Origin of the sequence: Acinetobacter sp. 243_ASPC (assembly GCF_001054715.1) — a bacterium.
Classification (GTDB): Bacteria; Pseudomonadota; Gammaproteobacteria; order Pseudomonadales; family Moraxellaceae; genus Acinetobacter; species Acinetobacter soli.
The window spans coordinates 1-55,322 of sequence record NZ_JVOR01000104.1; the positions used below are offsets into that span (position 1 = coordinate 1).

Genomic DNA, 55,322 nt, shown 5'->3' on the forward strand with positions numbered 1-55,322 from the left:
TTCATCTTCATCTTCATCTTCATCTTCATCTTCATCTTCATCTTGACGCAAAATAGAACAGATCAGCCCAAATTGATTTTGAACTTTAGTCGCGCAGATCTGATCAGTCACAGCCACTGCCAGAAAAATCATTTAAACTCTAAGTATCGAATAAAAATGCGAAATGGATAAAGCAATACCATGAAATTTCCTCCTCAACAAAAAATTGCAGCAACCTATATGCGCGGTGGTACCAGTAAAGGTGTATTTTTTAATTTAAATGATTTGCCTGTTGAGGTTCAGGTTGCAGGAGCCGCTCGCGACCAGCTTTTGCTGCGTGTGATTGGAAGTCCCGATCCCTATGGCAAGCAAATTGACGGCATGGGCGGTGCAACATCAAGTACCAGTAAAACGGTCATTCTCGCCAAAAGTCAACAACCCGAGCATGATGTTGATTATTTGTTTGGACAGGTTTCGATTGACCAACCGTTTATCGACTGGAGCGGTAATTGCGGCAATTTAACCGCAGCAGTGGGTGCCTTTGCGATTCGTCAGGGATTGATTGACCCAGAGCGAATTCCAGACAACGGGCATTGCCCAGTACGGATCTGGCAAAAAAATATTCAAAAAACCATTATTGCCCACGTGCCGATCACACACGGTGTGGTACAAGAAACTGGCGATTTTGAACTCGACGGAGTTACTTTTCCCGCCGCAGAAGTTCAGATCGAATTTTTAGATCCTGCCGAAGACGGGGAGGATGGCGGGGCAATGTTTCCAACGGGTCAAGTTGTCGATGATCTAGAAGTGCCTGGAGTTGGAACGTTTAAAGCCACATTCATCAATGCAGGCATTCCGACCATCTTTTTAAATGCAGCAGAACTGGGCTATACAGGTACCGAATTACAAGATCAGATTAATAATGATGTTGCTGCGCTGGCGCGTTTTGAAACCATTCGTGCCCATGGAGCAGTCAAAATGGGACTTATCAAAGACATTTCAGAAGCAGCATCACGCCAGCACACACCGAAAATTGCGTTTGTTGCGCCGCCGCAGTCCTATCAGGCATCGAGCGGAAAAACGGTTGAGCTATCCGATATCGATTTACTGGTGCGCGCATTATCGATGGGTAAATTGCACCATGCCATGATGGGAACCGCCGCAGTCGCCATTGGTACTGCCGCTGCCGTACCGGGAACGTTGGTACACACAGCTGCTGGTGCCATACCACGTGAAGCGGTTCGATTTGGTCATCCATCGGGTACCTTACGTGTTGGTGCAGAAGCAGTACAAGACACCAGCGGACAATGGCAAGTGAAAAAAGCAATTATGAGTCGTAGTGCCCGTGTTCTGATGGAGGGTTTTGTTTATGTGCCTCAGTAATATGTATCAGGCTTAAACTAACTGTTGCTGTCTGAAGCACTGAGTTGGCCTTCGGCAATGAGCTGTTCGGCCATCTCTTTCGTTTTTTTCAAGCCGGGCATTCGATATTCGGTATGCCCGTAATCTTGAATCGATTTCCAGCGGCCTCCCCACGTTAAGCCTACCGACTCTGCAACTTCACCATAAAGCTGATAGCCACGCATGGCCCACGGATCACGCTCTGAAATCACGACTTTGCCGTTACGTTTAAATGCCACATCGGCGGCTAGGCCAAATTGATGATAGCTTTGATAGCCCCGGGCACGCGTGGTATTGGGGTTGCCAGACAAGAAGTTCTGTCGCTCAGGGCTGCGATATCCTTCGAGTAATACCAGTTCATAGCCATGGCGCTCTTTCATGATTTTAAACACCATCAACAAACGTTGTTTGTAACGCGGATTCATCTTGTCCCATTTACGATCAACAAACTGGGTATCCATGATCAGACTATGGTGCCCAATGCCTTCGGCCTCCGCTGTAATACTCGGCTCTGCAGGCCGGCTACTGGCATATTGCTGTTCGAGCTGATTGGCCTCAACAATTGCAGCTTCAATCAAGGATTGATCGACCTCTGGTGGAGGCGTGAGCATTTCACCATTTAAGAGCGTGTAGATTTGTGGATCGACTTCTTTTAGATATTCGGCCTCAATTTTGCTCGAGCTGATTGGTCGTGTAAAAGCAAACACCAGCACACTACTAAATAATAGTAATCCTGCAATTAAAATCCACCATTGCTGCAAATGCCATTGCGACTGTAATTGCTGCGATGACGATGCTGCATGCATGCGCTGTACCATCGTTTTAGCATGCTGGATTTTATGTTTACTTTGGGGGAGAAGTGTCTGAAGCCATTGTTTCACTTTGAAGCGCAGCTCATACGACATAAACAGTGTCAATGTCACTGCCACTGCAATAAAACCCAAAATAATCAGAATGATCATAGATGAGACTTAACTTGCCTCTGCAGGTTTTGCTGGCGCAGTTGAAGGCTCGGCTGTAGAATCTGTTGTCGGCTTCGTAACTGGCGCGGCAACATCATGATTGGTTTTAGGCTCTGCTGTATTGGCTTTTTTGGGTGTCGCTTGCGCCGCAGGTTTAGGGGATGTTGCTGTTTTCGGTGTCGCATGTAGCGATTGATCAAATGGCGAAACACGTTGAACCGGCGCAGCTGCGGGGGTATGCGAAAAAAGTTTGCTGAGCTCACTGTCTTTCGGCTGTGCGATTTCAGTATCGGCTTCATCGCCCGTTGTCGTGGTTACATGCGCGGTTTCTGAACGTGCAGGTGTTTCCACATCCTGACGTAAGCTAGGTGGATTCGGCGTAATTGGAACCACAACCTCCTCAGCTTGTGAATGTGCCGAAGATGAACCCATAGAAGGTTGTAAAACCAGAAAAAATCCCATTAAAGTGACGCCAACGCCAGTCATGAACCCCACAAGACCAAACATAAAAGGTGAAGCTGATTTTTTTTTAGATGTTTGTAATATACGTAATGAAGTCGGTTTTTCTTGTGCCATATCGGTGCCTTTTAAGGTAAGTAAATGGTGATATGTGCTTCTTCAGCAGGCGCGGAAACCACATTCTGATAAGGTGCAAGTGAGCTATTGGCCTGATGTCCCAACATATATTTGAGTCCGCCGAAACTCAAAAGTGCAAAAATCAGTAGAATAATTAAAATCCAAAAAAATGGCAGCTCACCATGAATCATGTTTCGAATTTGATCGGGAATAGCCGCAAAAGGTGAGAAGGCTGCCTTTTTACCCTTTAAGTAGTCAATTTCATCTCCAACCCGTGCCACTAAATGATTCAGACTTCCAATCGATTCAATCCGATATTTGCCCTGAAATCCGAGCAATAAACAGTAATGAAAGACCTCTAAAGACGCGAGACGCGCTTTCCCTTTACTGCGCAGTTGTTCCAGTATTTCAAAAAATTGATAGCCAGCAAGCTGTGAACCAAAGAGGCTTAATTGTAATGGACTGATCAGCCATGCATTTTGCAAGTGAAAGAAACTAGGATCTTGCTGAGTCACAATCGTTTCATCTATAAGCGCACAAAAAGCATATTTAGCATCGTGGATATCATCGGCTGAAAAATGCAGCTTTTTAGCTTGCTGTTCAAAGCGATTGAGTAAGTCGACAATTTTCTGGCGGAATTCTTGTACATCCGACGGGATATACTGATTTCGAATGAGGAAAACAATATAAAACCCATCATGTAACAAATCGACCAGATTGACACTTTGCTGCTGACTGTATTGATTGGGTGCTGAAAAATCACCGCCGATTTTGCCATCGTCAAATAGTGAAGGGGCACCAGTAGGTTGGCTCATCCAGATTCTCCTTAGGCGTTCATCACAGCAATCAATTCAATGCTAATATCTTGAAAACCCGATGGAACGTATAAACAGATCGATTCGGATTCCAGCATGCGTTGATACAGATCGTGATGTGGTTCAATTTCGAAATAACTTACCCCAGAGCGCACGGGAATAGCGGTCGGCACCTGCATCAGATGATGCAATGGTATGGCAGGTAGGGCTGCCACCACGCGTTGCTCGACATCTACTGTACTGCCCACTTTAAAGCGTAACGGCACGATCTGAACCAGTTCGTGGGTTTGCATCATGCTGCTCGACACTGCAATATACAGCCGTGTATCTCGGGTGATTTTGTCTGATTCAAGACTACCCAACCAGTAAGAAGGACGAATTTCCTTAAGCGCAATACTGATATATCGACTCGAAATAATCGTATCTAGCAAATCGCGTAAAATGACATCCAGCTCTTGAAAACTATGCTGTAATTGATGATGGCGATATGAAGGCAACTGATCGACTTCGTAAGCGGTTGAAAACGTCAGTAAAGACCCTGTTAGGCGTAACAACTCAAAGAAAAGTCGCTCTGGATGAATTTGAGGATACTGCAAAAAATGGCTTAATGTTGCATGCGCTGTATTCAGTGCATTGACCAACCAGAACGAGACAATATCGCCAGAGCGAAATTCGATGAGTTTCTGTTCGTTTTCGCGATTGTTGGTCTGAATCGTTTTAATTTTGGCGCGAATGACATTCAGCGTACGTTTTAAATTAGAGGTTAAGGCCTCTGAAGCTTCGATATGGAGTAGCGGTGCAATAAACTTCTGATCCAGTTCGAAAGCGCCAGAGCTATGACGTTTGATGCGTCCAATCGGGAGGTATAAAAAACCCTCTAACTGGCTGATTGGATCTGCGACTGGATCGAGTAAGCGTAATACGGCACGACGTCGGAGTAAGGTGATGTCGGCAGGTTGAGCATCGGTAAACAAGTCATGGGTATGTGCAAGATGCGATGCATAACGCCCCGAATGCTGCTGTTCTTGATCATGACTCATGTTCTTTTTATTGGGCTGAACCACAGGTAGCGTCAGATAAATCGTCATTTCACCACGGAAATTCAGATCATCAAGTAACAAAGGTTCCGGCAATAAATCTGTACTCGGTGCGTGATAAATCTCGCCGTCTTGCCAAATCATTTCAATGTTTTCGAGTGCCAGCACGTGAGTACCGAGTTGTAACTCGTCAAAACGCAGTTGCCGAATACCATATGCAAATGGAATGGTTGACCGAATGGTTTGATTCAGGCGCTGCTCATGATAGCTGTCCTGAATTTGAAAATGCTGTGGACGTAAAAACAATCCTTCGCCCCAGAGGATTTTTTCTGCTTTAAACATATGTTTTTACCCACATTTATTCATATTCATTTTGGGTTTGAACATCCAATGCATCATGTATTTGCTGAAGCGGATGTTCATCCTTAATCACTTGGGCCAGCCATTCGTGTAGCGGCATCTGACTCCATTTAATGGTTTTTTGCAGCATATAACTGACAGGGCTATGCGGTTCATTGGTTTGAAAATAGTCCGAAATTTGCTGTAGTACGCGAATGGCCTGTTCGCGGTTTTCAATATGGCTTTGAGCAACTGGCTGAAACTGTGAGGATACAGGCTGTGCTACAGGGTGGTTAGTTTGCTCTAAAGCGACAACATCATTGTGATTTTGATCAGATGTGGAGGAGGTAAATGAAATAGACGACGATGTTGTCTGTTTGCAGCGACTGGTTACAGTATGTTGTTGAGACTGGTCAGCATGTACGTCTTGGATCACTATAGAGGATACAGCATGGAATATAACGTGCAGGAGCAACCTCAATGATTCACATTCGTTCATTCAGATCTGGTGCATATGCACTTGGAAGCATGATACTACTTGCATTGAGTAGTGTTTCATTTGCCAGTTCAAATGAAGCATGGAAACAGCACGATCAAGCCATGAAAACAGCCTGTGTTAAGGCCAGTCAGCTTAAAAAGGTTAAACTGGTGAGTAATATCATGCTGTTTGATGATCGTGCGGGATATTCGGCCGTGCTGATGCAGGGAACTTTTCCTCAGGCACATATGAAAAATAAAACTGGTCAGGAACTCTGCCTATGGAATAAAACCACCAAAAAAGCGCATGTATCGGAATTTAATCGCACCAGCTAAGATGATGCCGATTCAATATTCTTCTTAAGAGCAGACCAGACTTTTTTCACGTGGTCACCGTACACGTGACGCGGTATCATAGCAGCGTTGACATGACGGGACGATATTATGAAGATTGTCGCAGATGAAAATCTTGCGTTTACAGATTATTTTTTTTCATCATTTGGAGAAATTCAGCATCGGGCAGGGCGCTTGCTCACTGCCGAAGATGTGCATGATGCACAGGCATTGATTGTTCGCTCCGTCACTAAAGTCAACGCCGCGCTTATTCAAGATAGTCAGTTACAGTTTGTTGGCAGCGCCACCATTGGGACAGATCATCTGGATACCGTAGCGCTCGATCGTCAAAATATTACATGGCGCAATGCACCCGGCTGTAATGCACAAGCAGTGGCCGAATATGTCATTACTGCGCTTTATCAGCTTGATAACACTGTACTCGATCAAGGTAAAAGCTTCCATTTAGGAATCTTGGGGTTAGGAAACGTAGGGCGCCGACTGGCATCGATGGCGCAGCAAATCGGCTGGACAGTGATGGGATATGATCCCTTTGTGCAACTCGACGGCATTCAAAACGTCAGTTTTGAGCAGTTGATTCAGCATAGTCACGCTATCTCTATTCATGTACCTTTAACCACGTCTGGAGCATATCCGACACAGCATCTGTTTAATCATGATGTATTTGTTCACATGCCACCAGATAGCATATTGATCAATAGTGCGCGGGGGCCGGTTGTTGAAGAAGCAGCATTAATTGCTGATCTTAAACGTACACAGCGCAAAGTTGTACTCGATGTGTTTGAGCATGAGCCTGAAATCTCAGAAGAGCTGCTTGATTTGGTGACATTGGTCACGCCCCATATTGCAGGCTATAGTCTAGAAGGCAAAGCCCGTGGTACACAAATGGTTTATGAGGCGTTTTGTAAGGTATTTGGCTTTGAAGCGACCAAGCGATTTGAAACCCAACTGCCTCAAGGCGATGCCTATTTCACAGAAAACACGCTGACTGAGGCATTAAAAGCCCATCTTCATCAGATCTACGATATCCAGCGTGATGATCAAAATTTAAGGGCGTGTCTAAAGGCGGGGCGGGTAGACCAGCAAGCCTTTGACCGACTTCGAAAAGAATATCCACTGCGCCGTGAATGGGCTGCACACGGAGGCCCTGTGGCATGAGTCAACGCTTTGAAAGTCAGACGGCTTTGCCTACTTGTTCAATTGAGGCACTTAAAGCACGCGCACAGCTCTACCGTACCATTCGAGAGTTTTTTGCCCAGCGCAATGTCATGGAAGTTGAAACGCCGATCGTATCTCAGGCAGGAGTTACTGATGTTCATTTGGCATCTGTGCAGGTGCAACGCCATATCGAAGGTCGTGTGCAGCAACAGTATTTACAAACCTCACCTGAGTTTGCCATGAAACGCCTGCTGGCTGCGGGGAGTGGTCCGATTTATCAAATCTGTAAGGTTTTTCGAGACGACGAGCATGGTCGCAAACACAACAGTGAGTTTACTATGCTGGAGTGGTATCGCCCCGGTCTAGATTTACGCGAGTTGATGCATGAAACGGCGGCGCTATTAAACGTGTGTTTAGCGCATCGTTTTGATGAAATTCGCCCACTGGTTTTAAGCTACAAACATGCATTTCAAGATCGTTTAGATATTAATCCTTTACAGGCAACGCTGGCACAATTAAAACAGACTGCACAACGTGTAGGATTGACGCTAGATTTAGGCGATGATCGTTTAGCCTACATGGATTTATTATTTTCACATTTTGTCGAGCCAAGTTTGGGCTTCGATACACCAATTTTCCTCACCGATTTTCCACCTGAAATGGCTTCTTTGGCCAAAGTACGTCTAGATGAAGACGGCGAAGAAGTTGCCGCACGCTTTGAAGTGTATATCGAGGGTTTGGAACTGGCTAACGCCTACGATGAATTGCTTGATGCATCGGTGCTCCGCGCACGTTTTGAAGCAGATAACCAAGAGCGAGACAAATTAGGCTTACAGGTGATGCCACTCGATGAGAACTTATTGGCAGCCTTAGCACATATGCCAGAATGCTCAGGCATTGCTTTGGGTATTGACCGTTTGTTAATGGTGGCCACTCAGAAGCTCAACATAGAACAGGTGATTGCTTTCCCTGCATCTAGAGCGTAAATAAAAAAAGCCGCGTTACGCGGCTTTTTTTATTTATATATTATTGTTCTTGCTGAATACCCGCGACTTTCCAGTCTTCTGTTGAACCCGCAGGCTTAACAAAGTGCCAGATCTCGGTAAACGGTTGTGGAAGACTGTTGAGATCTTCACTCACAGTACCTGTGAAGCGTACACTCACCACATATTGACCGTTTTCAGTCGCAGAATCGACGACCATTGCATTTAGGTTGCTAAACTCAGCAACGTCTTGGTCCTGATTGGCCAAAATGTCGTTGTACATCGATGCATACAATTCAGGCGTCAAGTAACGACGAATTTCTTCAACATTATTTGCAGAATTGACAGACTGAATATGGTTAAAACGTTGACGTGCAATACGCAAGAACGCTGCTGGTTCAGTACCATCCGGTAACTGACTACCGCTTTGTGTATAAGCACCACCAAACGGCGCTGCACTTGGTGCAGCTGAACCACCAACAGACTGACCAAAAATATTGGTGTTGTCACCGCCAGCTGCAGCGCGTGGAGCAGCAGGCGTAGAACTGTTGTTAAACGGTGAAGACCCGCTGTTGTTTGGTGCGTAAGGATTATTATTACCTGCTAATTTTTTTTTAGCACCGAAACGACGGAAAATAAAGAAAGCAATTGCAGCGATCAGCACAATCCAGATCCAGCCCGGTAGGCCGCCTTTTTTCTCTTCTTGCTGCTGTTGCTGAGCCTGAGTCGCTTGCTGTTCTGGCGATGTTGTATGTTTGTCATCAGCCATTGCATTGGCGGCAAGCGCACCCACCGCAGCACCCGCTACACCTGCAGCAACCACCGTCCCCACACCTGGGCCAGAACGTTGAGGTGTTCCCGCTGGCGCAGTTTGAGGCGCTGGCGTAACCTGACGAGGCTGTTGGTAAGATTGAGTCGGTGCCGCAGAGCGAGACATGCCGTGGCTTTTACCACCGCCCGCACGCTTTGCTTCTGCAAGAGGAGCAACAACTAAAGCAGCCATCATGATGCCTGTAATCAGGCCACGCTGTCTTACTTTCATTTAAAATTCCTGTATAAAAAATAAAAACAAAATAAAAAGAATCTAAGACTACATATATGCAGGCTTTTGAGGCGAATTTCAACACAAAAAAGATGTTTTTTATGTCGAAACATATTCGCGTCAAAAGATGCTCCAATTTTGTCTTATTCGGATAGCTCCATCGCAGTTTGCAAGGCCTCGTGCAAACGTGATACCGCAATCACCTGTACGCCCTCAATTGCTTTTTGCGGAGCATTACCTTTAGGCAAAATGACATGAGTAAATCCGTGTTTGACGGCTTCTTTTAAACGTTCCTGACCATTTGGAACCGGGCGGATTTCACCCGATAACCCGACCTCACCAAAAACGGCCAGTTGTTGTGGTAACGCCTTGGCTCTTAAGCTAGATGCACAGGCCAGCAACACAGCCAGATCCGAGCCTGTTTCGGTAATTTTTAATCCGCCGACCACATTCACATACACATCTTGTCCAGAGGTTTGCACACCGCCATGCCGATGCATCACTGCGAGCAGCATGTTTAAGCGGTTCTGCTCGAGGCCGAGTGCCACGCGTCGCGGTTGACCTTGTGCATCATCGACCAGTGCCTGAACTTCCACCAAGAGGGGGCGCGTGCCTTCGCGACTAATCATCACAATCGATCCGGGAATCGCTTCATTATAACGGCTTAAAAAAATGGCAGAGGGATTGGCCACTTCTCGTAAGCCCTTATCGGTCATCCCAAAAACGCCAAGCTCATTTACCGCGCCAAATCGATTTTTTACCGCACGAATCATGCGATAACGCGAATCGGATTGGCCTTCAAAATACAGCACACAATCGACCATATGCTCAAGCACACGTGGGCCTGCCAGTGCGCCTTCTTTAGTGACATGACCCACAATAAATAATGCGGTTCCGCTGTTTTTGGCAAAGCGAGTGAGAAGAGCAGCCGACTCGCGAATTTGTGAAACCCCGCCCGGTGCCGATTGCAGTGTTTCGGTATATAAGGTTTGAATCGAATCTAAAATGGCCACCACTGGGCGCTCTTGTGCCAAAATCTCACAAATTCTCTCGACACACGTTTCTGCCATGACTTTGAGCTGATCGGTAGGTAGATCTAAGCGTTGTGCCCGCAGTGCCACTTGCGACAGCGATTCTTCGCCTGTCACATAAAGTGCAGTACTGCTTTTGCTGGCCATGTGTGTGGCCGTTTGCAGCAAAATTGTGGATTTTCCGATCCCCGGGTCACCGCCAATTAAAACCACCGAACCTGTAACCAAACCGCCGCCAAGTACCCGATCAAATTCACTAATACCGGTAGCAACACGCGGTACATTCGAAACCGAAATTTTATTGAGCGTGGTAACAGTAGAGATTTCTCCTGCATATCCACCGAGTTTAGGTTTTGCCCGATGTGGTGTTACGCTTTCCAATCGGACTTCAGTCAAGCAATTCCATTCTCCGCATTCAGAGCATTGGCCTGCCCATTTAGAATGATCTGCACCACATTGTTCACAGCGATAGACACTTTTGATTTTTGCCATATTTAAAAATTGAAAATTTTCGATAAAGAAGTTAAAACAGAAGGAAGTACAAAATATCGCGTGTACACCCAATTTTAATAAGGCCACATAAACAAGCGAGTTTTGTATTTGACTGATTAAAGGGAAGTGATCAGGAAAATAACATGATAAGGAATTTTTGCACAATCGTTGAAATTGGATTTTTCTCGATCGTTATCATTCTGTTTGCGCTTCCATGGAGGAACTTTGAGCAACTGTATCGACGTTTGTCATAACCTGATAAGACTCTGGCATAGTTATTGCTCTTGCTCAAAGACATGAAAACAGGTCATTGAATCTGTTTTTCAAAAAAATAAATAAATTTGCAAGGTTGATGTATATGAGTGCAGCTGAAATTGTCGATTGGGTCAATAGTATTATTTGGAGTCCGGCACTGATTTATTTGTGCTTGGGCGCAGGGTTGTTTTTTTCGATTTTGACGCGATTTGTACAGGTGCGACAAATCAAAGAGATGGGCCGTTTATTGGTGAATGGTTCATCATCGGCACAGGGAATTTCATCATTTCAGGCGCTTTCTGTGTCGCTCTCAGGGCGTGTGGGTGTAGGTAATATTGCTGGTGTTGCCGCTGCAATTGGATTTGGTGGTCCTGGTGCGGTGTTTTGGATGTGGGTGGTGGCTTTTCTAGGCGCGAGTACTGCCTATGTTGAATCGACACTTGGACAAATCTATAAAGTTGAATATCAAGGACAATATCGCGGCGGCCCGGCATTTTATTTCGATCGTGGTTTGGGCCAACGCTGGCTGGGGGTTTTATTTGCCATTGCCGCGTTGGTGTCTTGCGGATTATTTTTACCGGGAATTCAGGCCAATGCAGTAGGAAATGCCTTTACTCAGATTACAGGAGAAGGGGCGATTGTTTTTGGTCAGGTAGGAACCTATAAACTTCTGGCATTGGTGGTCATTGTTAGTTTACTGGCCGTGATTATTTTTGGTGGGATTAAGCGTATTGCTCGTTTTGCCGAATTTGTGGTGCCGTTTATGGCGCTTGGTTATATCTTGATGGCTTTAGTGATTGTGTTTATGAATCTTGAAGCCTTACCGGGTGTGATCAAAATGATTTTTGCAGATGCATTCAGCCCGATGGCCGGATTAGGTGCGGCAATTGGCTGGGGGGTGAAGCGTGGGGTTTATTCCAACGAAGCAGGTCAGGGAACCGGTCCGCATGCAGCCGCTGCGGCAGAAGTGCAGCATCCGGCACAACAGGGGTTTGTACAAGCATTTTCGATTTATGTAGATACCTTGTTTGTCTGCTCTGCAACTGCTTTTATGATTTTGATTACGGGCATGTACAATGTACAAGGAACTTTAGAAGCTGGTCAGTTCATTATACAAAACGTCACTTCAACCGCAGAAATTGGTTCACCTGCCTTTACTCAAATGGCCGTTAGTACCGTATTTGGTGGCTTTGGGCAGATCTTTGTTGCACTTGCCGTATTCTTTTTTGCCTTTACAACCATTGTTGCCTATTACTACATCGCGGAAACCAACATCACCTATTTAAGTTACATCACCAAAACACCTTCGCTACTGTTTCTAACCAAGTGTTTTATCATTCTTTCGGTTGCTTATGGCGTCATGAGTGCCACAGGCTACATTTGGGGAATTGGGGATATCGGTGTCGGACTTATGGCATGGATTAACATTATCGGGATTATTGTGACCTATTTTGTCTGGAAACCGACCATCAAGGCGCTACGAGACTATGAAGAGCAACAAAAAGCAGGTGTAAAAGAATATACCTTCGATCCAATTAAACTCGGTATTAAAAATGCCACTTACTGGGAAGAACGCTTAAAAACCAAAAATGCTTTAGAGGCGCAAGCTCAAAACGCATCGTCGAAAAAGACCGCAACCTAACATGCCACTCAATTTAAATTCACGTTTTTTGAAGACTCAGGTGTCGAAAAATGTGAATTGTATTGCTTCTACCTTATGCGTATGATCGAAAACGAGTGTACGCACACATGCGTGGCGTTATACAACTACGCAATCGCCAAGCAGAACGTTTATCAAAATCATTCAGTTGAATAAGATGCCATAAAATGGTGCGGAATTGTTTTTGAGCAGACCCTGCTTTGGCTCTATAAAAATACTGGAGTGTTTTGTACCAATGTCGAATTACAACCACGACTCATCTTCTGGAGAACATGAGTTATCACGAAGCCTTTCTAATCGGCATTTGCAACTGATTGCAATTGGCGGTGCAATTGGAACAGGTTTATTTATGGGCTCTGGTAAAACCATTAGTCTTGCCGGCCCATCGATCTTATTTATTTATCTGATCATTGGAGTGATGGTCTTTTTCGTCATGCGTGCGCTAGGCGAATTGTTGCTCTCCAATCTTCAATATAAGTCTTTTATCGACTTTACCACTGATTTGATTGGCCCTTGGGCAGGATATTTTGTGGGCTGGACCTACTGGTTGTGCTGGATTACCATCGGTATCGCCGACTTATCTGCGATTATTTATTATTTGCAGTTTTTTAATAACGGTCTTCCTTTTACACCAACCGAAGGCGCCATGATCAGTATTGCGGCGATTATCTTCATCATGGGGCTGAACCTCATGACCGTAAAACTGTTTGGTGAGCTTGAGTTCTGGTTTGCCATGATCAAAATTACTGCGATTGTGGTCCTGATTTTGGTCGGACTCTGGATGATCTTCACGGGCTTTACCTCGACCAGTGGTGAAGTGGCATCATTTACGCATTTGTGGGCCAATGGTGGCTTCTTCCCAACGGGTATGCACGGTTTCTTGGCAGGCTTCCAGATTGCGATCTTTGCCTTTGTTGGGGTAGAGCTCGTGGGCACCACTGCGGCTGAAACCAAAAATCCGGAACGTAATTTGCCTAAGGCAGTCAATTCCATCCCGATTCGAATCATTATTTTCTATGTACTTGCCCTGTTGATTGTGATGTCGGTAACACCATGGAATAAGATTGATCCAAACATCAGCCCGTTTGTAAATCTGTTTAGTCAGGCAGGCATTGCAGCAGCGGCAATTATCATGAACTTGGTGGTCTTGTCTTCGGTGATGTCATCGATGAACAGCGGTGTATTCTCTACCAGTCGCATGCTATTTGGTTTGTCTAAAGAACATCAGGCACCTCAACCTTTTGGTACGCTCAATAAAGGTCGTGTTCCTGCAAATGCATTGTATTTTTCAACGGTGTGTTTGTTGCTCGGTGCAGCGCTGCAATATTTTGTACCCAATACCGTTGAAGCTTTTACACTGGCGACTACGCTATCGACCATTTTGTTTATTTGTGTGTGGCTGATGATTATCTGGAGCTACATGGTCTATTACAAAACCCGTCCAGAGTTACATGCCAAATCTATTTTCAAATTACCTGGCGGTTTGTTTACCTGCTGGGTGGTGATCATTTTCTTTATTGGAATGATTTATGTGCTGTCATTAGAGCCAGACACCATGAAAGCCTTGATGGTCAGCCCAATCTGGCTGGTTATTTTGGTGATTGGTTACTTTGGTTTTTACAAGCCTCGATTGAAATCCAAGAAATAATTAAAAAAACGCCAGTCAATGACTGGCGTTTTTTTTCGCTTCCTTTTAAGCTTGGTGCTTTTGTACTTTGGTCCTGTGCTGGATCACGGTATAATTATTCAAATTTTTTGAGTAGGTGATCAGATGCGCCGTTTCATTTGCTACACAAGTTTACTCACCATGAGTCTGGCTATGCTGGGCTGTGGTCAAACGGGTGCATTACATTTGCCATCCGATCCAAATTACGACAAACGTGCAAAATATTTGCTGTATTCACAGCCTCAGTCTGACAAAACCTCGAAAGACAAAACTTCGACTCCTGATCATTCAGCGTCTTCTCAGCCAGTTCCTTCTTCACCTTAAGCTTTAAAAATAAGGATGCATTCATGAGTTTCTCCCGCATTAATGGGATATTGCATGCCGAGCAATGTTCACTTCAGCAGCTCGCGCAGCAATTTGGTACGCCACTTTATGTTTATTCAAAGACAGCCTTTGAAAAACATTATCAAGATCTGGATCGTGCCTTTGATTTTATTGATCATCAAATCTGTTTTGCGGTGAAATCAAACTCTAATTTGGCGGTACTGAATGTTTTGGCAAAACTGGGTTCAGGTTTTGATATTGTAACCGGTGGCGAACTCGCACGTGTATTGGCTGCGGGCGGTGATCCAAGCAAAATCGTATTTTCTGGTTTGGGTAAATCTGAGGCCGATATTCAAAAAGCACTTGAGGTCGGCATTGCGTGTTTTAATGTTGAGTCTTATGCCGAGCTTGACCGTATTCAAAAGGTTGCAGCGAGCCTCAACTTACGTGCACCCATTTCATTGCGCGTTAATCCCGATGTCGATGCCAAGACACATCCTTATATTTCAACGGGTTTAAAAGAAAACAAATTTGGTATTCCAAGTGATACCGTATTTGAAACGTATCAATATGCAGCCTCTCTGTCTCATTTAGATGTAGTTGGAATCGATTGTCATATTGGTTCACAGTTGACCGAAACCAAACCGTTTGTAGATGCTTTAGATCGCGTGATTGTGATGATCGAGCAGCTTAAATCGCTGGGAGTTGAGATCAAGCACATCGATATCGGTGGTGGTTTGGGAGTCTGTTACAAAGACGAGACACCGCCAACCGCTGCAGAGTACGCTGCTGCACTCAAGCCTGCGCTACAAAAACTTGGGCTTAAAGTATATATGGAACCAGGTCGTAGCATTAGTGCCAATGCGGGTGTGTTATTGACCAAAGTTGATTTGCTCAAGCCAACCAATCACCGTAACTTTGCCATTATTGATGCAGCCATGAATGACTTGATTCGTCCGTCATTGTATGAAGCATGGATGGATATTCAGTCTGTTTCAGCGTCATCGGATGCTGAAGAAAAAACTTGGGATATCGTTGGGGCAATTTGCGAAACAGGTGATTTTCTGGGTAAAGACCGAAGCCTTGCACTTAAAGAAAATGACGTGCTGGCGGTGATGGGCGCAGGTGCTTATGGCTTTGTGATGAGTTCAAACTACAACACCCGTGGCCGTGCCGCAGAAGTGATGGTGGCAGGTAATGCCGCACATTTGATTCGTGAGCGTGAAACCATCGAGTCGTTGTGGGAAAAAGAACGTTTGCTGCCAGAGGGTTAAGACATGTTACTTGAATTTACCAAAATGCATGGTCTGGGCAATGACTTTGTTGTGCTCGATTTAATTAGCCAACGTGCTTACTTAGACACCACCACCATCCAGCGTATGGCAGATCGTCATTTTGGTATTGGCTTTGATCAATTATTGATTGTCGAGCCACCAGATGATCCGCAAACCGATTTTAAATATCGCATTTTCAATGCAGATGGTTCGGAAGTGGAGCAGTGCGGAAATGGTGTGCGTTGTTTTGCCCGCTTTGTACATGAGCGACAACTCACCAAAAAAACCAAAATCAGAGTGCAAACCAAAGCGGGAATTGTTGAACCAGAACTTGGCCCTAATGGCTGGGTACGCGTCAATATGGGTTATCCTAAGTTTCATCCACAGGATATTCCATTTCTGACAGAAGAACTGGATGCCTTGTATACGCTTCCATTAGCCAATGAGCAAAGCTTAAAAATTGATGTCGTCAATATGGGAAATCCGCATGCGGTGACCATTGTGCCGGATATCTTGACAGCCGATGTTGCAGGCATGGGGCCACAAGTCGAAGCGCATGTGCAATTTCCACAGCGTGTCAATGCGGGTTTTATGCAGATTTTGGATGAAAAGCATGTGCGCTTGCGTGTGTTTGAGCGTGGTGTGGGCGAAACGCTTGCTTGCGGTACGGGTGCATGTGCGGCAGCCGTAAGTGGTATGCGTCGTGGTTTACTGGCAAATTCGGTAGAAGTCGAGCTGGCGGGTGGAAAGCTTCAAATCGAGTGGCAAGAGGGTGATGTGGTCTGGATGACAGGGCCAACAGCCACAGTCTATGAAGGACGCCTTGATTTACGTTACTTTCAAACCTGATCTATAAAATACCAAGAAAGCACGCTTAGACTGGGCGTGCTTTTTTTATGCTGAAATATGGCATATTTTAAATTTAATCGATTGAATAAATCAAAAAAAATGACCACACAATTAATTTTTTTACCCGGTGCATCGGGCAGTACACAATTTTGGCAGCCTTTAATTCACTATTTAGGTTTAAACGATATAAGCAAAATAATTGCTTATCCGGGATTTGGCTGTGAACCGGCTCAAGACACGATCACCGATTTTGATACGCTAACTGAGTATGTGCTGGCGCAAATTGATACGCCGTCTATTATTATTGCTCAATCGATGGGAGGAATTTTTGCGGTTCAGGCCGCACTCGAAAAAGCGGAAATGGTCAAAGGCTTGGTGTTGATTGCCACTTCGGGTGGTCTGGATTTGAGTGGTTTTGATGTTGAAGACTGGCGAAGTGCTTATCAAGAACATTATTTAAATTATCCAGACTGGTTTGTTCATACACGAGTCAATCATGAGCATCGTTTACATGACATTCAGCAATCCGTACTTCTGATCTGGGGAGATCAAGATCGTATCAGTCCGGTATCCGTCGGGGTACATTTACAGCACTTGTTCCCCGCTGCGAATCTACTTGTGGTACCAGAAGGTGATCATGCACTGGCCGAGCAGCAAGCGAGTAAGATTGCTCCGCCGATTTTACAATTTATCAAGCAGTTGGATTAGCGTTTACTCAAAACGAGTTTGAGGGCAAATATCAGGAAGATACTGCCTGTAACACGATCTAAACCACGCACAAATTTGGGTTGTTTTAAAAAGCGAGAAATAGGTTGCATTGCCCAAATCAACAGCATTGACCAGATGGTACCGATCAAAACATGCAACATCACCAGCCCCATAATCCATGAAAATGCAGCGGCTTCTGCGGGAATAAACTGAGGCAAAAAAGAAAGATAGAAAACCCCAATTTTGGGATTAAGTAAGTTGCCCAGAAAACCTTTAAAAAATGCATTCTGGCGTAGTGCAAAACTAGGGGGAATGTTTGAAGTCACTTGCCCCAGATGATGGCGAGGTTTGAAGAGCATATTTAGCCCAAGCCAAGCTAAATAAGCCGCACCAACCCATTTCAATACACTAAAAGCCATTGCCGAAGCCATGAATAACGCGCCTAATCCACATGCAACTACGAGCCCCCACACGATACAGCCTGTACTAATCCCAAGCGCTGCATGAAAGGCGCTGGATTTTCCTTCTAGTGTTGCGGTACGAATAATCAATGTCGTATCCAACCCCGGCGTAATTGTAAGTATGCTAATGGCAACTAAATAAGAAACCAGCAGAGTCGTCATGGCAACAAAGTTTCTCTCAGAGTGATCAATGAATTGTATACTAAGTTGCATTGATCGATGAGTTGTTAGTGGTCGTTTTTAAGCGGTTTTATATTCGGCAGTTTCAGTCATCACCAAAGTTAAATTGATTAAAATTAAGGAAGACACGTTTGGCGTTTGAACAGCAGTTACTGGGCATGTGGCTCAAGGAAAAACAACTTCAGAACCATTCTGAGCATACACTGCGTGCTTACCATCGTGATTTAACTCATTTCTTAATGTTTTGCACAGAGAAAAAACTCAGTCTTGGCAATATCGAAGCGGCGGATTTAAGAGAATATCTTGCACATCGTGTTGAACACGATCATTTAAGTTCAGCGAGTTTACAGCGTCATCTCACCTCGATTCGCCAGTTTATGAAATGGGCGCAGCAGTCGAACCATTTAAGCCATAATCCTGTCGATGATTTTAAACTTAAACGCAAATCGCGACCATTGCCGGGCTTGGTCGATATCGAAACTGTGCTGCAGATTTTAGATCAACCTGCACCAAGTGATGCTGTTGATCAGCAGCTATGGCTTAGAGATAAAGCCATGCTTGAATTGCTCTATTCAAGCGGCTTGCGTCTGGCCGAGTTGCAAGGACTTGAACTCCGTGATCTCGATTTTCAACGTCAATTATTACGTGTGACCGGTAAAGGCAATAAAACACGCGTCGTCCCGTTTGGTCAAAAGGCAAAGGACAGTATCATGGCATGGCTGAAAGTATATCAGCTTTGGAAGGGGCATTTCGAGCCACATGATCCACTTTTTGTGTCGCAAAAAGGGGGCGTACTTTCACCGCGACAAATCGAAAATCGGGTGAAGTTTCAGGCCATTCGTGCAGGCGTCAATGTCGATTTACATCCCCATTTACTTCGGCATTGCTTTGCCAGTCATATGCTCTCGGCCAGTCGGGACTTGCGCTCGGTTCAAGAAATGCTGGGCCATTCTAACTTAAGTACCACTCAAATTTATACGCATGTTGATTTTGACCATTTGGCGCAGGTGTATGACCAGGCGCATCCTCGTGCGCAGAAGCCAGATAAATCGAGATAAGTTGAAGAAAAATGACAATCCAAAATATGACTTCCGAGTCGCTTTAACACTCGCTTACTCGAATGACATCTTTGATCTAGGCAGTCAATCAATTTCAAAATGATGAAGAAGTGAGCTTTTTTACATAAATTAACCAAACTATCAGGCACGCTGATGAAACAAATCAAATAAAAACATAATATAAATCAATAAGTAAAAAATAATTAAAAATACTGTAAATTCAATAACAAAACATTTAGATTAGAAAAAATGAACTGTGGATTCCACAGTTTTATTGCAGATTTATCTTGGCGGCTGTAATTGTGACTTGACCGAAATGCCAAACACATAGCAAGATAAAGCACCTAAAAAATTTATATTGAAGCGTTACTATAATGCTTCTGAACATTTACTTGCTGAAACAGCCGAGGATTACATGAAGGCTCTTGTTGCTGTAAAACGTGTGGTTGATGCCAACGTTAAAGTTCGCGTTAAGCCGGACAATACTGGGGTTGACCTAACCAACGTAAAAATGTCAATTAACCCATTCTGTGAAATCGCAGTGGAAGAAGCGGTTCGTTTAAAAGAAAAGGGAACTGTATCTGAAATTATTGTGGTTTCAATTGGCCCGAAAGAAGCGCAAGAACAAATCCGTTCTTCAATGGCTTTGGGTGCAGACCGTGGTATCTTGGTTGAAACATCTGATGATATTGGCGCACTTGAAGTGGCTAAAATTCTTAAAGGTGTGGTAGACGCTGAAAAGCCAGAACTGATCTTATTGGGCAAACAAGCCATTGATGATGATTCAAACCAAGTGGGTCAGATGCTCGGTGCACTTTTGAATGCAGGTCAGGGTACCTTTGCATCAGAAGTGAAAGTAGACGCGGGTAAAGTTCAAGTTACACGCGAGATCGACGGTGGTTTGCAAACCGTTGAACTGACGCTACCTGCGATTGTGACTGCCGACCTTCGTTTGAATGAGCCACGTTATGCGGCGCTTCCAAACATTATGAAAGCACGTAAAAAACCGCTTGAAACCAAATCTCCAGCAGATTATGGCGTAACAGCGACCACCAAACTCAAAACCGTTAAAGTTGAAGCACCAGCAGAGCGTAAAGCAGGTGTTCAAGTGAAATCGGTAGATGAGCTTGTTGAAAAGTTAAAAAATGAAGCGAAAGTGATCTAATACGGAAGGATAAAATCATGAGTATTTTAGTTATCGCTGAGCACGACAATAAGACACTTAACGGTGCAACTTTGAATGTTGTGGCTGCAGCACAAAAAATCGGTGGTGATATTGCTGTATTGGTTGCAGGCGCTGGTGCTCAGGCTGTTGCAGACGCGGCAGCAAAAATTGCGGGTGTCAGCAAAGTTCTTCTTGCAGACAACGCCGTGTACGAACACCAATTGGCTGAAAACGTTGCACAGCTTGTGGCTGATGTAGCGAAATCAGGTTATAAGCATGTTTTGGCAGCATCAACGACTTCAGGTAAAAACATTCTGCCACGCGCAGCGGCTTTACTTGATGTCAGCATGATCTCCGACATTATTGCAGTTGAATCTGAAAATACGTTTAAGCGTCCAATCTACGCTGGTAATGCGATTGCAACAGTTCAATCTGAAGAATCAATTATCGTGGCGACCGTTCGTGGTACTGCATTTGATGCAGTGGCAAGCGAAGGTGGCTCTGCTGCAATCGAAGCAGTCGGTGAGGCAGCCAATGCAGGCGTTTCAACTTTTGTAAACGAAGAAATTGTGAAACTGGATCGTCCAGAGTTGACTGCAGCACGTATCGTGGTGTCAGGTGGCCGTGGTGTGGGTTCAGGTGAGAACTATCACAAGGTTCTCGATCCATTGGCAGATAAACTAGGTGCAGCGCAAGGTGCTTCTCGTGCGGCTGTAGATGCCGGTTTTGTACCAAACGATTATCAAGTAGGTCAAACGGGTAAAATCGTAGCACCAGATCTTTATCTTGCTGTTGGTCTGTCAGGTGCGATTCAGCATTTGGCGGGTATGAAAGATTCTAAAGTCATTGTTGCAATCAACAAGGATGAAGAAGCACCAATCAACAGTGTTGCTGACTACTGGCTAGTTGGTGACTTGAACACTGTTGTACCAGAATTGGTATCTAAGCTCTGATCAGCGCTTTAATTGGATCTGAAAACCTCAGCATTTGCTGGGGTTTTTTATTTGATCAATCCTGCCAAATTTAGCGTGAGTTGTTTTAGGAAAAGCGTGACCATTTACTAAAAAAGTCATGTAAAAAACCAGACTGAGAATACGGTTGTCTATTTTTAAATCAGTATAAAATTAAATCTGTAAATAATCTGTAAATTATATAAATATAAAAGCCAGATCACGGCGAGATCGTACATTCAGAAGCAGAATTATGCTATCATTTGCCGCTGTATTTTTTATTTTTAGTTCAGCTTTTTTGAGCTGAATTTTATTGCAAGATCAAGACATATTGCAGCAAGTTTAGCGCTTGCTGTCTACAAGGAGTATGCATGAGCGTATCGGAAATCCGACCGATTGCCATTGAGGACGAACTCAAGCATTCATATCTAGATTATGCGATGAGCGTAATTGTATCGCGTGCATTGCCAGATGTACGTGATGGCCTTAAGCCAGTGCATCGTCGTGTGCTTTATGCCATGCACGAGCTCGGCAATGACTATAACAAAGCCTATAAAAAGTCAGCACGTGTTGTGGGTGATGTGATCGGTAAGTACCACCCGCACGGTGATACTGCTGTATACGACACAATCGTGCGTATGGCACAAGATTTTAGTCTACGTTATCTGTTGGTCGATGGTCAGGGTAACTTTGGCTCTGTGGACGGCGACAGTGCAGCAGCGATGCGTTATACGGAAGTGCGTATGACCAAGCTGACACATGAGCTTCTGGCAGATCTTGAAAAAGACACCGTGGACTGGGTGGATAACTACGACGGTTCAGAGCGTATTCCAGATGTGTTGCCAACGCGCATTCCAAACCTGCTCATCAATGGAGCAGCAGGGATTGCCGTCGGTATGGCGACCAATATGGCACCGCACCATCTAAATGAAGTGATTCATGCCTGTCTAGCTTACGCAGACAACCCGAATATCTCCATTGAAGGCCTGATGGAACATATCACCGGTCCAGACTTTCCGACAGGTGGTATCATCTATGGAAAATCAGGCATCGTCGATGCTTACCGAACAGGTAAGGGGCGTTTGCATATTCGCGGTAAATATCATTTTGAAGAAGATGAAAAAACCGGACGTACCACCATTGTCTTTACGGAAATTCCGTATCAGGTCAATAAGGCACGTGTGATTGAGCGTATTGCCGAATTAGTCAAAGAGAAAAAGCTTGAAGGTATTTCGGAGCTTCGCGACGAATCCGACAAAGAAGGCATGCGTATCGCGATTGACTTGAAACGCGGTGAAAACGCGGAAGTGATCGTCAATAACCTGTTTTTGAATACCCAGCTAGAAAACTCATTCAGCATCAATATGGTGTGTCTGGACAACGGACAACCGAAGTTGATGAACCTGAAAGACATCATTGCGGCATTTATCCGTCATCGTCAAGAAGTGGTAACACGCCGTACCATGTTTGAACTGCGTAAAGCGCGCGAACGTGGTCATATTTTGGAAGGCTTAACGGTTGCCTTAGCCAATATTGATAACATCATCGAGACCATTAAAACCTCGGCGAATCCGGCTGAAGCACGTGAACGCCTTTTGGCGGGCGAGTGGGCTGGTGGCGGTGTGATTGCCTTGCTCGAAAAAGCAGGTTCGGTTTCGGTTCGTCCAGATGAAATTGAGGGTGAAGATCCAGCGCGCCCATTTGGTTTATCTGACCAGATCTACCGCTTGTCACCAACGCAAGTGGGTGCAATTCTTGAGCTTCGCTTGCATCGTTTAACAGGCTTAGAGCAAGACAAACTCCACGCCGAATACAGCGAAATTTTGGCTCAAATTGCCGAGCTGACAGCAATTTTAAACGACTTTAATCTGTTGATGACCGTGATTCGTGAAGAGCTTGCGCTGATTTTACAACAGTATGGTGATGAACGTCGTACTCAGATTGTCGAATCACGTATTGATTTCTGTCGTGAAGATTTGATTCCAGAAGAGCAGGTGGTATTGACCGTTTCACAAACGGGTTATGCCAAAACACAGCCATTGTCAGACTATCAGGCGCAGCGCCGTGGTGGACGTGGTAAATCTGCAACCTCAATGAAAGATGACGATATAATCCAGCATTTGATTGTGGCATCGAATCACGCGACCGTGCTGTGCTTTACCAATGTGGGTAAAGTGTACCGTTTGAAAGTGTTTGAAGTGCCGCAAGCATCGCGTGGTGCAAAAGGCCGTCCTATGGTCAATTTGCTGCCATTAGATGCCAATGAAACCATCACTGCAATTTTACCGCTGACTGAATTCCCAGAAGACCATTATGTCTTTATGGCAACAGCTTCAGGTACGGTAAAACGTGTAGAACTTGAGCAGTTTGCCAATATCCGCTCAAACGGCTTACGTGCCATCGAGCTCAATGAAGAAGATACCTTGATTGGTGTAGCCATTACCGATGGTCAACAGCAAATCATGCTGTTTTCTAATGAAGGTAAGGCCATTCGTTTTGCAGAAACCGATGTGCGTGCCATGGGACGTACCGCAAAAGGTGTACGCGGTATGCGCGTGACGCTGGCTGCTGCTGTAGATAGTGAAGATGCAGAACTCGATACCGATGAAGCAGATGATTCAGATGATTCTAACGATTCAAATCTGGTGAGTCGCATTGTGTCATTGGTGGTTGTACCTGAAACCGGTGAAGTGCTGTGTGCCAGTGCCAACGGCTATGGTAAGCGTACACCAGTAAATGACTTCCCAACCAAAAAACGTGGCGGCAAGGGCGTGATTGCAATCAAGACCTCCGAGCGTAATGGTGAATTGGTAGGCGCTGTTTCAATTGATGAAACCAAAGAGCTGATGTTGATTTCAGATGGCGGAACCTTGGTACGTACCCGTGCCGCCGAAGTTGCAATGACAGGCCGTAATGCACAGGGTGTTCGCTTGATCCGTCTCAGCGATGCAGAAACCTTGGTGGGTGTGGTATCCATTGAGGCTGTGGAAGATGAAGATGATCTGATTGAAGATCTTGAGACTCAAGCATCAGATGCAGTAGAGCAAGCAGATATCGAGTCTGATACAGCAAATCAAAGTGTTGCAAATGACTTAGAGAGCAATGATCAAGCTTAACCATCTTGATATGTAAAAAAAGGAAGCTTTGGCTTCCTTTTTTTATGAATGTCGATTGTGCGTGCGATGAACCCACCGATAGTAAGCCAATGCTAAAAAGATTACGGTCATGAGCATCAATATCATAAGTTTGGGCATGACAGCACTTAAATGAACCCCCATTTGATTGAGCTGTACAAATAGCTGTACTGCATGCGTAGATGGCAGCAACGCACTAAAAATCTGCATCCATTGAGGCATGGCCTGTATCGGCCAGGCGGTTCCAGTGAGTAAAAACAATGGAATAGAAGTAAAAACCAGAAAATGTCCGGCACGTTCGCTCATATCGAGTAAAGAACCAAAAAGCAGACCCAAGCTGACAATACAACTCACAAAGATTGGAACCGCAACCAGCATGCCCCAGAAATTTCCGCCATGCGGATAATCATTTTTCCAAAACACAAAGCCAAACATATACAGACAGCCTAGGCAGCCAATGGTAAAAAAGCTGGCAAATATTCCCCAAAACTGACTCGATGTGGGCTGATACCGTTCTTCTTTATATCCTCCAAGTAACATACCTAAACCCAGTGCAATGGTTTGATGAATAATCAGCGGTGCGACGGCGGGAAATACATAGCTCCCATAGCCTGAAAGCGTGTTGAAAAGCGGAATCTGATGAATCGAAAGCGCCGGTTTAAAATGCGTAATCTGACCAAATTTTTCGGCATATTCGGCAATCACTTGTTCGATAGAGAGCGCCAGTCCTAAACCAATTTCTTTGATTTTTAAAAAATATGCAGCACTGATATAAAGTCCTACACCGCCCATTTCACCACGTCGAACACTCATACTTAATTGATCAGGCAGATACAAAATTCCATCTGCTTTCTGGTTTTTAACCATTTGCTCTGCTTCAAGAAAGTTTGTCGTGGTTGCAATAATCTTGATTTTAGGGCTATTTGCGACTTGACTAATGATAGTTGAGGTTAAAGCACTTTGTTCTTCATCCACAATCACAATGGGGAGTGATTCGGCGTGTTCTGCCTTATACGCAGTGGGGTAGAAGAAGCTGTAAAAAAACACTGACAACACAACAGTCGTCAAAATTGAGGAATTTTTTGCAATTTCTTTAAACGTGTGCAGATAATAAAACCAGAATTTTTTCATGAGAGCGCCTCCTGCACACGTTTTTTAAGCAAGCGACTCGACACCAAAAAATAAAAAATACAGTAAAACAGCAAGATCAGAAGGGGCGATAATGAAATGGAAACATCACTTCCAACCACCCATTGCTCGGTTTGAAGCTTTGCGTACGGTGTATATGGAATAATCATGGACCAAAATTGTGTAAAAATCGGTGCATTGTTCAGTGGTAAAGTAACGCCTGCAAAACTTAAGGATGATCCGCCATAAACGGCAATAAATCCAAAGGTTCGGCCCATATTTTGCGATGCAATCATAACGGTTGCGCTAATCATGGCATATGCGAAATAAAGTAAAAACTGTGCCATTAAAAGCAGGCTCAAACTGCCCGCAACAAACCAGCCACGAACCACAATCAGCCAGAACATCCATAGCCATGTCCAAGCACAAAAAATCACGACATAGAGTAAAGTTTTGGCAAGTAGCATTTTCATGGCATTGTCAGGTGCGCTCCATTGCGTCAGCGTGCCCCGTTTAAATTCCTGACCAATTGCAAATGCAACGCAGCAACACAGCAATAAATGCAAAATCGCGGGTACCATGAAGGGCTCTAGATAAAACTCATAGCTTAAGCTAGGGTTGTAAAGTGTTGAGACTTTGACATGCGGTGTGGGCAGGTCAATGGCAGGCAATAATGCTGAAAAATAGTGTTCACCACCAAACTCGCCCATAGCATTGAGTGTGCTGATGAGCATGGCACTTGAAATGGTGTTGCCAATACTAAAAAATGACTGATTAAACGCCACACTAATCTGTGCATCTTGTGCATTCACTAAACGCTGTTCTGCACCTTCTGGAATATGTACATATCCCCAAATTTGGGTTTTGTTTACGAGTTCCTCAGCCTCAGACGTATTGGTTAAAACGTATTTCAAATCTAGGGTGGGATTATGGCGTAAATCCTGTTCGATGATGCGACTCAGCTGGCTATGATCTTGGTCAATAAGTGCAATGGGAAGATGATCGGGTTTTCCCTGATAAAACATACTTGCAAACAGCACCACAACACATAGGGGGGCGAGTGTAACCATCGCCAAATCCCATTTGTTTTTGAGCAGATAAATGCACTCACGCCAGAAACAGGCCCACATATCAATTGGCCTCAACTACATCAAAAATCACACTCATACCCACTTTTAAATCAGCTGCTGCTTCTGTGGGTTTAAGATGAAGCTTAAAGCTACGGATATCGTAACCGCCGGTTTGTCGCGTGGTTTTAATGGTGGCAAACTCACCTTCGGCATCGATGTGTTGAATATTAAAATTGATCTTTTTATCAAGTGCGGGTACATATCCCTGAAGTGTTTTTTGCTGATAGACACTTCGATACTGATCTTCCCGGACATTTAAACTGACCCAGCGTTCGTCATCCTCTAACAAACTGACCACAGGCACTGCGGCAGCGACCAACTCCGAGGGTTTCCCATAAATTTTGGAAACAGTGCCGTTTATTGGGGAGTAGAGTTTGGTTTCAGTTTCTAACGATTCAGCTTCACCCAGCGCAGCACGTGCAATATCGACCTGTGCATCTGCCATCGATTTTTGTTGTGGCGTACTGCCACGCTTGGCACGTGCATACTGTTGATACGCGGCTTCGCTTAAAGCTCGGGCAGAGCGCTGTGCTGCGAACATTTCATCGCGACGCTGACGTGAAATGACGCCTTCTTTGTAGAGTGTTTCACCACGACGATACGTGGTTTCAGCCAATTCCGCCTGAGCTTTTACACTTTGCCAGTTGGCATATAAGGTATCAATATTTTCTTCTTGAGAACCGCGCTCTGCTGTCGATTGAAGTGCTAAAGCCGATTGTAAAGCGGCTTGCGCTTGCTGCTTTTTGGCTTCTATCTCAGGACTAACCAAGCGAGCAAGTGCCTGACCTTTCTTAATATTCTGGCCTTCTTCGACAAAGATTTCCGCAATACGACTAGGCACTTTGGTGGTGACGTAAAGCGTTTCGGCTTCAACGCGACCTTGTAATGCTACGCTACGAGGCTGATACGCTTTCCATAAACCATAAATAATCAGTCCAATGATGAGCAATAAAATGATCAAACCAATGATTTTTACGGCGCGCTTAGGGCCATGTGGTGTCTGTTTTTGCTGGGATCCGGTGGTCGTTGCCGACTCAGAGGCAGAGGGCACCGGATGTTCAGTGTCAGAAGACGATTGATCTGTCGGCATGATGTCCTCGTAATTAATAAATATATACTGTATTAGGCTGATTTAAATACGTTTTAAACTGACTAATCGAGCCATGACTTTGGAGCAGCGTGGCCAGAGAGAGCACGTATTTATAAGCATTGATGGCCATTTCTGTATCAATCACTTGCACAGCATTTTGTGCATCAATCACTTGATTGGCCGTTCCCATGTTTTCTCTAAATGAAAGCTCTTGGATGCGTAAGTTTTCAAGTGCAGCGCGTTTATTGTCATTCAGCAGCGTTTGTGTTTGCTGCGAAGAACCCATTTCGCTATAAGATTTTTGAATAATATTTTCAATTTCCTGTTTGGTACGCTCGACTAAAAGCTGACTGCCATAGCGCTTAAGTTCGGCAGATTCGATACTTTTATTTTTATCTAGTCCACCAAACAGGTTGTAGCGTGCCACCACACCCACAATCCAGTTTTCGTTTTTGTCTAAGCTATATTCGGCAAAGGCAAATACAGTCGGCTTTTTGGCGGCGCGCTGTGCTTTCACATTTTCATCTGCCAGTTGGGTGTCTATTTGCATTTTTCGAATGAGATTAGACTGATTGGGATACGAGCTCAAAAATTGATTCAAAGGCAATGTTTGTTTTGTATTGACAAAAAGCGGTGTGGTGAGATTCCCGTTCGTTTGCTGATGTAATAGATGATTTAACTGAAACTGACTGCTATTCAAGTTGCTTTGAGCGTTTTGTAATAAGCGCAGGGCGTTGTTACGTGCCACTTCAAACTGCATTCGCTGGCCTTTGCTGATAAAGCCTTGCTGTTCGAGCTTGAAGGCGTTATTGACATGTTTTTGCATGGCATCTGCATTGAACTGGCTCGATTTCACCAATTGCGTTTGTAGCTGAGTATTAAAGTAAGCCTGAATAATTTCAAATCTTTGAATATCTTGCTGTTGTTCTGTACTGAGTTGTGCCCGCATGGCCTGTATGGTAGCAATTTGCTTGGCACTTTTAATCAGGCCGCCTGTGTAAATGGGCATGACTAGAGAAATGGTGGGTCTGATCACTTCATCTTCAATACTTAAATTTGCGTAATTGGGAAACTGATTAATTCCATCTGAAATGGCTGTATTCGCGCCCGTCTGAATCGTATTGAGTACATCTGGTGGCAACACGCCACCCACCTGAGACAACTGCTCGCTCAAGCGTTGACTCAAAGTATTTTCAAGATTTTGTTTAAAACTGTCTAAAGGGAGATCAACTTCGCTATGGAATTTATAAGCCCGTACATTAAGGTCAATACGTGGGCGTCCTAGGCCTTTAGTGGCTTGTGCATCAAGACGTGCTGCCTGTTCAAAGGCTTGACTGGCCTGAGAGCTGTAAGAGGATGTGAGCGCTTGTTGCTCTGCCTCTACATAACTGATGCCCTCAGCAAGTGCCACCTCACTGCATAAAAGCAAAGCGGCCATACAGCCAAACAAAAACTTGACTGGAGGAGGTGAGCTTGCGCACCTGAAATTCATTTTTATCATTCGCTGTTGTAATGTCATATCAAGTCACGTCGTGTTGTTCCTGAAAGTATAATCTTTATTGTAAAAGCATCAGTTATAGTCTTGTTTATTATACAAATGTATAGCACGTAGGGTGTTTAAAAAGCAATCAATATGCTTGGATTAATCTGACTGGATATTCTATTGTTTATCTGATTTGATCAATCGTAAATTCAGGCCAAAAGGCATCAAGTTATATAAAAAATATATGCTCAATGCTGCTGCATGCGCTGGCAAGATGTGGTTAAATGCGAACTTTAGTTTAGTTTCAATTATATAAAGGAACGATCATGCGCGCGTACAATTTCTGTGCTGGCCCAGCTGCATTACCGACTGCTGTTTTAGAAAAAGCTCAACGTGAACTGTTGGACTGGCAGGGTAAAGGGCTTTCCATCATGGAAATGAGTCACCGTAGCGCTGATTATGTTGCCGTTGCAGAAAAGGCTGAAGCCGATCTGCGCCAGCTGATGAACATTCCTGAAAACTATAAAGTCTTATTCTTGCAAGGTGGTGCATCGTTACAGTTTTCAGCAATTCCATTAAATTTGCTTGGAAAAAACAGCAAGGCAGATTATATCCATACTGGAATCTGGTCTGAAAAAGCGCTAAAAGAAGCTCAGCGTTATGGCGATATCAATGTAATCGAAGCAGGCACTCAAATTGATGGCAAGCTTGGTATTAAGCCTCAGTCTGAATGGGCATTGTCTGAAGATGCAGCTTATGTGCATTATGCAGATAACGAAACCATCGGGGGCTTACAATTTGCAGGTATTCCTGAGGTTAATGCGCCGTTGGTATCGGATTTATCGTCTAGCATTTTGTCTGCACCGCTAGATGTGAGTAAGTTTGGTTTGATTTATGCTGGTGCGCAAAAAAATATTGGCCCCGCAGGTCTTACTTTGGTCATTGTTCGTGACGATTTGCTTGACCAATCACGTGCAGATATTCCGAGCCTGTTAAAATACTCTGCACAAGCTAAAAATGACTCTATGGTGAATACACCAGCAACTTATTCATGGTATTTGGCTGGTTTGGTATTTGAGTGGTTAAAAGAGCAAGGTGGTGTTGAGGCCATTCATCAAGCCAACCTTGAAAAAGCCAAATTACTCTATGGTTATATCGATTCGAGTGATTTTTATAACAACCCGATTGCGCCGGCCAATCGCTCGATTATGAATGTGCCATTCACTTTGGCAGATGAAGCATTGGAAAAACGTTTCTTAAAAGAAGCAGAGCAAAACAATCTATTGAACCTTGCTGGACATCGTTCAGTTGGTGGAATGCGTGCCAGCATTTACAATGCTGTGCCGCTTGAAGGCGTGCAAGCACTGGTCAACTTTATGGACGCATTTGTCAAAGCCAACGGCTAATTGCAAAGGCAATAAAAAAAGCCCCTACATCATGTGGGGCTTTTTTAATGATTCATTTAAAGCGATAAGAAACCAAAATAATGGATCATCACTGCTGCTAAAAACATTCCGAGTGCAAAAAAGCATAATGCAACTGTATCGAATTTAATACGCTGTCCGCTCAATTGAATCAGATTGGTCGATTGTTCAGTTATAATTTTCATCAATACGCCTAATTTATTAATTATTCGTTGAAACGCTATTATTCAACTTTACTTTTAGCATAAATATTCGCCTGAATCCAGATATTACCTCGAATATACTGACCAATTTCAAAATTTTCGTGGGCATTATTTTTAGTGGCGAGACGAATTAATATTGCAGGTAGCTCATCTTCTAGTACCAACACCACATCATAAAGGGTATAGGTTTCATCCATAAATGTCGTCGATGATTTACCTACGATATTGCCTTGAAACCAAGCTTCGTCTTCTTGGCCCATGGTTTCGCCAAATAAATAAGCCACCATTTTAGAAAAATCGACCGTTACAGGTTCCTGATCTTCAGGTGTTTTAGGTTGCCACGCATCGATTAATTCTTGCAGATTTTCAGGCGCAACACCGTTATTGGCCGATAAAATATCATTTAACGCACGATGATGTTTAATCGATGCCGGATCGTCGACTTCAATGGTTTCGTTGTCGGCAACGACTTCAAGTTCATAGGCCCAAGCATTTAATTGAACTTGATAGGCCTGATTTTTTTCATATTGATTGTGATTGACGCTATATAGATTATCGTAAGCGTAAATAGTGGTATTTTTATTTAAACTCAACCGTAAAACAGCCTGAGTATTTGATTCGCAGGCAATGATACGATCAATCACAGCATTATATTTATATGGGCTTTCAAAACTTGGGAATGCAGTTTTCAGCGCGCGCGGTTTATTATTTTCGACCGCAATAATCTGGCTGACTTTAATCCCAGATTCAGACGGACCTTGGATCAACCATACGTCGGTATCCATATCCTGTTCAGTTTCACATAAACCCATTGGCATCATAGGAGCGTCGAGTGCCATACTGAGCCATTTAGGCACGACTTGTTCAGGTGTATCACTCAATAACGCCCAATGCTCGCCATGGTTGCCAAAACCTTGATCTTGAATAGTAACGATTTCTGGACTGTTTTGATTTTTCATATAACCCTGAAGAATTTTTAAAAGATTTAGATATATAAATCGAGCATATCTAAGTTTTTTCAAGTGTTGATATGCAATTATGTAAAAAATATTTTAATTTTCTTTTTGAATTTCATCGAGATGTTGGCGTATTAGATCTATGTAAAAATAACAAGTCTACAGGTCACCATCAAATCTTAAGTCTGTTAAAATAAAGGCCTCTTTAAAAAGGTTGAAATTGCGTGTTGCCATTTAAACTTTGGGTCGATGCCGATGCATTGCCAAAGATTCTGCGAGAAGTCATTTTGCGTGCTTCTGATCGTTATCAGCTTGAAGTCATTTTTGTTGCAAATCAAAACGTGGGCATTACGCCATCTGTCCGGATCAAATCGATTCAGGTTATGAGTGGCGCCGATCAGGCCGATCGTGAAATTGTCGAGCGCATGCAGGCACATGATATTGTGATTACTCAGGATATTCCTTTAGCTGCACAAGTGATTGAAAAGGGCGGTATTGCGATTCATCCACGAGGTGAAATCTATACCGATGCCAATGTAAAAGCACGTTTGCATTTACGCGATTTTATGGACACCCTGCGGGGTGCTGGCGTGCAAACTGGCGGACCACCGCCCATTTCCGAACGCGATAAACGCGAGTTTTCAAGTGCGCTTGATCAAACCATTTTGAAGCAAAAGCGTAAAACGCTTTGAGACCGGCTATGCCTTCAAAAAGCAATATCATACTGACCTATATTGTTTTGGTTTTGATCTGGGCATCGACTCCACTGGCGATTGTCTGGAGCGTGGCGGATCTGCATGTACTTTGGGCCATGATGTTACGCTTCTTTTTGGCGCTGCCAATTGCTGTAGTGATATTACTGGTACTCAGAATTCGTTTTCCACTCAACCCAAACGCCATTCATAGCTATATTGCAGGCTCGTTTAGCTTAATTGGCGCGCAGGTGTTTACCTATATTGCCACGCAGTATCTAAGCTCTGGGGTGATTGCTCTAATGTTTGGGCTTGCACCTATCATTGCCGGTTTGATTGGCCGTTTTGCTTTTGCGCAGCAACTCAATCGCCTGCAATGGACGGGTATGGCCATTGCAATTGTCGGTTTGGCATTGATCTGCTTTGGCGGGTCATCACAGCATGTGCATCCGCTGGGCATCGGTCTGATGCTCATGAGTGTCTTTATCTACTGTAGCTCAATTTTTTGGGTAAAAAAGGTCAATGCCGATGTCGTGCCGATGGCACAAGCCACTGGGTCAATTCTGGTTTCTACCTTGGTGTCTTTGTGTGTACTGCCGTTTGTGTGGTCACATGCACCTACGCATCTGCCGGAAATGAAATCATTACTGGCCTTGTTGTACACCACGATCATGGCATCACTGATTGCAATGTTTTGCTATTTTAAACTGGTCAAAAACATTGAGCCGACCACATTATCGCTCACCAATGTGATGACGCCTTTACTGGCCTTGGTCATTGGCGCTTTATTTAATCATGAGCAGATTTCACTCATGATGATTTTAGGTACCTGTATTATTTTGAGTGGGTTATTTTTATATTTTTATCGTGATATTCAGGCCAATCGACGCTACAAACAACACATCAAATCTTGAGGATCACTGTAGCTTGCCTAATGTAATGCACAGACAAGTACGATTGAATTTGGCTTAAAACCGGGTAACATACGCTTCATAAAGTACATCAAAATGTTGATCTTTATGCCTTAATTGTTCGATTTCGTAGTAATCCGTACGATCAAATTGATCTACTGCGGTATCTGGTACAAAATAAGCCCGCTATATAATCTGAATCGTAAGGGGCATTCAATAATAAGAGTCTGCCGGGTGAAGTTTTATCGAGATTCTTTTGGTGTATCTGTGCGTAATCGATGTTAATCGCAGTATCTAAATAAATACTGTTTTTTCTTTTATGAAATGACCTTGGACTAAGTGGTATGTTTAAACCAATCTCGCTGTATATAGGGTTGCGATATACCCGCGCTCGGCGTAGTAATCACTTTATTTCGTTTATTGCCTTGGTTTCGATGATTGGTCTGACCTTGGGCGTTGCGGTACTGATTACCGTTTTGTCCGTGATGAACGGCTTTGATCGCGAGTTGAAAAATCGTGTACTTGGTATGGTACCGCAGGCCACGATTTCATCGAACCAGATTCTAACCGACTGGCCTCAACTTGCTAAAAAAATTGAGGGTCATCCTCATGTCACTGGTGTTGCACCATTTACACAATTACAAGGCATGCTCACCGCACAAGGCCAAGTTGCCGGGATTATGGTGAGCGGGATCGAACCAAGCTATGAAAAAAAGGTTTCGATTATCCAAAACCATATGGTGGCAGGTAGTATCGACAGCCTTAAAAAAGGCGAATACGGCATTGTACTCGGCAAGCAAATGACCGACGCACTCGGGCTTGGTCTAAACGACAGTGTGACGCTGGTTTTGCCTGAAGCGACGCCATCACCTGCTGGGGTGGTGCCACGATTTAAACGATTTAAAATTGTGGGCATCTTCAGTATTGGTGCCGAAGTAGATTCGATGATGGGTTATATTGCCTTGAATGATGCATCTACACTGTTGCGCTTACCCGATGGCGCCCAAGGAATTCGCCTTAAACTGGACAATATTTTTGCAGCACCTCAAGTGGCAGACGATATTGTGAAGACCTTACCATCCAATTTCTATGCGTCTAACTGGACTTATACTCACGGTAACTTGTTTAGCGCCATTCAAATGGAAAAAGCCATGGTGAGCTTGCTATTGTTCCTGATTGTTTTGGTTGCAGCATTCAATATTGTATCTTCACTGGTCATGGTAGTGACCGATAAAAAATCAGACATCGCGATTTTAAGAACACTAGGTGCATCACCAGCCACCATCACCAAAATCTTTATGGTTCAAGGTACAGTGATTGGTGTGATCGGTACGGTGGCGGGTGCTATTTTAGGAGTCGTGTTTGCTTCAAGCGTAAGTAATATCATTGACTGGTTCAATACCGCGCTTGGTTTACATTTATTCGATGCGTATTTCATTAATTACTTGCCGTCTTATCTACGCTGGCAAGATGTGGCTTTGATTGTGTCGGTTTCACTGTTATTGAGCTTTCTTGCCACGATTTATCCGGCATTGCGTGCAGCGAAAATTCAACCTGCGGAGGCATTGCGCTATGAGTAAGATTGTCCTTGAAGCCAAAGATATTCATAAGCATTTTACCGATGGAAAATCGACAGTTGATGTGATTAAAGGCTTATCGCTTCAGGTAAAAGCAGGGGAATTTGTTTCGATTGTTGGAGCAAGTGGTTCAGGTAAAAGCACTTTGCTGCATGTACTTGGCGGACTCGATACGCCGAGTCAAGGTCAGGTTTTTCTGGATGGTCAGCGTTTTGATAATCTGGGTGAAGCGCAGCGCGGCTATAAACGAAATCATTATTTGGGTTTCGTCTATCAGTTTCACCATTTACTACCTGAGTTTTCGGCACTTGAAAATGTGGCCATGCCGCTGATGCTTCGTGCAGAGACCAATTATAAAGAGGTCAAACAACAGGCTGAACACTTACTTGATCGTGTTGGGTTGTCACATCGATTAACGCATAAGCCTGGTGAATTATCTGGCGGAGAGCGCCAGCGTGTTGCATTGGCACGTGCACTGGTTGGGCGTCCTGCAGTGATGCTGGCAGATGAGCCAACAGGAAATCTAGACCGCAAAACGGCACTGGGTATTTTTGAGCTACTCACCGAGCTGAAAAAAGAATTCAATATGGCCATGCTGATCGTGACTCACGATGAGCAGTTGGCACAATCTGCAGATTCAATTTTACATATGCAAGATGGCCTTTGGGTCGATCCAGTCTGATTTTATGCGTATTGATAGCCCTTTCGGGGGCTTTCAATTTTTATCATACAAGTAAATAAAATAGATTTTAAATAACAATGCTAAAGCTTATTTTTCTGGGGTGGATTGCAGGAATTGCAACCATGGGACATATATTTGATCCAATATCGCCTGTCACACTCGGTATCGCGATCGGTCTATATTTCCTATTTTTACTCATCTATCTACGTGTGGCTCAACAGTTCAACTCTTCGAAATTGTTAGGCGGCTTATTGGGCATCTTTTCGGTGTGTTTGTCGTTTAGCTGTGGCGTCTATTACGCCGATCAGGCACTCACCACGCGGCTTGAACATCGCGTCACGACCTCTTCAGTCGACTCATACACCATCTATATCAACCGTATGGGGGAGCAGTCTCCAAACGGAATCAGACAGCCTGCACAGATTCTCAATGAAAATGATGCTCCCATTCACTGGGTACTTTCCATAGATGAAACACTTATCCCTGCTGATACCATGGCGCATAGTTTAGCTGTTGGGCAGTATTATCGTGCCGTGATCCAGCGTCAACCTGTGCATGGTTACGCTACACAAGGTGCATTCGATGTAGAAAAATGGTTCGTACAACAAAATTGGCAAGGGCGTGGCAAAGTTGTACAACTCGAAATGCTTTCAAGTGAACAGGCGCTACGTGAAGGATATTATGATCATGTGAAACAGCAACAATCTTGGACTCGAAAATTTTTGCTTGCTGCCGAGCACTTAAGATTAAAATTTAGAGGCTATTTTCTTGCTTCTTCCTTACAACATCAAAGCTTACTTCTGGCCTTACTCACGGGCGATCGAAGTCTTCTTGATCCTGAGCTTGAGCAGCAGTTTCAACGCTTTGGTATTTCACATTTGCTGGCGATATCTGGCCCGCATGTGCTTATTTTTGCAGCGTTGATGACATGGTGTATTATCCAATTGATCAATCGATACTACGCCGCAATTTATTTGGTGATTCCACGCCAGCGACTGATGCTGATTCCATTTTTATTATGCGTACTCCTGTATTGCGCGTTGGTGGGGTTTGAAATTCCTGCTCTAAGAACGCTGCTGACCGTAACCATAGTGAGTATTTTCATACTTTTAAAACGTCCTGTACATGCCAGTTTCTTGTTGCTGTTCAGTGCTTCTGTTCTATTATTTATCGATCCGTTTAGCATACTCTCGGCAGCATTCTGGCTATCTTATGGGGCCTGTTTTATTCTGATTCGTATTTATCAGGAAATTGTACAGGAGCAAAAGACTGGTCAATCTTGGCGTATTCGAATCGGATATGCTGCGCAGCTTCTCATCAAGACACAATGGAAAATCTTTCTCGCACTGTTACCCCTGACCTTATTGCTCTTTAAACAGTTTTCTTGGATGACTCCATTTGCCAATATCATTGCCATTCCAGTTCTGGGTGCCATCGTGGTGCCTTTAGATGTTATCGCTGCATGCTTCTGGCTCATCCTTCCTGCATTTGGACATTTGATTTTTCAACTCAATGATGGGGTATTACAGGCTGTTTTGGTTCTGTTTAATATGATGGATCATATCTTTGCACCGGAGTTACAATATTTTGCACTTCGTCCTTGGATGATCATCAGCATTTCATTTGGCATTTTAATTTTATTTTTGCCTAAAGGCACAGTGCCTAAATGCTGGTCAATCATATGCTGTGTGCCTGTTTTTCTACCTGCACAATTAAAATCACCTACCCAATTAGTGGTGTTAGATGTCGGTCAAGGACAGTCTGTGTTCATCCAAGATCAGACACAACGAATACTGCTCGATACTGGCGGCAATCACGACGAGCAAAAGTTTAGTGTAGGTAGGCAGGTGGTGGTGCCATTTTTGAAGGCACAGGGCGTAAAGCAGCTAGACAGAATTATACTGTCACATTTAGATCAAGATCATAGCGGGGCATTACCCGCGATTCTGGATGCAATATCGGTTACGCAGATTCAAGCCAATGAACCAATGCCTAAACTTCAATCTACTTTTGAGCTGTGCTATGCCGGACAGCGTTTTGAGACACCTGAAACCATTATACAAGTTTTATCACCAGCGCTTCAGGAGATCGGACGTGCTGATACGAATCGAAATGAATCGTCATGTGTTATGCATATCGAGTTTAAAAACAATCAACCCATACGACATTTTTTAATTATGGGAGATGCAGGTTGGGAAACCGAGTTTAAATTACTTCAACATTATCCGGATCTGCGCGTAGATGTTTTGGTTTTGGGGCATCACGGGAGTCGTCATAGTTCAGCCTATGATTTTTTACAGCATTATCGGCCTCAATATGCGATTGCATCGGCAGGTGCAACCAATCGTTATGGACATCCTAGTATTGAAGTTCAGGCACGACTGGCAGCGTTACAAATTCCTTTACTCAGCACAGCCAAAGCAGGCAGTATTTCTTTTAGTTTTGATCAAGCGAATGAGCAGCCACGTTTTTATCGCCATCAATACCGCTGGTTAACACAATAGCCTTTTCGCGCTGATTGGCGTCACGTACCTGTTGCACTTTTTCGAGTGCTTCCTCTTCGCTTAAGGTGTAAAGATTGTCGAGTTCAGGGTTGGCTTTAAAGCGTTTATAACTCCAATGGTAATGATCTGGATACTTTTGAATTAAAGATTCAATTGCTCGATGGATCACCGCTGTGCCATCGCGATCTGTGCCTTCATAGATTTTTGTATCCATAGGTTCGATATACATATCAAACCCGTGATTTTCATTACGAATGGCGTATAGAAACAAGGCTTTGGCTTTGGTTTTCTGAATAAGCTTGGCACTTAAATTACTCGATGCCAAAGGGATACCAAAATACTCAACCAACTCGCCGCCCACGTTAGGCGTATGATCGGGCAAAATCACGGTAGTTCCGCCTTGTTTTAAGGCTTTAAAAATTTGACGAACACCACTTTCGTCAGTTGGAACCAGATTGGCTTGTTCGCGGCTACGTGCTTCGCGTACAAAGCGATCGGCATCTTCATTCTTGACTGGTTTATATAGAATGGTCATGTCGGTAAATTGAGCGCACCATGCGTTCATAATTTCCCATGTACCAAAATGTGGCACGATCAAAACCAGTCCCTTTTTTTCGGCGACCGCTTGGTGAAAGTATTCTGCACCTTGAATGCTATGAATTCGAGAAATATTTTTTTCGTTGGAAGATCCCCAAATACTAAAGAATTCCATATAAGACATCAGTTCATTTCGAATTGCGTTACGAATGATGTCATGACGCTGCTCGTCATTGAGATACGGCAAGGTAATTTTTAGGTTGAGTTGTATGGTCTTAGATGTTTTTGTAAGTTTCAAACCATTTACAAGGCTAGCAAGCATCCGTGCGAATAGACGAGAAAGCTGGATAGGCTGTCTGCTAATAAAATTAAGTAAGCGATACATTAAGCTACGTGAATCGGAAGTCGTCATTATAAAAGTGCTTAAAAACAAAAACGGAGGCTTGTCGGATAAAAATATTATAAGTTAAATCATAACGATTAAACAGTTTTTCCCGATTCAGTGTATATAATGGCAGTATTTTCAACTTTTTGGGTTATTTTTTATGTCTGATTGGCCGCCTAAACCACAAAATGAAGTGCAAAATAGCAACAATAAAACTGGTCAAGAATGGCAGATTTTAGAAAAAGCTGTTTTGGCCTCTGTCGAAGAGCAGCGTCGTAGTCGTCGTTGGGGGATCTTCTTTAAAACGCTTACTTTTTTATATGTACTGTTCGTGCTGGTTTTGCTGGGCCGTGGTTGTTCTGTCAGTGATGGGGCGAGCGGTACGTCAAGTAGTAGCCCACATTTGGCTGTGGTCAATATTATTGGAACCATCGATTCAAGCAGTAAATCGGTCAATAGTGAAGATACCAACAAAGCACTTACCCGAGCGTTTGAAGCTAAATCAAGTAAGGCCGTGGTCCTCAATATCAATTCGCCGGGTGGTTCGCCAGTTCAGTCAGATGAAATCTGGCAAGAAATCCGTTATTTGAAAAAACAGCACCCAGATAAAAAGGTTTATGCCGTAATTGGTGATATGGGGGCTTCAGGCGCCTACTATATTGCTTCTGCTGCAGATGAAATTATTGTCAACCCTTCGAGTCTGGTGGGGTCAATTGGTGTGATTATGCCAAACTATGGCATTACCGGTCTGGCGCAAAAATTGGGCATTGAAGACCGTACACTCACATCCGGCGATAACAAAGATATTTTAAGCATGACCAAACCGGTTAATCCTGCACAACGTGCACATGTGCAATCAGTTTTAGATAACGTTCATGCACATTTTATCAATGCGGTTAAAGAGGGGCGGGGCAATCGCTTAAAATCGAATGATCCAGCCGTATTTTCGGGCTTGTTCTGGTCGGGTGAGCAAGCGGTCAAATTGGGTGTGGCTGACCGGACAGGTAATTTACAAACCTTGATGCGTGAGTTAAAAGTAGACAATAAAGTAGATTACACCATTGAGCGCAATCCATTTGAAACAATTCTAGGTCGAATGGGTTCAGAATTTGGTCAAGGTGTCGCTGCATCATTGAGCCAGCACCTGCAAACGGAACAGCAGGCGAAACTCCAATAAATCTCGAGGATCACTTGAACAAGCCTTTAATTCATTTTGCCCATGCCAACGGTATACCTTCGAAGGTATACCAAAAACTGTTCGATCTATTGAGCGATCGTTACGACATTATTTATGTGCCGATGATTGGTCCAGATAAGCGCTATCCTGTCACCAATCACTGGTCACATCTGGACGATCAAGTGATTGACAGCATTGTGCGTCAGGCAAATGGACGAAAAGTGATTGGTCTAGGACATTCCTTAGGTTCGGTTTTAACCATGATGGCCAGTTACAAGCGTCCTGAGCTTTTTTCGCAAGTGATCATGCTCGACCCGCCTTTAATTTTGGGTGCTTATTCTTTTGCCTTTCATTTGGCAAAAGTCTTTAGCCCCAAAACGGTTGATCGGATGACGCCCGCTGGGTTATCTGTCCACCGACGCGACCATTGGCCGTCACGAGAAGATGCTGCTTCACGCTTGCGTCCTAAAGGATTTTATCGAGATTTTGATCCAGACTGCTTTCAAGCCTATCTGGATTACGCCTTGACAGAAGATCCTGTTCGAGGTGGCGTGACCTTAAGTATTCCAAAAGCGGATGAAGTGGCGATTTTCAGAACTAATCCTTCATGGTGGTGGCTGACGCTTAATCGTAAACCATCAGTGCCGATTCAGTTGGTGGTGGGTGAGCAAAGTAACTTTTTTAAACGACGCTTGCCGCACAAAGCCAAGAAAAGTTTAGGTATTCCATTTACCACATTGCGTGGTGGTCATATGTTCCCCCTGGAGCATCCTGAAGAGACCGTTGCTCACATTAAAACGCTGATTTCCAAGAACTAAGAAATCTAGACACATAAAACCTAGTCATAAAAAACGCATCCGTGGATGCGTTTTTTGATTTATAAATCACAAAACTGAATAGGTTTATTCAGTGGTATGCCTTTATACAAAATCTGACCATTTTCAAGATGTTTGAGTGTACCGTTACAAATCCACTCCACAGCTTGTGGATAAATTTTATGCTCAATGCTATGTACACGATGTGCCAAACTTTCAGGTGTTTGATGATGACCGACGGGTATCACTCCCTGTAAGAGCGTTGGCCCTGCGTCCAGCTCTGGGGTCACATAATGGACGGTACATCCATGATACACATCACCGGTATTTAATACACGTTGATGGGTATGCATCCCTTTGTACAAAGGCAACAAGGAAGGATGAATATTGATCATTTTTCCGTGCCAGTTTCGTACAAATTTTTCGCTCAAGATACGCATGAAGCCTGCCAAGACCACCAAATCGACCTCCCACTCGGTAAGCTGTTGATGCAATGCTGCATCGAAGAGTTCCCGAGTAGGATACGCTTTATGTTCAATCACTTTGGTTTGAATATTGGCATCTGCAGCACGTTTTAGTGCATATGCATCTGCTTTGTTGGAAATGACACCGACTATTTCACCTGAAAGATTTGCATCAATCAGAGCTTGTAAGTTACTGCCATTTCCTGAAACGAGTACCGCAATTTTTATCATGCAAAGATCACACGAATTTTTTCGTCTGCGCCTTCAACGGATGCTGGATTATCTTGGATATGACCAATTTTCCATGCTTTTTCACCTTGTGTATTTAACACATCGATGGTCTTTTGTGCGTCCGCCGCATCAACCGCAATCACCATGCCTACGCCACAGTTGAAGGTACGATACATTTCAAACTGCTCAACACCGCCTTCACGCTGCAAAAGTTTGAACAATTCTGGCCATTCCCATGATGCTTCATCAATCACAGCTTGCGCACCATTTGGTAAAACACGCGGTAAGTTACCCGGTAAACCGCCGCCAGTAATATGCGCCATAGCATGTACTTCGACTTGCTTGCATAATTCAAGAACAGGCTTAACGTAAATACGCGTAGGTTCCATTGCAACATCTGCAAGTGAACGTCCATCGATTTGTTGATTTAAATCAACATTTTTAACATCTAAAATTTTGCGGAGCAGGGAGTAACCGTTAGAGTGTGCGCCACTTGATGCTACTCCGATTAAAACGTCACCCGCTTTGACTTTTGAGCCATCAATGATTTTACTGTGTTCAACCACACCTACGGCAAATCCGGCAAGATCGTAATCTTCACCTTCATACATACCCGGCATTTCTGCTGTTTCACCACCAACAAGTGCACAACCAGCAAGCTCACAACCTTTACCAATTCCAGTCACAACGTCGGCTGCAACGTCTACATTTAAATGACCTGTTGCATAGTAATCAAGGAAAAATAGAGGTTCAGCGCCACACACCAAAAGGTCGTTTACACACATGGCAACCAAATCTTGGCCAATAGTGTCATGACGATTAAGATTGAGTGCCAAGCGTAGCTTTGTACCTACACCATCTGTACCTGAAACCAGTACTGGCTCTTCATAGCCTTTTGGAATTTTGCATAGTGCGCCGAAGCCACCAAGACCGCCCATTACTTCAGGACGAGTGGTGCGTTTAGCTACCGACTTGATTCGGTCGACTAATGCGTCGCCCGCTTCGATGTCGACACCCGCATCTTTATAGCTTAAACCAGTGTTAGGGGTAGAAGTTGAGTTGCTCATAGTGAAGTCTCCGCATTGGCGGCAGATTATAACCTGAATATACGAAACTCTTATGGTATTTATGATCGAAAATGCTATCTTTACTGAATTATTTTTGCATCTATAACGAATACATTAAAAAAAGGCTAGAATTTATGCAAGATCGTATGCTTAGACGCGTGTTCATCTTGGCAGGTATAGCACTTTTATTGTGGATCCTGTACTTACTTAAACCTGTCGTATTGCCTTTTATTGGCGCTTTTTTAATCGCTTATTTGTTTAGTCCATTGGTTGATAAACTTTGCAAGCTGCATCTGCCTCGCTGGCTTTCGATTAGTATTGTGTTTGTCGGCATTGGAGTATTACTTACTTGGGCGATGTGGTATGTGGTGCCGTTAGTTTGGCGTCAGCTCATTTATGCACGAGACAGTATTCCTTCGGGGATTCATTGGATTAATGCCACCTTCTTACCGTGGCTTTCGCACAACTTTAATGTTGAGCGGATGGAAATTGATACCGATCAGATTTCGACTGTGGTTATGGAGTACATTCAGACCAACTACAGCGCAGACAGTATTCAAAGCATGGCGCTACGTTTGGCACAATCTGGTTTGAGCTTTATTCAGGTGGGCGGCACCATTGTACTGATCCCGATCATTTCGTTTTATTTCTTGCTCGATTGGGAACGAATGCTGAATAGTTTGCGTCGATTAATTCCTCGTCCATATGAACACAGCACGTTAAAAATTGTGCGTGAGTGTCACAGTGTTTTAGGTGCTTTTGTCAAAGGTCAGTTTTTGGTCATGCTACTTTTGGGGATTGTCTATGCTGTTGGCTTACAACTCATCGGTTTAGAGGTCGGTCTGATTATCGGAATGGTGGCCGGACTGGCGAGTATCATTCCGTATTTAGGTTTTGCAGTCGGAATTATTGCGGCCGTGATTGCGACCCTCTTCCAGTTTGGCGTCGACTGGATGCAACTGGCGCTTGTGGGTGTGGTCTTTATGATTGGGCAAGCTGTCGAAGGTTATATTCTTCAGCCGTTCTTGTTAGGTGATAAAATTGGCCTATCACCTGTTGCAGTGGTGTTTGCCGTATTGGCTGGTGCACAGTTAGCTGGTTTTCTAGGCATGTTGATTGCTTTGCCTGTGGCAGCAGTCATTGTGGTTCTGCTCAGGCACATTCGCGAAGCCTATGAACATACTGCTTTATATGGTGGATCAGCAGTGGTCGTTTCTACTGGAGACAGCGAGCGTATCAGTGTAGAAACTGAATCGGTTGATCTTGATATTGAGGTCAAAAAGCCGCAAGATACTGATACATCGATTGATGTTGATCGGAAGTAACACGAAGGTCTATTGGATTTATGCGTCAACTACAGTTGGATATAGAACCTCAGCTCGATGCCCGCATTAGCGATTTTTCCGGGCCGGGATGGGGACATGTGGTTGACGCCGTACGCCAGTTACATGCCGGATTAATGAACCGCTTTTATATTTACGGAGGGGCGGGTTCCGGTAAAAGCCATTTACTCTCGGCTATCTGTGATTCCTACCTCGAAATTGGAAAGTCGGCCATCAAAGTCTCTTTGTTAGAGCTTTTAGATGCGCCTATTGAAGCCATCACCTCGCTTGAACGATACGATCTTGTGGCATTAGATGATATCGAATCGATCAGTGGTGTTCCGCATTGGCAAAAAGCTGTGTTTCACTTAATTAATTACAATAATGAAGTGGGCGGACAACTGGTGTTTTCTTCACGTGTTGCCCCGATTGAACTACGTCTGGAATTACCGGATTTACAATCGCGTCTTACGCAGGCAGTCAGTGTAAAATTACCCAATGGTAGTTTGTATGCCGATCGGCAGGCACTCATAGTATCGACCATGACGCGTCGTGGTTTGCAATTTGATCCGCAAATTTTAGACTATTTGCTTTTACACGGGCCTCATCAAGCGTCATTACTCTTGCAAACCATTGCCCAGCTTGAAAAATTATTAAAAGGCGAAAAGACAAAATTATCCAATGCGACCTTGCGTCAGATTTACGCATTGATAGATGAATATCGACACTAAAATTAGATCTTGAGTAATTACTCTAGCTGTGACAAAGTAGGCAAAGAATTCAAAGTTGTTGGGATAGAGCAACTTTAAAAAAATAATGAAAAATGGAATGTTAAGGAGAATAATATGCTCAAGCAGGGCTTAGGCATTGGCTTGTTGTGTATTGCGGGGCATGCGTACTGTGACAGTATTATAGTAAACACCACAGCGGATGAAGTGAAAGATGACCAATTGTGCTCACTACGTGAAGCTGTGGAGTACATTAATAAAGGGTCGCCTGAATCAGGCTACAATGGATGCGGGGGCAAAGACAGCAACCCGGTTATTTTGCTTGAAAAAAGTAAAACCTACGAATTAAAAAGCAAAATTGAAATTAAAAAAGCATTGCAAATTAAAACCACTTACGACACGACTATTACCAATCAGCTAGGTTTGAATAATGCCACCATCAAAATGACAGGGGCTGATCAGATTTTTCGAATCCGTGATGATAGCACCCAGAATGAGCAATATAATGTTCAGCTCACAGAAGTGAATCTGGATGGCTGTGCCAAAGATTGCGGCATTGCTCAGGGTGGTTTGATATACAACCAAGAGACACTCGTTTTAAGTTATGTGACGCTTAAAAATGGATATGCGAATTTGGGTGGTGCAATTTATAACGCACAAGCATCAACTACAGATAAATCCAGTGGATCAGTCACCATTATCAATAGTTTGATGCAAAATAATACCGCCAGCCAAGGCGCCGTGATTTACAGTGATCTTCCCCGATTTGTGATGATTCAATCAGTTGTGCGAGACAACACTGCAACGACTACAACGACACCGACGTTATTTTTTAGCGCAGCAAAGTTTAGCGATGATCTTACAGCAGGTTTTTTTAGTTCGGGATTGTATGGTGTAAAAAATTCGACAATCCTTAAAAACACGGGCTATCTCATCAATTTACGTGATGGCCAGAGTTTGAATAACAACACATTGGTACGCAACTCTTTGGGTATCTATTTCGATGCGCCGCTTGGTAATGCCTATTTAGCCAATAGTATTGTGGTTGAAAATGGGATTGTTCAAAACGAAGTATTACAAACTGCCAAGAACTGTACCTTTACAAGCTCTGACAAAAGCTTGATTCAAAATAATCTGGTGAATTCTGACTGTGGATCGGGTTCAAGTAATGCACCCAATATTAATCTCGGTGCTGTAAAACTATTTGCAGGCTCGAGTGTAGAAGGAAAATGTACACTCGCACCGGCTGAAGGATTACTGTGTCCGTTTGCTACACCGAGTATGACCTTTTTAGGTTTTTTTAGACCGCGCTTATTGCTTAGCTACAACAGTTTAGATGACTCTTTGATTGTGAATCGTGGTCGTATTAGTGGCACGGGTGCATGTGAATCAGTCGATCAGCGTGGTAAATCTCGTAGTAGTAATCAATCATGTGACTTGGGTGCCATTGAACTCGTCATCGACACCTCATCAATCGCTACTGTGGGAAGTGATATTTTATATGGTGAACAGGCAAAATTTTCGATTGCAGAACAACTCACAGATGGGGAATTAGTTCCGGCGAGTGCGTGCGAGGCTATTTTAGGAAAACGTACAGACGGTAAAGCATGGCAAGTCGGTTGTTTGGGCGTTATACAAACCAATACGCCATCTAAGGGAGCGTTAACGCTCGATCAGGATGGAAATGTGGTTTACACACCCAATGGCAACTGGCACGGAACAGATGAATTTAAAATCCGTGTTGTAACCACATTTAGCCGTTTTAGTTCGTCGACCAACAGCAAGTATATCGATATTCCTGTGCGTATTGTACAAAACCCGCCCAACACCTTCGAAGATAAAAAAGTCAGTACAGGTGGTGGTGGTAGTTTCGGCTGGGGAAGCTTGATCGTATTGGGTGGATTGATGATGTGGCGTCGGAAACGTCAGCAGTAAGAAAAGGATGAATCATGCAGAATTATAAAAAAGGAATACTGACATTAATGATTTTATCAGCCATGTCACTCATGGCAGCAGAAGATAAAACCATATACGTGAATACCTTTGAAGATATCGACAGTGACTCAAGTGCCAAATGTTCACTCCGCATGGCGCTTAAAGCCGCGGCAGCCAATAAAGCCTATGGTGGATGTTCGGCTGGAAATACCGTTGCATCTAGCACCGATACCATCCAGCTTGAAGCGGGAACGTATAATTTGAGTTCCGAGCTGGTACCGACTTCACAGGTGATTATTAAAGGAAAAGAGGCGCTCGATTATACGCAAAAAGATGCCATCACCCAGCAGTATCCTGCACTGACCGCAGTGAAAACTGTGATTTCAGGGCAAAATAATGTACGTATTTTAAATACCACCAATGCGAAATCTGCACTCACTTTGAATGATCTCGAGTTACGTCAGGGCCATAGTTCGGATCGTGGGGGAGCGCTTTATTTAGGCGGATCGACCACGCTCAATCGGGTAAATATCCTCAACTCGAGCGCAGCCAATGGTGGCGCAATTTATCTTGAAAATGGCACCAGTGCCGTGACCATCAGTAATAGTCTTATTCAGGGAAATACAGCATCAACCAATGCAGTACTAGGCATGGCATGCCGTGACTTCGGTGTGCTTAATCCACGCACTCTCACGCTGACCAATAACAGTATTATACAAAATGGCGGTGCATCGAGTGACAGTGTACTGACCTTTTGTGGAACGCCCACAGCAACTTTAACTGCTAACACGATTGCACTCAACACTGCCAATCCGACTTCTGGCAGTATTATAAAATTCAGCAGTGATCAATCAAACTCGCAATCGAGTAATCTTGATGCCAGCTCCAATTTAACCCTTGAAAATAACACGATTGTTAAAAACACAGCATTTAGTACCTTTTTATACGACAAGACTGGTACCAAAAGACTAACCCTGAATGCTTTATTTGCAAATACTGGAAAATCATGCCGTTATGCCTACGGTGATGCCAAATCAGAAACTTCGACCGGTTTAAATTTATCTTATAATGCGCTGGTTTTGTCTGCTGCAAAAGAAGGGCAGTGTGATGTCGGTAATGAGGTTTTAGCTACACAGCACAATACCATCGATGTGAGTACCACCAGCTTCTCAAGCCTGTTCGAAGATTTACGTGCAGGTGATAAAAATACCAATTACTTACCTGTATATTTTCCAAGAAATAATCAAAATCAAAGCGATTTGGTTGATGTCGGCTCGACCAGTTGTAATGCCAAAAATGATCAACGTGGTATTCAGCGGATTACCGATGCGACGTTATTGCTGAATCCCGCTGCTGCCAATAGCTGTGATATCGGTTCGATTGAATTGTTAAAACTGACCGCAAGTGATTTAAAAAATCTAACCAATACATCATTGGTCGATTTATTCACAAATACTAATTCAGGTTATGAAACCTTAAGGGATTCGTATAAGAAACTGATTGAAGACAGTGCCACAGATCCGAAGTTTTTACCGTTATATCGCGATGAATTTCAAAAATACAGTGACTTGGTGACCAATACCAAAGCCAATTTAAAGTACCGTGCAATTTACGTCGATCCGTTTGCAAAAAGTTTTGCCAATGAAAACGCCGCGCATGAAATCCAGCCATTAAATCTGGAAAATTATAATGTAAGCGTGCAACGTTTTGGAATTGGTACATTGAATAACTCAAGCAGTACCGCAAGCGTAATCAAATTAAGAGACGACGCAAATTTACAGTGTGAATGGAATCCGACTTTAAAACGGATCATTATTTCACGTAAAGACGATACCATTACACAAGCCGATGAATACAACATTTGCCAATATACATTAACGTCAAAAACGGATTCGAGTAGTCAGTCATCTGGATTGTTATTTGCACAGTTTGTCAATATTAAACCAATTGCAAAAGATGATGAGTACAGTCTGCAATATGGCAGCAGTCAAGAAATTAGCGTTAATCTGTTGAGCAATGACAGTGATGATGGCGATGGGCCAAGTTCAACCTTAACGTCAAATCCAAATAAACCAAAATTTTATCGTAACGATGACGGGGCAGAGCTTGCAGTAAGTTTAATTGATGTCCCATCAGGTATTACCATTGTAGCAGACCGAACAGGTAACTGTCCGGGTGATGATATTGCTAATCTTTGTTATGGCGGTAATCTGCGTATACAGGTAAAAAACAACTTCAGCCCATTTAATTATTCCTTCAAATATGTGATTTACGATGCTGAAGGTCTAAAGTCTGAACAAGCGACAGTCAAACTGGTCAATACCGCAACAACAACCAACGACAGTCGCGGTGGGGGTGGGAGTCTTGGTGTATTCGGCGTAATTGGTCTTATGGGGCTTGCGCTATACAGACGCTTCAAATAGTCAACTTCTAAAAGTAAGAAAGAGGTCAATCGACCTCTTTTTTGTTATATCGCTGTATTATTGCGGGTCGGCGGTAGTCAGATACTTATGAATGTATTCTTCACGAATTTGAGTACGCTCTTCCATACTGGCATTTTGCATACGTTTTCTTAAATCGTTGCGTTCTTGAGTACTCATTTTTTGCCAAGTATCTCGCATTTTTTGTTTTTCTTGCTCTGGAAGCTGAGTGAACCAGTCCATACGCTGCTGCAAATCAATTTTTTTATCTTTTGGTGCCTCTTTCAGCGATTGGTAGCGCTGTATGAGTGCGCGTTGTTCGTCATCTGAGAGTGCATCCCAAGTTTCATTGACTTGCGTATTGGCATCTTTGGAAAAAAACCAAAAACGCTCGAATCCTGCAAAGCTGGTTTGCAAAAAGCTTAAAGCACATAGGGCAATGGCGAGTCGTTTAGCTACCATGAGGCACCTTATCTTCGCCAAGTACACTTAACATTTCAAAATCCTCCACCATTTGCGGTGAAAGTTTTGGTGTCACAATGACTTGATTTTGTGGTTTTTCAGTCAGATCAAACGAGCTTGGTAAAATCACAAAACCTGTGATTGCTGCGGCCAGTGCAAAACCTGACATTTTCCACACGCTATAATATGACTTTGGTTCTTCTTTAATTTTTTCAAGAACATGGGTCATGACAACAGCTTTGTTTTTATGATGACGTGCGAGTCCATCAAGCTTAGACGTCACACGCTTTGTGAAATCATCTTGATTCATCTGATGAACCTCCCAAAGATGGATTTAAATGAGCTAACGAAGCGCGTAAACCCTGAATAGCGCGATGGTAATGCGTTTTTACGCTTCCCTCTGTGCAATTCATGATCTGAGCAGTGGTTTGAGTATCAAACCCTTCCCAAGCACGCAACATAAACGCCTGTTGTTGTCGAACAGGTAGTTTACTGATGGCGTCTTGAATCTCTTCAATGGTTACGGCTTGATCCAGAAAGTCAAAAGGATTAGGTGTTGTTTCATCAACAACATCAGTTATTTCGTCGTCGGAATCTAAACTGACTTTTTTGAAAAAAGAAAATGGGTTAGACCTTCGGGCTTCCTTACGCCGCCAGTCCTGTAATTTATTATTCAGTATGGTGTAAAAAAGAGGATACCATTCATCGATACTCTTGTCTGCGTAAGACTTGTGAAGCGAAATAAACGCTTCTTGTACCAGATCCATGGCAATGCCTTGCTGACCTTGAGTGGCACTTTCCATCATGACAAGCGCACGGCCGCTCACATCTTGCATAAAAAACTTAAGACGTTGTTCGACAGTACCTTCATGGGTACTGCGTTCAGTTCGAGACTGTTTGGGCGCTAAATCCATAGAGATGGAAAATCCTGTCATTCGATCCCCATTCTTCCTATCTGGTTACATGTTCTATATAACGCTCAATAAGAAGAATAGGTTGACAACATCAACAGTTATTTACATACNGTCTAAATGATTTTATTCGATAAAAGAGAGACTTTAATATAAATTAACGTTTTTACAGTCGTTGGCGAACCATTTCAAAAAAACAGATAGAGCCTGCAATGGCCACATTTAAGGATTCCTGACCACCCGGCTGCGGAATGGTGACACTTTGCGCATGGGCAAGTGCATAATCTGACACACCCTGACCTTCATTCCCTAATATCCAGACACAAGGTTGGGTTAAATCTTGATCATAGATGCTGGTCGCCTTGTGAGAGCTGGTCACATAGACCGGAATTTTAAACTGATCAAGTACAACATCAAGCGCAATGTTTTCAAAGGCATACAGACTAAAATGTGCACCCATCCCGGCTCGTAACACGCGAGGCGACCATAAAGATGCCGAACCTTTGGTGCAAATGACTTGCTTAATATTGGCCGCCGCTGCAGAGCGAAGCAACGTTCCGACATTGCCTGGATCCTGAATATTTTCCAAAATAAGTGTATCTTGAGAAAAATCGATGGCCTGACTTGATTGAGGTAAGTCGATAATCGCCAAACATGCCAGTGAGGTACCAAGCGTACTTAAATCGCGGTATAAACTTTCTGCTAAAATAAACACGTGGCCAGTATATTGCGCTGCGATGGCGTCAAAATCTGGATGTTTTAATGCGGCTTCAGTGGTAAAAATGCTGTTAATTTTGCGTTGTTGCTGTAACCAAGACAAACATAAATGTGTGCCTTCAAGTACAGTTTGACGGTTCTTTTTACGAAAAGCTTGCTGTTCGATCAGCCCGCGTAAATGTTTAATTTTGGGGTTATCTTTAGATTCAAGATAAATAATCGACATATATAAAAGTCCACTGTGATGCCAAAACTGACATCACAGTCTGATAAAATTACTGATGATAACCGGTCACAAGATCGACTTCATTTTTTGAGCCGATAATGACAGGAACGCGCTGATGAAGATCGTTTGGCTCGATTTCCATGATACGCACGCGACCCGTGGTTGCTGCACCGCCTGCTTGTTCAATAATAAAGCTCATTGGATTGGCTTCATACATGAGACGTAAACGTCCAGCTGAGCTTGGATCTTTCAAATCGTATGGATACATAAAGATACCAGTACGGCATAAAATACGATGAACATCTGCCACCATACATGCGATCCAGCGCATATTGAAATCTTTACCGCGAACCGATGTTTTTCCTGCAAGCAACTCATCGATATAACGTTTAACTGGTGCTTCCCAGTGACGTTGGTTCGAAGCGTTAATAGCGAATTCTTGAGTATCCGCATTAACTTTAACCGACGCAGTTGTAAAGATAAACTCACGGCTTTCGATATCGAAAGTGAAGAAGTCTACGCCTGCACCAAAGGTAAGCGCCATCATAGTTGAAGGCCCGTACATAACATAACCGGCAGCAACCTGAGCTGTACCAGGCTGCATGAAGTCAGCAGCTTGCGTCACTGCTTGTTTGGCAGGTAAAACCGAAAAAATAGTGCCGACGCACATATTGATATCAATGTTGCTTGATCCATCTAAAGGATCAAACAAAACCAAGTACTTGCCATCTTGATGACCTGGGGTAAAATCGTCCAGCTCTTCCGATGCAAGGCCACCTACCTGAGGGTGTGCTTGAAGGGCATCAAGCAAAAGATCATTTGATAACACATCGAGTTTTTTCTGCGTTTCACCCTGAACATTTTCGTTACCTGCGCTTCCAAGCAGATCGGCCAATGCTCCTTTTTGAATGGCTTGATCAATTTCTTTACAAGCATTTGTAATTGTTTCAATCACTTGTGCCAACTCAGGTGTCAAATTCCCATTTTTTTGTTGTAGGTATTGAGCCAAGGTGAGATTTGACATACAAAATAACTCCGAAGAAGATGAATAGTGGTGATCTGCAACTGGCGCATAGTTTAGATGAGATTGGACAAAAAGAAAAATTATCTTACTTTATTTCTGGTTATTTTTTGCTTGCAAGCTTGCCATAACATGTTATGTTTAGTGGCATAGGAGAAATCCGAGGGTAGGAGCAGCAAAAATGACGACCAAGAAGTTTGAGCCAAGTCCCACCCCGAGCGAAGCTTTGAGTTTGGATGAGATCTCCAAAGAAAGTATTGCTGCAGCTTGGGAAGGGTATCAAGCAAAACCTGAATATAAAGAGTTTAATAAACACGATTTGATCGAGTCGTTTCAGCACCAAGAAGCAGATTCAAACCATACTTCACAGTAAAAGACATTCATATAAAAAGCGCCTTTCAATGAAGGCGCTTTTTATATTTTTTATCTATTACTTCAACAAAGGAGGAACTGCTTCGTAGTTGATTTCAACGCGACGGTTCTCTTTCCATGCTGCTTCATCATGACCCGCATTGATTGGCATTTCTTTGCCATAACTCACTGCTTCAAGCTGCTGTGGATTGACGCCATTGGTGATTAGGTAGCTTTGTACTGCTTTTGCACGACGCTCACCTAAGGCCATATTGTATTCACGTGTACCGCGTTCATCTGTATGACCTGTCAATGCAACACGAGAGTTTGCATTTGCCATTAGAAATTGAGCATGTGCTTGAAGTGTTTGATAGTCTTCAGTGGATAAATCACTGCTGTCGTAATCGAAATGGACCACGCGTTTTGCCAGAAAGGCACGATTTGCAGCAGTGACCCCTTTAGATGACGCACCAGTCAGATTTTTTGCATTTAATGCAGCATCTTCACTTAAGCCTTCTGTGCTTACAGTGGTCGTGCCAGTTGGATTCGTTCCAGTGGTCACAGGTGCAGCAGGTTTGCGGCTTGCACATCCTGTCATGATTACCGCTGTTGCCAGCACAGGTAAAACAAATAATTTCACAGCGTTCATATTAATCTCCAGTAAGATTATGTCTAAGCGTTATTTCGGTGCCCACGCAGGTTCTCTCACTTCACCCTGTTCACTTGGTAAATTCATTCGGAAGCGGCCATCTGTCGACATAATAGACAATAAGCCACGACTTCCTTCATAGGTAGCATAGACCACCATCTGGCCATTCGGTGAAAAGCTTGGTGATTCATCAAGGCTGGTTGGGGTCAGAATATTCACGATACCAGTCGAAATATTCATGATGGCCACTTTGTAATTACTACCTGAAGGGCGATGTACCAATGCGATATTCTTACCGTCTGCACTGAGTGTGCCACGTGCATTAAAGGCACCACGGAAGGTCAAGCGCTTAACCGATGAATCATCGAAACTGTAGCGATAAATTTGAGGTGAGCCACCGCGATCTGAGGTAAAAATAAAGGATTTGCCATCTGGTGCATAACGTGCTTCTGTATCAATCGCGTTATCGTTGGTCATGCGCTGTAATTGGCGGGTGGTTAAATCCATTTGATAGACTTCTGGATTGCCGTTCATCGACGCTGTAAATAACATCGATTTGCCGTCTGGAGAAAAACTTGGCGCGCCGTTTAAGCCTTTAAAACTTGCCAAAACTTCGCGTTGCCCCGTTGCTAAATCTTGCAAATAAATAGCGGGTCGTTTGGTTTCAAAAGATACATAAGCAATCTTTTTAGCGTCGGGTGTCCATGCCGGTGATAGAATTGGATCACGAGACGATAAAACGGTTTTAGGTTGTTCGCCATCTGTGTCTGCGATCTGGAGTGTATAACGCTGATTTGGAGTAGCAGGATTACGAAGTACGTAGGCAATACGCCCGCTAAAGTCGCCCGGTATACCAGTGAGGGCTTGATAAATCGCATCACTGATCATATGCGCAGCCTGACGTACGCGCGAAGCTGGAACAGTTAAGACTTCATTTAAAAGATATTGCTGCTTTTGCACATCGTAAAGTTGGTAATGTACTTCAAGTGCATTATTGGCTGCAGGTTTAACATTACCTACCACGACATAGGGAATGCCGGCAGATTGCCATGCTGAAGCCTGCACCTGATCTACCGAAGCTGTAGCGGGTAAATTTTTTGAAGAACTACTAAAACGACCAGATCGATTCAAGTCGTTTTCCACAATCGGAAACAAGGATTGATCATTTGCAAAAGGCACAATCGCGATTTTAGGCGCTTCTTCAGGCGCCTTTGCAATTTCAAGATGCAATTGGGCAAACGTGTTTGAAGTCACGGTCATCCCGAGAGCCGCAATGAGTGCGAAAGAAAGTAAATGTTTACGCGTCATATCCATAGTCGTGATAGAGGGTCAAATTGAATGGCTTGTGCTGTTTTAGCACGATTACATGCTTTGAATCCATTTAAAGCATGTAATCACAATCAAAAATTATTTTGCTGTAAACGACGAGGTAAACGTACGCGCTTCACGTCGTGCATCTGGGTCTGACGGCATTGGATAAGGGGCGGCTGATCGTACCGCAGCTTCGACACTCGCTTTGACATCTGCATCACTGGAATTCACCACCACCGAAAGTACAGAGCCGCTATCACTTAAAGTGACACGTGCAGTGGCTTTTTTACCAGCTGCACCCATAGGAATATTCCATGCGCGGTAAATTTTCTGCTCGAAATCTTTTTTGGCACTTGAAGCCACGCGTCTAGCTTCAGCTTTCTTCTGTGCCGCTTCTTGCTGTGCTTTTTCTGCTGCAGATTCACGGGCTTCAGCTTCAGCTTTTGCAGCAGCATCCGCTTTGGCTTTTGCAGCAGCATCCGC

The 55,322-nt window shown here is 43.7% G+C and carries 51 protein-coding genes and 1 pseudogene; 27 read left to right on the forward strand and 25 right to left on the reverse strand.

Going from position 1 to position 55,322, the window contains the following annotated elements:
* Positions 1–180 precede the first annotated feature (180 nt).
* Complete coding sequence (prpF, locus tag ADA42_RS13825; RefSeq protein ID WP_048765783.1) at positions 181–1,362, forward strand: 2-methylaconitate cis-trans isomerase PrpF; 1,182 nt, start codon at positions 181–183, stop codon at positions 1,360–1,362.
* Between the two features lie 17 nt (positions 1,363–1,379).
* Here prpF and ADA42_RS13830 read toward each other — a convergent pair whose 3' ends face one another.
* From ADA42_RS13830 to ADA42_RS13850, 5 genes and pseudogenes are all read right to left on the reverse strand, one after another.
* On the reverse strand, positions 1,380–2,342 hold the full coding sequence (locus ADA42_RS13830; RefSeq protein ID WP_048765785.1) for a M15 family metallopeptidase: 963 nt from the start codon (positions 2,340–2,342) through the stop codon (positions 1,380–1,382).
* A 9-nt stretch (positions 2,343–2,351) separates the two neighbouring features.
* Positions 2,352–2,918 (reverse strand): hypothetical protein, encoded by a 567-nt coding sequence (locus ADA42_RS13835; RefSeq protein WP_048765786.1) that lies wholly within the window; start codon positions 2,916–2,918, stop codon positions 2,352–2,354.
* A gap of 11 nt (positions 2,919–2,929) precedes the next feature.
* A complete protein-coding gene (icmH, locus tag ADA42_RS13840; protein WP_048765788.1) occupies positions 2,930–3,733 on the reverse strand; it encodes a type IVB secretion system protein IcmH/DotU in 804 nt (267 codons plus the stop codon).
* An 11-nt stretch (positions 3,734–3,744) separates the two neighbouring features.
* Positions 3,745–5,112 (reverse strand): type VI secretion system baseplate subunit TssK, encoded by a 1,368-nt coding sequence (gene tssK / locus ADA42_RS13845; RefSeq protein ID WP_048765789.1) that lies wholly within the window; start codon positions 5,110–5,112, stop codon positions 3,745–3,747.
* Positions 5,113–5,128: 16 nt separating this feature from the next.
* A pseudogene (locus ADA42_RS13850) lies at positions 5,129–5,389 on the reverse strand (type VI secretion system protein TssA); the annotation flags it as partial.
* 200 nt (positions 5,390–5,589) lie between these two features.
* Between ADA42_RS13850 and ADA42_RS13855 the strand changes: the two are divergent.
* The 3 genes from ADA42_RS13855 to epmA all read left to right on the forward strand — a co-directional run bounded on the left by ADA42_RS13855 (position 5,590) and on the right by epmA (position 8,084).
* A complete protein-coding gene (locus ADA42_RS13855) occupies positions 5,590–5,922 on the forward strand; it encodes a hypothetical protein (protein ID WP_048765791.1) in 333 nt (110 codons plus the stop codon).
* Between the two features lie 108 nt (positions 5,923–6,030).
* Positions 6,031–7,098: a 4-phosphoerythronate dehydrogenase gene (locus ADA42_RS13860; RefSeq protein ID WP_048765793.1), complete on the forward strand. Its 1,068-nt coding sequence runs from the start codon at positions 6,031–6,033 to the stop codon at positions 7,096–7,098.
* Complete coding sequence (gene epmA / locus ADA42_RS13865) at positions 7,095–8,084, forward strand: EF-P lysine aminoacylase EpmA (protein ID WP_048765794.1); 990 nt, start codon at positions 7,095–7,097, stop codon at positions 8,082–8,084. The genes ADA42_RS13860 and epmA overlap by 4 nt, the downstream gene beginning before the upstream one ends.
* 40 nt (positions 8,085–8,124) lie before the next feature.
* On the opposite strand, the gene ADA42_RS13870 is transcribed toward epmA, so the two are convergent.
* Complete coding sequence (locus tag ADA42_RS13870; protein ID WP_004939497.1) at positions 8,125–9,123, reverse strand: Tim44 domain-containing protein; 999 nt, start codon at positions 9,121–9,123, stop codon at positions 8,125–8,127.
* 143 nt (positions 9,124–9,266) lie between these two features.
* Entirely contained in the window at positions 9,267–10,646 is a 1,380-nt protein-coding gene (radA, locus tag ADA42_RS13875) for a DNA repair protein RadA (RefSeq protein WP_004939495.1), read from the reverse strand.
* Between the two features lie 358 nt (positions 10,647–11,004).
* Between radA and ADA42_RS13880 the strand changes: the two genes are divergently transcribed.
* The 6 genes from ADA42_RS13880 (at position 11,005) to ADA42_RS13905 (ending at position 17,382) form a co-directional block, all read left to right on the forward strand.
* Positions 11,005–12,543 (forward strand): alanine/glycine:cation symporter family protein, encoded by a 1,539-nt coding sequence (locus ADA42_RS13880; RefSeq protein ID WP_004948760.1) that lies wholly within the window; start codon positions 11,005–11,007, stop codon positions 12,541–12,543.
* A gap of 253 nt (positions 12,544–12,796) precedes the next feature.
* Positions 12,797–14,209, forward strand: coding sequence for an amino acid permease (locus ADA42_RS13885; RefSeq protein ID WP_048765796.1), 1,413 nt, complete (start codon positions 12,797–12,799; stop codon positions 14,207–14,209).
* 123 nt (positions 14,210–14,332) lie between these two features.
* Positions 14,333–14,551: an LPS translocon maturation chaperone LptM gene (gene lptM, locus ADA42_RS13890; protein ID WP_004948757.1), complete on the forward strand. Its 219-nt coding sequence runs from the start codon at positions 14,333–14,335 to the stop codon at positions 14,549–14,551.
* A 23-nt stretch (positions 14,552–14,574) separates the two neighbouring features.
* Positions 14,575–15,825 (forward strand): diaminopimelate decarboxylase, encoded by a 1,251-nt coding sequence (lysA, locus tag ADA42_RS13895; protein ID WP_048765798.1) that lies wholly within the window; start codon positions 14,575–14,577, stop codon positions 15,823–15,825.
* A 3-nt stretch (positions 15,826–15,828) separates the two neighbouring features.
* Positions 15,829–16,674, forward strand: coding sequence for a diaminopimelate epimerase (gene dapF / locus ADA42_RS13900; RefSeq protein ID WP_004948754.1), 846 nt, complete (start codon positions 15,829–15,831; stop codon positions 16,672–16,674).
* 99 nt (positions 16,675–16,773) lie between these two features.
* Positions 16,774–17,382, forward strand: coding sequence for an alpha/beta fold hydrolase (locus ADA42_RS13905; RefSeq protein WP_004948751.1), 609 nt, complete (start codon positions 16,774–16,776; stop codon positions 17,380–17,382).
* Here ADA42_RS13905 and ADA42_RS13910 read toward each other — a convergent pair.
* Positions 17,379–18,005 carry a LysE family translocator gene (locus ADA42_RS13910; protein ID WP_040053937.1) on the reverse strand — a complete coding sequence of 209 codons (627 nt, stop codon included), beginning with the start codon at positions 18,003–18,005 and terminating at the stop codon, positions 17,379–17,381. The two genes, ADA42_RS13905 and ADA42_RS13910, sit on opposite strands and share 4 nt — an antisense overlap.
* Before the next feature lie 176 nt (positions 18,006–18,181).
* Here ADA42_RS13910 and ADA42_RS13915 point away from each other — a divergent pair, with 176 nt between their 5' ends.
* The 4 genes from ADA42_RS13915 to gyrA all read left to right on the forward strand — a co-directional run bounded on the left by ADA42_RS13915 (position 18,182) and on the right by gyrA (position 24,312).
* The gene (locus ADA42_RS13915) at positions 18,182–19,081 is read left to right on the forward strand and encodes a tyrosine recombinase XerC (protein WP_048765824.1); all 900 of its coding nucleotides are present in this window, start codon (positions 18,182–18,184) and stop codon (positions 19,079–19,081) included.
* 415 nt (positions 19,082–19,496) lie between these two features.
* Positions 19,497–20,246 (forward strand): electron transfer flavoprotein subunit beta/FixA family protein, encoded by a 750-nt coding sequence (locus ADA42_RS13920; protein ID WP_004939466.1) that lies wholly within the window; start codon positions 19,497–19,499, stop codon positions 20,244–20,246.
* A gap of 17 nt (positions 20,247–20,263) precedes the next feature.
* Complete coding sequence (locus ADA42_RS13925) at positions 20,264–21,199, forward strand: FAD-binding protein (RefSeq protein ID WP_004939462.1); 936 nt, start codon at positions 20,264–20,266, stop codon at positions 21,197–21,199.
* A gap of 368 nt (positions 21,200–21,567) precedes the next feature.
* Complete coding sequence (gyrA, locus tag ADA42_RS13930; protein ID WP_048765800.1) at positions 21,568–24,312, forward strand: DNA gyrase subunit A; 2,745 nt, start codon at positions 21,568–21,570, stop codon at positions 24,310–24,312.
* Between the two features lie 42 nt (positions 24,313–24,354).
* On the opposite strand, the gene ADA42_RS13935 is transcribed toward gyrA, so the two are convergent.
* The 4 genes from ADA42_RS13935 to ADA42_RS13950 are packed head-to-tail and all read right to left on the reverse strand — an operon-like array spanning position 24,355 to position 29,116.
* The gene (locus ADA42_RS13935) at positions 24,355–25,461 is read right to left on the reverse strand and encodes an ABC transporter permease (protein WP_048765801.1); all 1,107 of its coding nucleotides are present in this window, start codon (positions 25,459–25,461) and stop codon (positions 24,355–24,357) included.
* Positions 25,458–26,588, reverse strand: coding sequence for an ABC transporter permease (locus ADA42_RS13940; protein WP_048765802.1), 1,131 nt, complete (start codon positions 26,586–26,588; stop codon positions 25,458–25,460). Before ADA42_RS13940 ends, ADA42_RS13935 begins: the two co-directional genes overlap by 4 nt.
* 1 nt (position 26,589) lies before the next feature.
* Positions 26,590–27,678, reverse strand: coding sequence for an HlyD family secretion protein (locus ADA42_RS13945; protein WP_048765804.1), 1,089 nt, complete (start codon positions 27,676–27,678; stop codon positions 26,590–26,592).
* A 13-nt stretch (positions 27,679–27,691) separates the two neighbouring features.
* Positions 27,692–29,116, reverse strand: a complete 1,425-nt coding sequence (locus ADA42_RS13950; RefSeq protein WP_081406517.1) for a TolC family protein — start codon at positions 29,114–29,116, stop codon at positions 27,692–27,694.
* Between the two features lie 371 nt (positions 29,117–29,487).
* On the opposite strand from ADA42_RS13950, the gene serC reads away from it, so the two are divergent.
* A complete protein-coding gene (gene serC / locus ADA42_RS13955) occupies positions 29,488–30,567 on the forward strand; it encodes a 3-phosphoserine/phosphohydroxythreonine transaminase (protein ID WP_004939443.1) in 1,080 nt (359 codons plus the stop codon).
* A 56-nt stretch (positions 30,568–30,623) separates the two neighbouring features.
* Here the strand turns inward: serC and ADA42_RS18605 are convergent, their stop codons facing one another.
* Together ADA42_RS18605 and ADA42_RS13960 are read right to left on the reverse strand one after the other, a co-directional pair.
* On the reverse strand, positions 30,624–30,770 hold the full coding sequence (locus tag ADA42_RS18605) for a hypothetical protein (protein WP_171249939.1): 147 nt from the start codon (positions 30,768–30,770) through the stop codon (positions 30,624–30,626).
* 38 nt (positions 30,771–30,808) lie between these two features.
* The gene (locus tag ADA42_RS13960) at positions 30,809–31,747 is read right to left on the reverse strand and encodes a hypothetical protein (RefSeq protein WP_004948725.1); all 939 of its coding nucleotides are present in this window, start codon (positions 31,745–31,747) and stop codon (positions 30,809–30,811) included.
* A gap of 221 nt (positions 31,748–31,968) precedes the next feature.
* On the opposite strand from ADA42_RS13960, the gene ADA42_RS13965 reads away from it, so the two are divergent.
* From ADA42_RS13965 to ADA42_RS13985, 5 genes are all read left to right on the forward strand, one after another.
* A complete protein-coding gene (locus ADA42_RS13965; protein ID WP_004939433.1) occupies positions 31,969–32,436 on the forward strand; it encodes a YaiI/YqxD family protein in 468 nt (155 codons plus the stop codon).
* Positions 32,437–32,444: 8 nt separating this feature from the next.
* Positions 32,445–33,350, forward strand: coding sequence for a DMT family transporter (locus ADA42_RS13970; RefSeq protein ID WP_004939432.1), 906 nt, complete (start codon positions 32,445–32,447; stop codon positions 33,348–33,350).
* 341 nt (positions 33,351–33,691) lie between these two features.
* Positions 33,692–34,927, forward strand: a complete 1,236-nt coding sequence (locus tag ADA42_RS13975; RefSeq protein ID WP_004939428.1) for a lipoprotein-releasing ABC transporter permease subunit — start codon at positions 33,692–33,694, stop codon at positions 34,925–34,927.
* Positions 34,920–35,606 (forward strand): lipoprotein-releasing ABC transporter ATP-binding protein LolD, encoded by a 687-nt coding sequence (gene lolD, locus ADA42_RS13980; protein ID WP_004939423.1) that lies wholly within the window; start codon positions 34,920–34,922, stop codon positions 35,604–35,606. Before ADA42_RS13975 ends, lolD begins: the two co-directional genes overlap by 8 nt.
* 77 nt (positions 35,607–35,683) lie before the next feature.
* Positions 35,684–38,110, forward strand: coding sequence for a DNA internalization-related competence protein ComEC/Rec2 (locus ADA42_RS13985; RefSeq protein WP_048765808.1), 2,427 nt, complete (start codon positions 35,684–35,686; stop codon positions 38,108–38,110).
* Here ADA42_RS13985 and ADA42_RS13990 read toward each other — a convergent pair.
* Positions 38,043–39,059, reverse strand: coding sequence for a lysophospholipid acyltransferase family protein (locus ADA42_RS13990; protein ID WP_004939417.1), 1,017 nt, complete (start codon positions 39,057–39,059; stop codon positions 38,043–38,045). The genes ADA42_RS13985 and ADA42_RS13990 overlap by 68 nt on opposite strands.
* A gap of 133 nt (positions 39,060–39,192) precedes the next feature.
* Here ADA42_RS13990 and sppA point away from each other — a divergent pair, with 133 nt between their 5' ends.
* Both sppA and ADA42_RS14000 read left to right on the forward strand, forming a co-directional pair.
* Complete coding sequence (sppA, locus tag ADA42_RS13995) at positions 39,193–40,209, forward strand: signal peptide peptidase SppA (protein ID WP_004939415.1); 1,017 nt, start codon at positions 39,193–39,195, stop codon at positions 40,207–40,209.
* Positions 40,210–40,223: 14 nt separating this feature from the next.
* On the forward strand, positions 40,224–41,027 hold the full coding sequence (locus ADA42_RS14000; protein WP_004948716.1) for an alpha/beta fold hydrolase: 804 nt from the start codon (positions 40,224–40,226) through the stop codon (positions 41,025–41,027).
* Positions 41,028–41,086: 59 nt separating this feature from the next.
* Here ADA42_RS14000 and purN read toward each other — a convergent pair whose 3' ends face one another.
* Entirely contained in the window at positions 41,087–41,719 is a 633-nt protein-coding gene (gene purN, locus ADA42_RS14005; protein WP_048765810.1) for a phosphoribosylglycinamide formyltransferase, read from the reverse strand.
* Complete coding sequence (purM, locus tag ADA42_RS14010) at positions 41,716–42,786, reverse strand: phosphoribosylformylglycinamidine cyclo-ligase (RefSeq protein WP_048765811.1); 1,071 nt, start codon at positions 42,784–42,786, stop codon at positions 41,716–41,718. Before purM ends, purN begins: the two co-directional genes overlap by 4 nt.
* A gap of 134 nt (positions 42,787–42,920) precedes the next feature.
* On the opposite strand from purM, the gene cxpE reads away from it, so the two are divergent.
* The 4 genes from cxpE (at position 42,921) to ADA42_RS14030 (ending at position 49,194) form a co-directional block, all read left to right on the forward strand.
* Positions 42,921–44,111, forward strand: a complete 1,191-nt coding sequence (gene cxpE, locus ADA42_RS14015; protein WP_004948710.1) for a chloramphenicol efflux transporter CxpE — start codon at positions 42,921–42,923, stop codon at positions 44,109–44,111.
* A gap of 20 nt (positions 44,112–44,131) precedes the next feature.
* A complete protein-coding gene (gene hda / locus ADA42_RS14020; RefSeq protein WP_004939397.1) occupies positions 44,132–44,839 on the forward strand; it encodes a DnaA regulatory inactivator Hda in 708 nt (235 codons plus the stop codon).
* 114 nt (positions 44,840–44,953) lie between these two features.
* Positions 44,954–46,771, forward strand: coding sequence for a rhombotarget A (rbtA, locus tag ADA42_RS14025; protein ID WP_048765813.1), 1,818 nt, complete (start codon positions 44,954–44,956; stop codon positions 46,769–46,771).
* 14 nt (positions 46,772–46,785) lie between these two features.
* On the forward strand, positions 46,786–49,194 hold the full coding sequence (locus ADA42_RS14030; RefSeq protein WP_048765814.1) for a CSLREA domain-containing protein: 2,409 nt from the start codon (positions 46,786–46,788) through the stop codon (positions 49,192–49,194).
* A gap of 57 nt (positions 49,195–49,251) precedes the next feature.
* Here ADA42_RS14030 and ADA42_RS14035 read toward each other — a convergent pair whose 3' ends face one another.
* The 5 genes from ADA42_RS14035 to ADA42_RS14055 form a co-directional block, all read right to left on the reverse strand.
* Positions 49,252–49,653, reverse strand: coding sequence for a DUF3106 domain-containing protein (locus tag ADA42_RS14035; RefSeq protein WP_004939388.1), 402 nt, complete (start codon positions 49,651–49,653; stop codon positions 49,252–49,254).
* Positions 49,643–49,963: a hypothetical protein gene (locus ADA42_RS14040; RefSeq protein ID WP_004939385.1), complete on the reverse strand. Its 321-nt coding sequence runs from the start codon at positions 49,961–49,963 to the stop codon at positions 49,643–49,645. The genes ADA42_RS14035 and ADA42_RS14040 overlap by 11 nt, the downstream gene beginning before the upstream one ends.
* Positions 49,950–50,567 (reverse strand): RNA polymerase sigma factor, encoded by a 618-nt coding sequence (locus ADA42_RS14045; RefSeq protein WP_048765816.1) that lies wholly within the window; start codon positions 50,565–50,567, stop codon positions 49,950–49,952. Before ADA42_RS14045 ends, ADA42_RS14040 begins: the two co-directional genes overlap by 14 nt.
* Before the next feature lie 163 nt (positions 50,568–50,730).
* Entirely contained in the window at positions 50,731–51,507 is a 777-nt protein-coding gene (locus ADA42_RS14050; RefSeq protein ID WP_048765818.1) for a TrmH family RNA methyltransferase, read from the reverse strand.
* Between the two features lie 49 nt (positions 51,508–51,556).
* On the reverse strand, positions 51,557–52,531 hold the full coding sequence (locus ADA42_RS14055; RefSeq protein ID WP_048765819.1) for a class 1 fructose-bisphosphatase: 975 nt from the start codon (positions 52,529–52,531) through the stop codon (positions 51,557–51,559).
* Between the two features lie 178 nt (positions 52,532–52,709).
* Between ADA42_RS14055 and ADA42_RS14060 the strand changes: the two genes are divergently transcribed.
* Positions 52,710–52,901: an NF038105 family protein gene (locus ADA42_RS14060; protein WP_004939372.1), complete on the forward strand. Its 192-nt coding sequence runs from the start codon at positions 52,710–52,712 to the stop codon at positions 52,899–52,901.
* Between the two features lie 57 nt (positions 52,902–52,958).
* Here the strand turns inward: ADA42_RS14060 and pal are convergent, their stop codons facing one another.
* The 3 genes from pal to ADA42_RS14075 all read right to left on the reverse strand — a co-directional run.
* Positions 52,959–53,528, reverse strand: a complete 570-nt coding sequence (gene pal, locus ADA42_RS14065) for a peptidoglycan-associated lipoprotein Pal (protein WP_004939367.1) — start codon at positions 53,526–53,528, stop codon at positions 52,959–52,961.
* Between the two features lie 30 nt (positions 53,529–53,558).
* Positions 53,559–54,842: a Tol-Pal system beta propeller repeat protein TolB gene (gene tolB / locus ADA42_RS14070; protein ID WP_004939365.1), complete on the reverse strand. Its 1,284-nt coding sequence runs from the start codon at positions 54,840–54,842 to the stop codon at positions 53,559–53,561.
* A 93-nt stretch (positions 54,843–54,935) separates the two neighbouring features.
* Positions 54,936–55,322, reverse strand: a 387-nt coding sequence (locus ADA42_RS14075; protein ID WP_048765821.1) for a TonB C-terminal domain-containing protein, incomplete at its 5' end; no start/stop codon positions are given.

Coding starts and splice junctions, on each gene's coding strand:
- prpF (WP_048765783.1), top strand. CDS start 181: ATGAAATTTCCTCCTCAACAAAAAATTGCAGCAACCTATATGCGCGGT.
- ADA42_RS13830 (WP_048765785.1), bottom strand. CDS start 2,342: ATGATCATTCTGATTATTTTGGGTTTTATTGCAGTGGCAGTGACATTG.
- ADA42_RS13835 (WP_048765786.1), bottom strand. CDS start 2,918: ATGGCACAAGAAAAACCGACTTCATTACGTATATTACAAACATCTAAA.
- icmH (WP_048765788.1), bottom strand. CDS start 3,733: ATGAGCCAACCTACTGGTGCCCCTTCACTATTTGACGATGGCAAAATC.
- tssK (WP_048765789.1), bottom strand. CDS start 5,112: ATGTTTAAAGCAGAAAAAATCCTCTGGGGCGAAGGATTGTTTTTACGT.
- ADA42_RS13855 (WP_048765791.1), top strand. CDS start 5,590: ATGATTCACATTCGTTCATTCAGATCTGGTGCATATGCACTTGGAAGC.
- ADA42_RS13860 (WP_048765793.1), top strand. CDS start 6,031: ATGAAGATTGTCGCAGATGAAAATCTTGCGTTTACAGATTATTTTTTT.
- epmA (WP_048765794.1), top strand. CDS start 7,095: ATGAGTCAACGCTTTGAAAGTCAGACGGCTTTGCCTACTTGTTCAATT.
- ADA42_RS13870 (WP_004939497.1), bottom strand. CDS start 9,123: ATGAAAGTAAGACAGCGTGGCCTGATTACAGGCATCATGATGGCTGCT.
- radA (WP_004939495.1), bottom strand. CDS start 10,646: ATGGCAAAAATCAAAAGTGTCTATCGCTGTGAACAATGTGGTGCAGAT.
- ADA42_RS13880 (WP_004948760.1), top strand. CDS start 11,005: ATGAGTGCAGCTGAAATTGTCGATTGGGTCAATAGTATTATTTGGAGT.
- ADA42_RS13885 (WP_048765796.1), top strand. CDS start 12,797: ATGTCGAATTACAACCACGACTCATCTTCTGGAGAACATGAGTTATCA.
- lptM (WP_004948757.1), top strand. CDS start 14,333: ATGCGCCGTTTCATTTGCTACACAAGTTTACTCACCATGAGTCTGGCT.
- lysA (WP_048765798.1), top strand. CDS start 14,575: ATGAGTTTCTCCCGCATTAATGGGATATTGCATGCCGAGCAATGTTCA.
- dapF (WP_004948754.1), top strand. CDS start 15,829: ATGTTACTTGAATTTACCAAAATGCATGGTCTGGGCAATGACTTTGTT.
- ADA42_RS13905 (WP_004948751.1), top strand. CDS start 16,774: ATGACCACACAATTAATTTTTTTACCCGGTGCATCGGGCAGTACACAA.
- ADA42_RS13910 (WP_040053937.1), bottom strand. CDS start 18,005: ATGACGACTCTGCTGGTTTCTTATTTAGTTGCCATTAGCATACTTACA.
- ADA42_RS13915 (WP_048765824.1), top strand. CDS start 18,182: ATGTGGCTCAAGGAAAAACAACTTCAGAACCATTCTGAGCATACACTG.
- ADA42_RS13920 (WP_004939466.1), top strand. CDS start 19,497: ATGAAGGCTCTTGTTGCTGTAAAACGTGTGGTTGATGCCAACGTTAAA.
- ADA42_RS13925 (WP_004939462.1), top strand. CDS start 20,264: ATGAGTATTTTAGTTATCGCTGAGCACGACAATAAGACACTTAACGGT.
- gyrA (WP_048765800.1), top strand. CDS start 21,568: ATGAGCGTATCGGAAATCCGACCGATTGCCATTGAGGACGAACTCAAG.
- ADA42_RS13935 (WP_048765801.1), bottom strand. CDS start 25,461: ATGAAAAAATTCTGGTTTTATTATCTGCACACGTTTAAAGAAATTGCA.
- ADA42_RS13940 (WP_048765802.1), bottom strand. CDS start 26,588: ATGTGGGCCTGTTTCTGGCGTGAGTGCATTTATCTGCTCAAAAACAAA.
- ADA42_RS13945 (WP_048765804.1), bottom strand. CDS start 27,678: ATGCCGACAGATCAATCGTCTTCTGACACTGAACATCCGGTGCCCTCT.
- ADA42_RS13950 (WP_081406517.1), bottom strand. CDS start 29,116: ATGGCCGCTTTGCTTTTATGCAGTGAGGTGGCACTTGCTGAGGGCATC.
- serC (WP_004939443.1), top strand. CDS start 29,488: ATGCGCGCGTACAATTTCTGTGCTGGCCCAGCTGCATTACCGACTGCT.
- ADA42_RS18605 (WP_171249939.1), bottom strand. CDS start 30,770: ATGAAAATTATAACTGAACAATCGACCAATCTGATTCAATTGAGCGGA.
- ADA42_RS13960 (WP_004948725.1), bottom strand. CDS start 31,747: ATGAAAAATCAAAACAGTCCAGAAATCGTTACTATTCAAGATCAAGGT.
- ADA42_RS13970 (WP_004939432.1), top strand. CDS start 32,445: ATGCCTTCAAAAAGCAATATCATACTGACCTATATTGTTTTGGTTTTG.
- ADA42_RS13975 (WP_004939428.1), top strand. CDS start 33,692: ATGTTTAAACCAATCTCGCTGTATATAGGGTTGCGATATACCCGCGCT.
- lolD (WP_004939423.1), top strand. CDS start 34,920: ATGAGTAAGATTGTCCTTGAAGCCAAAGATATTCATAAGCATTTTACC.
- ADA42_RS13985 (WP_048765808.1), top strand. CDS start 35,684: ATGCTAAAGCTTATTTTTCTGGGGTGGATTGCAGGAATTGCAACCATG.
- ADA42_RS13990 (WP_004939417.1), bottom strand. CDS start 39,059: ATGACGACTTCCGATTCACGTAGCTTAATGTATCGCTTACTTAATTTT.
- sppA (WP_004939415.1), top strand. CDS start 39,193: ATGTCTGATTGGCCGCCTAAACCACAAAATGAAGTGCAAAATAGCAAC.
- purN (WP_048765810.1), bottom strand. CDS start 41,719: ATGATAAAAATTGCGGTACTCGTTTCAGGAAATGGCAGTAACTTACAA.
- purM (WP_048765811.1), bottom strand. CDS start 42,786: ATGAGCAACTCAACTTCTACCCCTAACACTGGTTTAAGCTATAAAGAT.
- cxpE (WP_004948710.1), top strand. CDS start 42,921: ATGCAAGATCGTATGCTTAGACGCGTGTTCATCTTGGCAGGTATAGCA.
- hda (WP_004939397.1), top strand. CDS start 44,132: ATGCGTCAACTACAGTTGGATATAGAACCTCAGCTCGATGCCCGCATT.
- rbtA (WP_048765813.1), top strand. CDS start 44,954: ATGCTCAAGCAGGGCTTAGGCATTGGCTTGTTGTGTATTGCGGGGCAT.
- ADA42_RS14030 (WP_048765814.1), top strand. CDS start 46,786: ATGCAGAATTATAAAAAAGGAATACTGACATTAATGATTTTATCAGCC.
- ADA42_RS14035 (WP_004939388.1), bottom strand. CDS start 49,653: ATGGTAGCTAAACGACTCGCCATTGCCCTATGTGCTTTAAGCTTTTTG.
- ADA42_RS14040 (WP_004939385.1), bottom strand. CDS start 49,963: ATGAATCAAGATGATTTCACAAAGCGTGTGACGTCTAAGCTTGATGGA.
- ADA42_RS14045 (WP_048765816.1), bottom strand. CDS start 50,567: ATGGATTTAGCGCCCAAACAGTCTCGAACTGAACGCAGTACCCATGAA.
- ADA42_RS14050 (WP_048765818.1), bottom strand. CDS start 51,507: ATGTCGATTATTTATCTTGAATCTAAAGATAACCCCAAAATTAAACAT.
- ADA42_RS14055 (WP_048765819.1), bottom strand. CDS start 52,531: ATGTCAAATCTCACCTTGGCTCAATACCTACAACAAAAAAATGGGAAT.
- ADA42_RS14060 (WP_004939372.1), top strand. CDS start 52,710: ATGACGACCAAGAAGTTTGAGCCAAGTCCCACCCCGAGCGAAGCTTTG.
- pal (WP_004939367.1), bottom strand. CDS start 53,528: ATGAACGCTGTGAAATTATTTGTTTTACCTGTGCTGGCAACAGCGGTA.
- tolB (WP_004939365.1), bottom strand. CDS start 54,842: ATGGATATGACGCGTAAACATTTACTTTCTTTCGCACTCATTGCGGCT.